This is a genomic window from Enterovibrio gelatinilyticus (assembly GCF_028683095.1).
GTDB lineage: Bacteria > Pseudomonadota > Gammaproteobacteria > Enterobacterales > Vibrionaceae > Enterovibrio > Enterovibrio gelatinilyticus.
Map to the genome: position 1 here is coordinate 115343 of NZ_JAJUBC010000004.1, position 57671 is coordinate 173013.

A 57671-nucleotide genomic window follows, 5' to 3' on the forward strand; every position below is an offset into this window, starting at 1 on the left:
ACAAATCGATGCCTCGTTTAAACGCATCAAAGATGTTGAAAGAGTCTTGACGTTCTAATGCAATCGTATCTCCGTCTAGCATTTCACCCTCAAAGCGCATACTCAAGGTGCCAAACTGAATACCATCTTGAGGGCTATACATACCGGAGCTGACTACCGCTCCATTTTGCATAAGCTCGTATTGTGTTTGCCCATTGTCATCAACATTAAACGTCACGGCATAATCAGAGATATCGGTATCATTGCTGTTCGTCGCGTTAGAGAGCAACAACAGAGATCCACTTTCAAGCTCGTACTCAGGCTGATAGTCCCCAAACGGGTTTTTGATCTCCATAAACACTTCATCGCCTGGGTCGCTCGTTTGAACTTCAACGGCTGGAGCCACTTGCGCTGTACGGTGATAGCTATCCCCGGCGTAACGAACGCTACCTGCTCCATCACGATAAAACGGTTGCTTGCTCGATTGCGTACCCGCAAACAAGAAGTTCCCTGATTCATCTTTCGCGTTGACCAAATTCATGAAGTTATCGTAAAGGCCTTTCAAATCTTGACGGTGCGCTGTTCTGTCATCGTCAGACAACGAACCGTTAATCATTTCCATGGTTTTTCGTTTAGCGCTATCCGTCAATTGCTCTGCGTCATCAATAGCAATTTCAGCACGCGTTTGGCGGTTTCGGGCTAACGTGATGGAGTCAATGTACTGATCAAGTTGCTTGTCTTGTTGGCTAAAATTCTGAATATAGATAGATGCAACAGGGTCGTCTCCAGAGGTCAATACGCGCTTACCCGTCGCTAACTGATCTTGGTTATCCTGCAATTTTACCTGCTGACGCATCAGGTCATTCGACACTGATTGATAGTTATGAAAACTGGCAATGCGGCTAATCATCACTCACATCCTTATCGGGTTGCATTTAGCAGGGTTTCGAACGTTTCATTTGCCGCCGTCATGATTCGAGACGACGCCATATACGCGTGCTGGAACTTCATCATATTGGCTGCTTCTTCATCAAGGTTGACCCCTGAGATTTCGGCAACACGCCCTGATGCCGCATCGTGCTCAACACGGCTAACATCCTCAAGACGAACAAAAGAGGCTTTTTGCACCCCTAAATCGGTGTTCAGACCTTCGTACACATCGATCAGGCTCGAGCGTCCGCCATCCATCATTTTTTGAGTCTGCAATTTCTGCATACGGATCAAGTTACCGTTTTCGCCGTCAGCAGGAACAAGGCTGACCGAGAAAATGTCTTCTGGTGCAGCCCCTCCAGTCAATTCAAACACTGTCCCATTCACATTCACGGGTGTGTTTGGCGGGTAAGACTGTGGAGAGAGCAAAATGTTACCTTTCATATCAAGAACGGCAAACTGAGAAGCATCCGGTGAAATAGCGACCTGAAATTCTTGCTGTGCGCCGGGCTGGAGGATTTTCAAATCCCCTTGTCCGGTTAATTGTGACTTCGAACTGACGTAGCTTTGTGCGGCAATTTTTGCCGAGTCTTCCATCGTCACGCCAATTTGGCCTGCCGCTTGACGCACAGGTCGAATGATCACTCGTTCACCCGCCGCTAAGCCGGTGTCGAGTTGGATGTTGAGGCCATCAACACTGATGGTCGGTGGTGTGCCGGATGGCGCTACCGACATGGTGTTTTTGTCGGGATCGACCAAGGTGTATTGACTGCCGTCGTACTTTAATTGGTAATCTCCAATCTTAAGTTTCGACAAATCACCGATATACACTTTCATGTCTGCGGTAGAGTCCGGACTTTTTATCACACGATCTCGAGCGATATCTTCACTGTTGAAATCCACAAAAATATCGCTACCTACATTACCGCTAAGATCGTAACCTTGGCGCTGGAGATCGTTGATCGACATAGCAAAACCTGCTGCCAATCGCCCAAGCTCATCACGCGCTTGGCCCAATGTCTTATCGCGAAACTCAAACATGGCGCCAAGCTTGCCGCGTATATCGTCGTTATCAATCGGTTTTAGTGCTTTACCTTCAACCAAGGCTAATCGTCGTTTCTGATGATCCGGCACACCAGGAACGGTGCGAAGTTCACTGGAGTGAAGGCCAGAAACCAAGGTGTGACCGCTGCCAATAATGACATTGTAAAGGCCATCATCTCTTTGGTTGATGCTCACTTGGGTAAATTCGGACAACTCATTGATCAAGCGCTGATGGCGATCTAGTAAATCGTTGTCGACCGATTGGCTTTTCAACAACGCCTTATGAATATCAACAATCTCGTGACCAATGTCATTCATACGGGTCAAGGTCGCATCAATTTCAACTGTGGTATCCATTTCCTGCGCTTGCAGTGCCGTGTTGATGTCATTCAAACCTGCAGACACAAGACGAGATTTCTCTAACACCACTTTACGTGCACCCATGTCACTCGGGCTATCGGTAAGTCCTTTAACCGCACCGTAAAACTCATTCATGTTCTCTGGTATTTTTTTTGCCGAATGCGACATCATGTCATCAAGCATAGTGAGCTGGCTGTTGCGAGTCGCGGCATGAGAAAGCGAAGAAGTGGCAATATTGAGTTCGTTGACAGCAAATTTGTCGTAGTTACGCCTAACGGCAGCAGCATGAACGCCCTGCCCCCATTGGTTAGCAGACCAATAGGCAGAATCATTGGAGCGCTGCTCAACGGACTGTCGGCTATAGCCTTCAGTATTCACATTCGAGATGTTGTGACCCGTTGTATTGAGTTGACGCTGTGCTGTTAATACGCCCTGGGAACCGAGCGATAGCAGATCAAACCCCATTCTGCCTCCGTATGCAAAAATGCATAACCTACAAAAAGTGTGTATTGACCTTTTAATTCAAGAATCATGCCATGATATTTATTTCTTATTTATCTGATAGATAGAATAAAATACTGGCAATAATGATGTGATATATTCAAAGACTGGCAAGAGCTTGCCGTTAGGAGGAGAGCCAAGTCCACAAGCCAAAAGAAAATTGCGGCAGTAAATCGATACCCGCCAAGGATTTGAGTATATATAACGCGACGATCCCCATGGAAAATAGGGCAAAACTACCCACAAGCAGTAAGATGACGCGCCATGCATTCGCTGCTGTTTGTTCGGCTCTCGATAATTCACGTCGGTTGCGACCAAACAGCAATACCAAATAGTAATTCCAACCGAAGCCACCCAGCACAGTGCGTATGTCAACAACATGGCTAGCCTTTCCTCGCGTGCCATACATCAACTTCACTTGCAGTAGCTGCGATTCAGTAAACGTTGATGCCACATCTGCCGGAATTTTCTCTAGAAAGGAGCGAATAAAGGGATCACGACGAAGAGAGCCAATTTCATTGAGCGATTGCTTGGCTTCAATTCGCTGTTTATCAGGCTCAGATATACGTCGTTGGGGTTCCGTCATCAAGGGATTCCTATTGTCGGCGGAGGTAACAATCAATAAGAGTGTAGTTGCTTATTGTTGCATAATCCCTTTCACACGATCAAAAACACTCATCACTTTGTCTGAATACTGTGGATCGGTTGCATAGCCTGCTTGGTGCAAACCGCGAATAAACGATTCCGGCTTTTCAGTACTTTGCAGTGCCGTTGAATACCTAGGGTTCTTGTTCAGGAAGCGAACATAATCATTAAAGCTATCCTCATATGACGAATATGCACGGAATGATGCAATTTCCTGAACCGGAATATCATTGTGGAACTCTAACGTTTGAGTGGCCACTTTGCTGCCCTCCCAACGCGGATCAGCTTTGATGTTAAACAGGTTGTGGCTGCTGCCTCGTGCATTCGCAATCACTTTCTTGCCCCAACCTGTTTCAAGCGCTGCTTGCGCTATCAAAATCGCAGGGTCAGTCCCCAACGCTCGAGCTGCTTTTTGCGCATAAGGCGTTAGGCGTTCAACGAATTCATCTGGCGTTTCAAAAGGTTTATTTTCTACCACTTTAGGAGCTGCATTTCTTTGTGCTAACAAATGAGGGCTTGGAATCAATGCCTCTTCTGTTGGTCTATCAAGCAGATTGAAAGTATCTTCCGGTTGCGCAGTGGGATTTTTTTCTGCCAATGGCAGCGCTATCGGTGGTACCTGCCCCAGTTGAATACGATCACTGGCGGTATTCTCCCCCGCATCCATCGGCTCACTGCCTTGTGATCCTTTAAATTGCTGAACTATCAAGTCAGCAAGCCCCAATGAACCTTCACGAGACAAGGCACTGGAAAGCTGCTCATCAGCCATTTGTTCGTAGAACTTGGAGGTACGGTTATCAACGAGATCAGACTCGAACGCTTCGTTAGCTTGGCGCATAGACTTAAACAGCATCTGCGTAAACAAAGCTTCAAACTGCTCTGCCGCTGCACGCATTGCATCATCCGATTGCTCTCCACTTGCGGCTTTTTGACGCAGGATATCTAAACGGCTGATGTCATGGATAAATCCAGTATCTAATGGTGTTTTCATGATCAAATCACTATCAGTTGGCCATCAATAGCGCCTGCTTGCTTCAATGCTTGCAAGATCGCCATCAGATCAGAGGGAGCAGCACCCACACCGTTCACGGCACGAACGAGATCGTCCAAAGACACCCCTGGCTTGAAGTGGAACATTCGTCCATCTTCTTCTGTCACTTCCACACCTGAATCTGGAACGACAACCGTTTCTCCCCCCGAGAAAGCACCCGGTTGGCTCACTTGTAAGTTTTCATTGATCGTGACCGTCATACCACCATGGGTGATCGCAGCAGGGCGAAGGCGCACATTTTGCCCAACAACAATGGTGCCAGTTCGGCTGTTAACGATAATTTTTGCAGCGCCATCTGCGGGTTCAAACTCGAGATTTTCAATCGTCGACAGAAACGCAACACGCTGAGATAGATCACGAGGTGCTCTGACGCGAACGGACATAGAATCCATGGCTGAAGCCGTATTTGGCCCTAAGAAACTGTTGATCGAGTCAGACATGCGCTGCGCTGTCGTGAAGTCAGATTCAAATAAATTGAATGTAATGTGGTCGCCACGACCAAACGGGCTAGGCACTTCTTGCTCAACCGTTGCGCCATTGGTAATGCGCCCTACTGTCGGTGTATTTCCTACAATGGACGAACCATCAGCACCTTCTGCACTGAAGCCACCCACAATCAAGTTACCTTGAGCGATGGCATAGGTTTTTCCATCAAGACCTTTCATAAAGGTTTGAACTAAGGTACCGCCGCGTAAGCTTTTCGCTGAGCCGATAGAAGACACGGTAATGTCAATCTTTTGACCCTGTTTCGAAAATGCGGGCAGTTCGGCACTCACAGCTACCGCCGCGACATTTTTGGTTTTTGGTTTAGTGCCCGCGGGTAACTGGATGCCAAAGTTTTTCAGCATCGCGTTAAAGCTTTGATCGGTAAAAGGCGTGCTTTCTCCTGTACCTGCAAGGCCAACCACCAAGCCGTATCCGACCAACTGGTTGCTACGCACACCAGCGACTTCCGACACATCTTTAATGCGGGCAGCTTGGGCAATAGGGCTTGCCAGTACAGTAATCAATAAAAGCGTTAGCCAATTTTTCACGTCAAATCTCCGACAACGTCACTACGTTTACAGAACAACATTGAAGAATCGTGCCAACCAACCCTGATCTTGCGTATCTTGTCGATCGCCGGTACCAGAATATTGAATGCGAGCGTTAGAGATTCTCGTCGAGGCAACCGTGTTTTCTTGGCTAATGTCATCCGGACGAATGGTGCCGCTCAAGCGGATATATTCATCGCCCGTGTTTAACGTCAGCCACTTTTCGCCACGAATGATCAGATTGCCATTGGACAGCACATCCACCACTTCCACAGAAATTGAACCACTAATGCTGTTGCTTTGGTCTGCACTGGTAGAACCGCTGGTTGAATTGTCATGGCTTGACGCATAAGAAAGGTTAGATTCACCAATGGTGACCTCTTTCCCACCCATTTCTAACGGGTCCATACTCAAGTCACTGGATTTAGCGGCATCGCTACTGGCGCTCTTTTTCGCCTGCGTTTTTTCTTCCAACAGCACGGTGACAATATCGCCAATACCACGCGGTTTGGTGTCATCATAAAGATCTTGTGCCTGAGCTACGCTAAACAATGAGCCAGTTGCAGTGGTGTAATGTTCAGGTTGACGAGTAGGATGAAGCGGCGCCCAGCTTGGATCGCCAGCGATCGCATCTTCGCGATTACGCAGCAAGCCAATTAAACCATCACCGCCTTGTTCAGTATTCCCTTCAACCGCATCGGTCTCTGTGGTGCCTTGAACAATGTCACTCTGCGCAAGCAGGGCTTCTTCGTTTATCAAGCCGCAACCCGATATGGTCGCTAACATCAAGCCTGTGATCAGTAATTTCTTCATCCTAGCTCTACTCCCTTATAGCTGCTGGTTAACGTAGCTAAGCATTTGGTCGACCGATGAAATCACTTTGGAGTTCATTTCATACACGCGTTGTGCTTCGATCATGTTAACCAACTCTTCAGTTACGTTGACGTTGGATGTTTCCAGCATGGATTGTCGAATGCTGCCCAAGCCATCGATACCAGGGACACCCTCTTGCGGGTCGCCACTCGCGCCAGTTGGCAAGTAAAGGTTTTGACCGATTGGCTCAAGGCCACCTGGGTTGATGAAATCGACAGTAGTGATCTGCCCAAGTACCGCATTAGCGGTTTGACCACGAAGCCTTGCTGAGACTTCGCCATCTGTTCCTATGGTCACTTGAATCGCATCTGGTGGAACAACGATTTCTGGCTCAAGGGCATAACCCGCACCCGTGGTCACAAGCACGCCTTCGTCATTCAAGGTGAACTGACCGTTTCGCTGGTAACCAATGTTGCCATCAGGCAGTAAGACTTGGAAAAAACCGTCACCCTCGATCATCATGTCCAAGGCATTGTTGGTCGTTTGCGCATTACCGTTCGTGTGAACACGCTGCGTAGCGACCACTTTCGCACCCGCCCCCAGCATTAAACCACTCGGCAATTCCGTATTCTGAGAAGACTGACCACCCGGCTGATTGATGTTTTGATAAAACAAATCTTCAAATACCGCGCGAGATTTTTTAAACCCCACGGTTGAGGCATTCGCCAAGTTGTTCGAAATGGTCGAGATATTGGTCTGTTGTGCGTCTAGGCCGGTTTTACTTACCCATAAAGCTGGATGCATGCTAATTCCCTCTTAATTAACCCATGCGCAGCAAAGAATTAGATGCTTGATCCATTTCCTCTGCAGTCTTCATTAGTTTTACTTGCATTTCAAAGTGACGCTGAAGGTCGATAAGACCTGTCATTTCACTGACGGCATTGACGTTACTGCCTTCTAATGCACCAGTAAGAAGGGTGACACCTGCATCCGCGGCATAGTTAGTACCGGGGTTCACAGGTTTGAATACACCATTCTTGTCTTTAAATAATTCAGCGTTATCAGGACGAACCAGCTTAATGCGGTCAACTTCTTCCATCGCGTCTGGTGGTGCGCCTTGCGGCAATACAGACACGGTGCCATCCGAACCAATCTCGATTTTTGACACAGGGAGCGGAAGAAAGATCGGCGCGCCACTTTCGCCAAGGATCAAATGCCCATGACCATTTTGCAGCATGCCTGTTTGATCAACTTTTAAGTTGCCGACCCGGGTGTAACCTTCTTGCCCGGTTCCATCGAGAACTGCCAGCCAACCGTCACCTTTTACCGCAACGTCAAGTTCACGACCTGTGGTAATGGTGGAACCTTGTGCAAAGCTGTGCCCTGGGCGCTCTGTCATGTTAAACACACGCGTCGGCAGGCCTTCACCATATGCTTGCATCGCACGGGCTTGTTCTAAATCTGCTCGAAAACCCGTGGTACTTACGTTTGCCAAGTTGTTGGCTCGTAATTGAAGGGCTTGCATGTCTTGTTTTGCGCCACTCATGGCAAGAAATAGTGCGCGATCCATAAAGACGTTCTCCTGTCGCTTATGAATCATTCAAAGCAAGAAAGGTGCCAATATATAGATCTTTTCATTTACAAGAGGTTAGTGTGATTTTTGAACGTTCCATTCAGGAAGAATGGCAAAAGTGAAGGGCGATTTAGGAACAGATTTGCCGCCCAAGTATCGGGCGGCAAAAGAATGAAGACGAACCAATGAACAAATACGTGAAATTAACGAATCTGAAGAATGGTTTGTTGCATTTGGTTACCCACTTCCAATGAACGCGAGTTCGCTTGGAAGTTGCGCTGTGCCGTAATTAAGTCCACCAGCTCTTGAGTCATGTCGATGTTCGATTGCTCAATCGTACCGCTCTTCACTTGACCAAACGCACCCTGCATCGCTTCGCCCCATACTGCTGCACCAGACTGTTGCGTCACTTTCCACTGGGTATTGCCCGCTTGTGATAGGCCTTGCTGGTTTGATACACGAACCATTGCCACTCGGCCCAACGCGACATTTTCACCGTTGCTGTAGGTTGCCATAATGGTACCTTTCGGATCGATATCCACTTTTGCAAGGTAGCCTGTGGTCGCGCCATCTTCAGTGAACTTACGCATTTCAAATGGAGATGCGTACTGTGTTGGGTCATCAAAGTTGAGTGTCAGTGATTGCGTGCCATCTGCGCCATTCATTTCGAGACCAGCACCGTTCGCACCAAGTTCTACCGTTTGAATAGGCTGACCACCATTCACATTGTTCACAGAGCCATCACTGTTAAATTCTAACGAGTGACCAACATGACCCGTGGCATTGGTAAACTCGCCCGCAGCTAGGTTTACTGGTTTTTCGCCAGTAGGATCAGTTGCTGTGTAGTAAACCGCCCACTTGTTCGGTGTCACATTGTCTTTGACGTAGTAAGTGGTGAGCTTATACGGCTGACCCAGTGAGTCAAAGATGGTTGCCGATGTTGCTTTGTTATACGTATCAGGGTCTTCGGAGTTGAACAGCGTCGGATCTTTCTCTTCACCGCCTGCTGGTAAGTTCAAGCCAATATCAACATTTTCCGACGCGCGTGGCTGACCAAATTGATCCGGCACATTCAGGGACTTTGGCTCAAATGAACCCACTTGCAAGGTTTCATTGTCGACATTGTAGCCAAGAAGAAACTGCCCTTCGGAGTTCACGATGTTATTGTTTTTGTCCAAATGGAATGCGCCGTTACGCGTCAGCTGGTTTGTTTGTGTCGCAAGGTTGTCGTTTGCCACCGCAAAGTAACCATTACCACTGATTCGTAGGTCAAGCGGATTATTGGTATAAATGCTTGAACCTTCGTGGAATTGCTGTGCAACGATAGACGTTTGTACGCCACTACCTGTTGTGGTTTTCGCGTTCGAGAAAATCGACGCGGAGTAGACATCACCGAATTCAGCACGCGACTCTTTAAAACCAAAAGTGTTGGCGTTCGCAATGTTGTTACTGGTGGTGTTCATGTCTTTTTGAGCTGCCGCTAGGCCACTCAGTGCGATATTCAATGCCATTGCTGGAACTCCTCTGTCCTTTTAGCTTTTAGCTTTTACCCGCGCCGCTGACGCCAGCTTTACCTACTTCAAGCACTTCGGTGAGTTTGACCGGAGATGCATAACCCGCGATGTTTAACATCACATTGCCGTCACCATTGCCCAATAGGACGCTGTTAACGTTGGCATACGTTGAAAGCTCGAAATCTTGTGATTTACCGTCAATGTTGCCACTAACATTCATGCTGTAGTTGCCTTCCGGCAGAGCCTGACCCGCATCGTCTTTACCATCCCATTCAACACGATGGTCACCAGGCGATTTAGCACCAAGGCTAAAGCTTCGTAGCAATTCACCTCGGTCATTTTGAATTCGGACAATGACATCGTTCAATGCTTGCGGCAGTTTCACCATGCCTGCGATGCCACCTTCAGCTGATTTAAAACCACCGTTGCCCGGAACTAACACGTCTTGACCCACTAACGAGGATGCCTGAAGCGCCTGACTTGATGTCATCGCAGCGTTCAATGAACCAAACTGCTCGTTCATTTTGCCAATGCCATCAACGGTGGCGAATGATGCCATTTGCGCGATCATTTGTTCGTTATCAACCGGTTTGAACGGGTCTTGGTTCGCAAGCTGCTTGGTCAATAGCGAGAGAAAGTCTTCTTGATTCAGGTCGGTTTGACCTGTGACCTTTTCGCCCGTATCACCGCGCTCTGTGCGTTGCTTTTCTTGTAGGGCTTTCAGTTGGTCAATGTAGCTACCGCCACCTGCACCACCTGCGCCATCAATCGGATTCATAATGCCGTCCTCCTACCTTACTTGCCCATCTGTAGGGTACGCATCAGCATTTGTTTACTGGCTTCTGCGACTTCTACATTGGTTTGATAGGAACGGGATGCGGAAATCATATTCGCCATCTCTTCCATCACGTTGACGTTCGGTTTGAAAATGTAACCTTCAGCATTCGCCATCGGATGCTCAGGGTTATATTCAGCGCGAAGCGGCTTTTGGCTTTCGACAATGCCCTCTACACGCACAGGAACACTGGAGCCTTGTTGGCCGGTGAATTTGTTTAATTCCGCAGCAAAAATTGGGTGGCGCGCTTTATATGTTTCTTCTGCAGAACTGCTAACAGAGTTCGCGTTCGCCAGATTGCTGGACGTGGTATTCAGTCGAACAGACTCTGCACTCATCGCAGAACCAGTGACGTTGAACACATTAAATAGACTCATCCATTAATCCCCTTTCAATGCCTTGGACATGTTTTTAAATTTTGCGCCAAGGAAATCCAACGATGCCTGATACTCAAGGGCGTTTTGCATAAACAGGTTGCGCTCAACTTGCGCATCCACTGTATTGCCATCGCCGGTATCAGGTTGATTTGGAATACGATACATTTTTTGACCACTAACGTTTGTAGAGGCAGTAATATGCCGCCCATCCGTTCTGCTTAGGCCAATGCTTGCCCCAGAGGTTGCCGCTTTCAGAGCGCGTTCGAAGTCAACATCTTGCGCTTTATATCCCGGCGTATTTGCATTCGCCAAGTTACTTGCAAGGGTTTCAGCCCTTTGACCACGCACCCCTACGGTGTGTTGATGTATACCCAGCGCTTTGTCGAACGATATCGCCATGAGGCAACCTCCTAAACTTTACTACCCAAACAAAAGCAATAGTGATGCCAACTTTATACTTTTTCCTTTGAGTCACTGACATGCGCATAGATTTCAGTCAATTATCGACTATTCGCTTTCTATGACGGCGTTCGCGAAGGAATGTCAGGCATAAAAAAAGCGGCAACTTCTGTGCCGCTTTTTACCATGCTGCTCTGCACTACTTCAATTTGTAGATAATGCCTGGGTTGCAGCGAATCATTTCGAAGCGGTCTGTCAGACCTGTCAACGATTCTGAAGCGCCCAACAACAAATACCCGCCAGGGTTTAAGCTGCCCGCCATTTGATTCAGCACTTGTGATTTCATATCTGGTGAAAAATAAATCAATACGTTACGACAGAAGATGATGTCAAACTTGCCGAGCATGCTGTAACTGTCCATCAAGTTTTGTGGCTTGAAGGTCACCATACGCTTCAGCGTGTCTTTCACTGCCATCCTGCTGTCACCCGCATCTTCAAAAAACTGACGCTTGCGTTCAGGCGATAAACCACGACTTAACGCGAGGTTGTCATACACACCAGCACGACAGTTTTCCAACATAGTTGACGAAATATCTGTCGCCGTTATTGAAACGTTACTCAGAAGCCCCGGCTTTCTCGCTTGAACTTCCTGAATCGTCATAGCAATAGAGTAAGGTTCTTGACCGGACGAACTTGCCGCCGACCAGATCTTAATTGGACGCCTACCTTCAGCCACTTCTGGAAGTAACTTGTTTGCAAGCACTTCAAATGGATAAGTATCGCGAAACCACAACGTTTCATTGGTCGTCATGGCATCAATGGCTGCAACAGCAAGATCGCGGTTCCGATTGGTTAGCACAAGTTGAAACAACTCCGTCATTGACGCGAGTTTATATCGACTAATTAGCGGACTAAGCCTGCTTCTTACTAGATATTGCTTGCTGTCACCAAGAACGATGCCACATTTGCCTTCAAGGTATTTACAAAAATCACGGTACTCTTGCTCGGTGATCGCTATATTCGTCATGGATTATTATTCTTGGCCTTTAACCGCATTTATCACTGCCGCACTCAATTCATCAGGGTCAAACTTGGGAATAAATGCATCCGCACCTACTCGTTTGACCATGGCTTCATTGAATACACCACTGAGAGATGAGTGCAATACTACATGAAGATCCTTAAGATTCGGATCCTTTTTGATTTCAGTGGTTAACGTATAACCATCCATTTCTGGCATTTCAATATCAGAGATAACAAGCGCAATTTTATCGTAGATACGACCTTCTTTTGCTAGCTCTTGAAGCTTGATCAATGCATCACGTCCATCATGCGCTAACAGAACTTCGTAACCGATCGTCTCTACCGCTCGCTTCACCTGGCGACGAGCAACACTTGAATCATCTGCCACGAGGACAATGTTTGCCGCCTCACCACCTTCTTCAAACACAGGCTTCTGAGCAAGCACTTCATCACTAATCGCTTCATTGACAGGCGAAATCTCATTCAGGATTTTTTCCACATCAAGAATTTCTACCAACTCACCTTCAATTTCGGTGACTGCAGTCAGGTAGTTCGATTTTCCGGTACCTTCTGGTGGTGGCAAAATCGCTTCCCAGTGCATATTAACAATGCGCTCAACCGATCCCACTAAGAAGCCCTGAGTCGAACGGTTGAATTCCGAAATAATAATAAAACGGTTCTCTGGATCAGAAATCGGCAAGCCGCCAGTAGCGAGACTCATATCAATGACAGAAATCGTTTGACCGCGAATATGAGCAACACCTTTAACCAATGGGTGAAGATTTGGCATGGACGTTAGCTTAGGGCACTGGAGAACTTCCTTTACTTTAAATACGTTAATGCCATAACGCTGCTTACGCATCAAACGGAAGGTCAATAGTTCTAATCGGTTCTGGCCCACAAGTTGTGTGCGCTGATTGACCGTATCAAGAATCCCCGACATAAGATAAACTCCATATTGCCTTGTAATTGTTATCGTATTGCAGCAAGCGCATTCTCTGGCGTCACATGTTGGCACGCAAGTTGAAAGCACACTGCAGCTATTTATTTATCATACTAACCAATTTGAGACATATGTGTTATCAACGATTAGTCTGGCTCTTTATCGGCACATTTCTCAGTGGCTTTAGCTCAATTATAGCCGCTGCTCCAGTAAATCAACTTGAAGCTGTAAAAGAAGCTGCGGAGGCACATGTAGAAACGCTTATAACGACACCAGAATTCGGAAAACTAGAAGTCGAAGCGGGTCATTTGGACTCGAGATTAACGCTATCTAACTGCCCGTCGCCTCTTCAAACCATCGTGCCTGGTCGCCAGTCTCTCAATAAAAGCGTCACCGTGCTGGTCAGCTGCAAAGAAGACAACTGGCAAGTCTACGTACCCGTTCAAATTCGACTCATGACGCCCATCGTTGTGGCTAGACGCCCGATGGACCGCGGCGTAACCATTAGCCAAAGTGACTTAATCGTTCAGTTGGTTGACGCGCGATTTCAGCGAGGGCAGACCTATACAAATCCTTCCACGATTATTGGGTCTAGAATTAAACGAGTGGTAGGCATTGGCGAACCGATACAAGGCAACGACATTTGCATGGTATGTAGGAATGACGAAGTCGTTATTACGGCGTCCGGTAACGGACTGAATATTATTGCAAAAGGTACGGCATTAAGTGATGGTGCTCTCGGTGAGCAAATTAAAATCCGTAACAGCAAATCGAATCGGATTGTGGATGGTACAATTACCTCAGTCGGCCAAGTCGCAGTAAAATTCTAACTTGATGCAATTAAGTGCTAAAGTTCATATGAGTACAGCCGATACTGTGAGCAACAGAAGGTTCGGACATTTATAAGGCTTTATTATGGCAAGTATCGATCATTTGCGTTCTGGTCAACCCATAAATACGAACAGAACCAATCAAAACAAAACTCAGAGCAGTTCAGTGGAATCCGGTGCAGCGCAGGTTAACAACCAACGCACTGACGCATTCTCTATGAGTGACGAGAGCAAAGCTATTGGTGCCCTCAATCAACAAATGGCCAGTGAAAGTCATTTTGATAGCGCGAAAGTTGCGGCAATCAAAGCGGCCATTGCTAACGGCTCGTATAAAGTTGATGCAGACAAGTTGGCAAGTAATATGTTGAAGCATGAAGATGACTTCCGCGGAATCTAGCATTGCCCATGTCTGACCAAGCAACAAGCTTTGAGCAATTCCTACAAGCACAGACAGATAATGTCAGTGAGCTTCTTGACGTCATGCAAAAAGAGACGTTAGCAATAGCATCCAGAAAGTCCTCAGATATCGAATCATGTGCAAAACAAAAGCTTGCGCTTATACAGACGATCCAGCTTTGCGACGCTCAAATTGGTAAGTGCCAAGAGTCAGCAGCCCCTTCTGATGATGCCAAGCAAACCATTGATGAAATAAAAGCGACACTCGAACAATGTCATCAGCTCAATGAAGCCAACGGCATTGCATTGCAGCGCGCCCACCTCAGTATCCACAAACTCAGAAACCTATTCCAAGAAGCCGCAGGAAAACACGAAATGACTTACGACAGCGATGGTAAAGCCTCTGGCAGTCGTACTCTTGGAACCAATGTAAAAGCCTAACCCTTCCTGATTCATCCGATGCCACACAGCTTTCCTACACTCGGCCCCCTTCCAGCACGCACTTTTTAATCCTACAAAACCATTGAATCGTTTGGCACTTCATAAAAGACGATGTGAACGTTTACCTGCTACTGATCCCCAAAGTTAAGCTAACAGATAAAGAAAAAGCTGCCATAAGCAGCTTTGTTAAATCACACAGATCGGTCTCGGGTATCAGCAGTAACCTTAGTGCTAGAAGATAATCGCATCATTACGTGGAACATGATGAGATTCGCCATACTCTTTCATCTTGTTCATTTTGCGCAGATTTAGTTCTAGCTCTGTCACGTAGCTATCGCCGACTTGATAGCTCGCTATCACTTCTGCAGCTCGGATAATTCCGTCAGAAGCACCATGCGTTCGATCTTGCCCAAGCTGTTGATCATCAACTTGCGTTAGGCCGCTTACTCGAATGCCATATACTTGTTCAGACAATTCTTTATAGGCCTCGAGTTTTGAGGCGCGCATGGCACGAAATTGTTTTTCTTCAAAAGTGTCACCACGTTGCGAACTGATCGACGCCGTACCCACCGCTGACAACAGTTCTTCTGAGCGCATTTGAGTAATTGGCTGACATGCAGAAATCATCAGTAGCATGGCCAAAGATAACCAAATCTTCATTGTGTCTCCATGAACCATTAAGGTTTCAAAATTATGGTATCAGGTAAGTGCTTTCTTTGATCGCCGCGAATAATCACGCCATCTTCGATACGCACTTTTCTCAAGGTATCTATATCTCTACCAATACGTTCTGCAGGCAAAAAGCCTTGTGCCGATGCAACCACAACACGTGAGCGCATACCAACAATTCGCGCATTGACAAGCACACCGCCACCTTGGCGAAGCATAGTGCCCGTTAGTACATAGTCAATTTGCTGTTCTGGGTGTAGTTCTTTCCAATCTCGGCTTAACGAGAAATCACCGTCTTCCGTCACACGTATTGTGCCCGTATTCTTGAAGTCAATGAGTGTGAAACCACGTCGCTGCATTTGATAAATCATTCCTTCAGTGACGGAGTTCCCCAGCCAGTTGGTTTGATTCATTTCTTCAACATCAACAAACGACACCACCGCCAGTGGTGTTCTCGCTGTGAGATAATTGTTGGTTTCTAGCAGTTCGTTAGCAAGACCGTCGAGGAAGTAATCCAGTGTATGCCTTGGCGTTTGTTGCAACAAAAACTCACTTCCCGCATACGGTTCTTTACCGTTATAAATAGGGTTGTAAGCGCAAGAAGCGGTTGCAAGACTCAGTAATATCACTATCCAGTTTTTCATCGTTGTCTGGCTCCGGACACGTTTTAGGGTTGGCATAAGGCTCAACCGAGAAGAAACGATAACAAATTTAAAGTTTCAACTTTTAGGAACATAATTTGCATCAATGAGGTTATATTTTGACTGTCATTGTTAACCGCATTGCCGCTTTTTCCGCGATGTTATCTGGTCTAGCAATTTTTGTACCTACTATTGGAAGTCAGGGTCATGCGCAAAAAAATCATTACGCCTTTAGTCACCTGTATGGCGTTGGCCAGTGCCGCCGCAAACGCTGCGTGGTATGAAGTGACGGGCACCAGTACCATTTTGGAAAGCACAGAACAAGCGAGAGAACGCGCACTTGAAGATGCGATTTTTCAGGCTTTAAAGTATTCAGGTGCCGACATTGCCGGGCTGGCAGAAATCCGCCCCTACCTGGCTGAATCTAAAAGTGATTACCAATTCAGCGGCAATGAAATTCGACACATTCAAGTACTTGATACCAAAGACCGCCGCGGTGTCATGAAATTGACGGCACGCATTGATATCTATCCAACGGCAAAAGCTTGCCACAAGAACCAATACAAGAAAGGGCTGCTCATGAGCAGATTCAATATTGTATCTCCACAGCAAGCGGCATTGGGCGGCATTTTTCAGTTTGGTGATGATTTTACTGTGTTACTTCAACGCCAATTTGAAACCCAAGCACAAAGCTTTGTCGCTCAAGGGATCACACCACACAATGTCTCCCCGACTCAGCCAGATGTTGCCGCTATGATCGCCGAAGACACTGGCGCTCAATACGTTCTGATTGGATCAATTACGGACATGTCGGCAACGCTTGATGAAAAAGTGCTGGTAAAAGACAAGACTAATCGTCAATTAGCCATGTCTATCGATGTACTGGATGGAAAATCCGGTGAAGTGATATATCAAAATATTTATCGAGACATTGCAGCCTGGCCATTTGAACGTCACAGCAAAGTGGATACCAAAACGGCAAGGTTTTGGACGTCGCCCTATGGAGAAATGGCACAACGTGTGAGTCGCAATATTTTGCTCGATCTAGAAAGTAACCTTTCTTGTCGCGCAAGCACCCCAGAAGTGGTTTCCATTAATGGTCAGACTGGGCAGATAAGTGCCGGTCGCGTTCATGGCGTGAAATACGGTGATGAATTAGCACTTTGGCACAATGCATCTTTCACGGATCAATATGGCGTCAACCGAACTCAACTTCGTAAAAGTGAAATGAAACTCACTGTCACTCGGGTTTATGAAAGCTCCGCAGAAATCTCTGTTTCGCCGCCAGAGTTAAGTCCAAGCATACAAATTGGTGATATGGTGACCAAACACGCGCTATAGCGTCATGAAAGCCTTAACCTCAAGATTCTTTTAGGTATACTGATCGTCCGGCGTTTGCTTACAACACTGCAGCGCCTTTCGCTCCTATAGCTCAACAGGATAGAGCAGTCGCCTCCTAAGCGATCGATCGGGGTTCGAGTCCCTGTGGGAGCGCCACTTCTTGGCCTCATCTTTCTCCAAACAATAAACCTAATCAAAACCCTTTCTTTCAACATATCCAGCTCATTCTTTTGGTTTATCACAAACAGAAAAACGGGCCATAAAGGCCCGTTTGTATCTAAGGACAACGTTCTAGGAGATTAGAAGTAGTACTCAGCACCGATTAGGATGTTAGTGCCGTCAGCAGCTTCATCAGAACCGTTCATGTCGTATGAACGTACGTCCATGTACAAGTAAGTGCTTGGTAGCAAGTAACCTAGGCGACCAGTGATTGCTTGAGAATCATCGTCGTTACCTAGTTTAGATTCGCTTGTTGCAGCGTAACCCGCTTTCAGTACCCAAGTACCGTCGATAACGTACTGTGCAGTTGCAGAGTATGCATCTTGGTCATCATTTGTTAGGTTGTTTTCCATCATTTTGTATGCAGCGGTAAGGGTAACGTCACCCAGGTATACGCTACCACCAACGATGGTGTATGAAACATCGCCAGCTTCTTTAGTTGATGCAGCAGTGCCTGCTTTCTCAACCCACTTACCATCTTTCAGTTCATACGTTGGTGCTGTTGCTGCAACATCTGCAGTGTAGCGACCTTGGTTATAGTAACCAGCGTGAACACTGAACATATCTTGTGAGTAAGATGTCGCGATACTTGCAACTAGCGCATCAGTAGTTGTACCCATGCCGCTCAAGGTTGCTTGAACGTTGAAACCATTCCAAGTTGCAGAGTCAAAACGGAAGTTGTTGTTTGCGCGGTCTTCAAATGAAGCATCGATAGCATTGTGCCAATCGAATACGTTACCTAGACCAGGGTTTGAGTGCGGCCAGTCAACATAGTTGTAAGCAGCGACTAGCTGACGACCAAATTTGAAGCTACCAACACCTTCAAAATCCAAACCTAGGAAAGTATCACGCATACCGAATGCACCGTATTCAGTTTGGTTTGCGTCACCACTTTCGATTTGCCATACGAAGTCTGGACCGAATTCATCAAAAGCTACACGGCCTTTAAAGCCAACGCGTGATTCAATAACAGCTTGTGCTGCGCCATCACCAACTTCTGGGTTAGTAATGTGCATAAAGCCAGCAGCCTGACCGTAAACTTGAACAGCTTCACCATTTAGATCGATTGCTGCATTTGCAGAACCAGACATTGCAGCAACTGCAACAGCCATACCTAGTAGAGAACGCTTAAACATTTTATCCATGGAAGACTCCTTAAAAAGTAAATTACCGGTGAAGAGTTCGCTGCTCTTAGTTGGCCGCCGAAAGCAACGACACCGATGTTTATCTATTGATTCGATATATCAACGAAGTGGAGCTTAATTCGTATCGATAAAAAAAAAACACATTGCTGAATGAAATTTGAATTGGTTCAAACTTCACACATAAAACGTTATTAACACTTTAAAATCAATGGCTTGCTCTAATATAAAAAACCCTAAAGCCAGAGGATCATTTACATAAATGACACGCAAAAGGATCACGATCACAGCGTGACCTAAATAGCCGAAAGATATAAACATCCCCGACCAAAACCTAAATGATTTAAAGTGAGCTGATACGCATATTTTTTTCGACTTGAAGATTGAGAATTGAGCCGTTAGCAATATGTTCTGTGTTTCGATGTTTAAACAAAAAAAGCCCCCCGTAATCTACGGGGGGCTTTCTGTTAGCTTAAGCTCTTTAAAAGAAGATTCTTGGCTTATTGCGCTTCACGTTGAGCAATGAAAGCTAACGCTTGTTCAATACGAGATATAACGCGAGGCTTACCAATCAGGTTCATAACAGCATCAACCGATGGTGACTGACCTTGGCCTGTCACTGCAACACGAAGTGGCATGCCGACTTTACCCATACCAAGGTCAAGTTCCGTGCAGGTATCAGCAATAACAGAATGAAGGTTATCCACCGTCCAATCATCAACTGCATTCACTTTAGTCAACGCTAACTCAAGCGCTTCCTTGGCAACAGGGCGAAGGTGTTTCTTCGCAGCACCCGCTTCGAATTCTTCAAAGTCTTGATAGAAGTAACGGCTTTGCTCTGCCAACTCAATCAAAGTGTTGCAACGCTCGCCCACCAACTTAATCACATCTGTAATTGCTGGGCCATTGGCTGTATCGATAGATTGTTGATCAAGGTGCCATTGCAAATATTTTGCAACGTACTCAGGTTCTGCCGTCTTGATATAGTGGTTGTTCAACCAAAGCAGCTTGTCAGTGTTAAATGCAGATGCTGATTTACTCACTGATTCAAGGCTAAATAGGTTAATCATTTCTTCCAAAGAGAAGATTTCTTGATCGCCATGTGACCAACCCAAACGCACTAAATAGTTCAATAACGCTTGTGGCAAGTAACCTTCATCACGATATTGCATAACGCTCACTGCACCATGGCGTTTTGAAAGTTTCGCGCCATCATCTCCCAAAATCATTGAACAATGGGCAAACTCAGGAACAGCTGCGCCAATTGCTTTATAGATATTGATTTGACGAGGCGTGTTGTTGATATGATCTTCACCACGAACTACCTGAGTGATGCCCATATCCCAATCATCGATAACAACACAGAAGTTATACGTTGGACTACCATCGGTACGACGAATAATCAGATCATCCAATTCGCTGTTTGCAATTTCGATGCGGCCACGAATTTTATCGTCAAAAACCACAGTCCCTTCTTTAGGGTTACTGAAACGAATACAGAAAGGAGAACTTTCTGTTGCTTCTGCATTTGCAGCTATCACACGTGGGTGATTTGCATCGTATCGTGGCTTAGTACCTGCGGCCATCTGCTCTTCGCGGATCTCGTCGAGAAGTTCTTTTGGCGCATAACATTTGTACGCTTTACCTTCTGCAAGTAATTGATCAACAACTTCGTTATAGCGGTCAAAGCGCTTGGTTTGGTAGTACGGCCCTTCATCCCAATCCAGACCTAGCCACTGCATTCCCTCAATGATCGCATCAATTGCTTCTTGAGTAGAACGTTCAATATCAGTGTCTTCAATACGAAGGACAAACTCTCCGCCAGTGTGTTTAGCGTAAAGCCATGAATAAAGTGCAGTGCGAGCACCGCCTACATGCAAGAAGCCTGTTGGGCTTGGTGCAAAACGTGTTTTAACCTTCATGTTAATCCTATTACGTTTGGCAAAATTTGAGTGATGCGGAGAGAGCTCCGTGTGGGCGCTATTGTAAGCGGAGTCTCACGCTTGGACAACGTTAGACTTTATAGAGAGGTACGACGCTGCAAACTTAGAAGTGTTAAACAACAAGTTAATATCAAAAAAAGATTCATATCTTATTTATTTACGAGAATTTCAAATCACTCCTAAGATTATCTTGACTCAAATCACAAAAAGTCAGGGAGATTCTGATGAAAAAACTACTACTTGGTATCGCTGTATTTGGCTTTACTTCAGCAACTAGCTTATCTGCATCAGCTAGTGGTGCATCAGCAGCAACGCAGGCTGGCCCGCTCGTTACTTGCGAATATAGCGATGGCTCTAAAAATGAAGTTCCATTACTGCTTTGTCGATACAACGACAGCGATGGGAGAATTGTCCTATAGCGCTCAGCGTCAAACGACAAAACGCAAAAGAACGCCCTAGAGCGTTCTTTTTAATAGCAACAAGCAAATACGCTCAAACAATCAAGAACGTACGTTCTTTACTGCCCACTGTAGGAACTGGCTCTGCTGTTCAGGACTCATACGTAGAAAATCTGCCTGAAGCAAAATGATAGAATTTTCAGAGGACATATTTTGAACAGGCTGAGTCAACACTTGCTTTTGTGGCACAACAGGCATGGATTCAACCGGCTTCTGAGCAATTTCTGATACTTTTCCCTCAGGAGTAAGCAAAACGATAGGCGCTGTCTGCGAAGATATTCCTAGGACAATTCCTTGCTTTTCATTAAATTTTGCAAGCTCTTTTTCGTAATCCCTCAAAAAACCAGGACTATGGGGAAGAATGTTTTGTTGAGAAGAAACGGTATTTCCCGACTGGTCAGTCAAAGAAAAAGAAGGTGATTGTTTAAAATCTTTTACTTGGGATTCTCGATCAATTTGGCGTGCAGACTCAATCAAGATATCTGTGTTTTCGGAGACAAACGTAACAACTAAAGGGTCTGATTTGAATTTCTCGAACTCTGAACCAGTAGCAATCAACTTTGAAAGACGGATAACCAATTGATTGGTTCCATTTTCCATAGAGAATTGACTCTGCCCCATCACGGACATAGGTAACTCTTCACCGTTAACAATTATTGCCTCTACATCTTTATGAAGCTTCACATTAACTGCTGCACTAGCAAAAAATGGCACTAAAGCTCCAACTACGAGTATTGTTTTCAAAACCTGTTTCATACTGCCCTCCATGAAAAACGAAAACACTTTAAAAAATGCTGCAGTCAATACTACTACATATGTATCAAAATTCAGAAGGGGATATTCACATCAGTCCATATGACAAATTATATGGCAAGCCCTGTTAGTTTAAGCATAAACAAACATAATTTTGTCCAATATGTATCAATGACATTTTCTATGTAAAACGCTAATTCAGTCTCTTGATACAAAATAAAAAGCCCTGACAATAGAGTCAGGGCTTCGACACTCAACCAAATTAATTATTCATTCTGGTATTGCTCAGGAACCTCTCCACCGCGACCTTTGCACAAAATAGGTGGCATCACAGTTGGTTCCCCATTAATGATACAAGTCCTTTCCCAAAGTGTTGGTCCAGCTTGGGTTCCACTTGCCTGAGCGACACCCATACCTGAAGCCACAACCACCGTTAACATCACAATTGTTTTTAATATGCGCATATCATTTCTCCTATTGCGTGATATTGCTCGCAATTTGAGAATAGAACAGGTTGTTTTTTTTGTGACAAAAATAAGATGACTTTTTCTTTATCCAAATCAATTGATTAATTGATGTTATCTTCAATGTGTCAAAATTGCTGACAAAAACCCACAAAAAAGCCCTCGCATAGGCGAGGGCTGTTACTATCCGTATTACTTACAGAAAGTTATAAGGAACGATAACTTGCAGACGGAAGTCTTGACGAGCCCAATCAGAATTGTCGCTCATGTCACGCTCAAGGTGAGTTGCGTGGAATCGAATCGTTGAGCCTTTCAGAGCACCATTTGGTACTGAATAGCCGATAGTACCATTAACTGCATACTCAGCATCCCAAGCAACTTTCTCTTCACTGATGTCAGAAAGTGCTACACCAGCGTAAGCAAACCAACCATCACCTAGGTCAAAGTTGAAGCGGTTATACCAAGCGATCTGGCTGTCTTGGTTCCAATCTGAAAGTGCATCCCACCACTGCTGCCAAGTACCGTTGTTCGAACCATAGGCGCGAACTGTACGAGGAGAGAACTCAGCTGAGTTTTTGGTGTGAGTGTAACGTACTTGAGAATCCCACTTCACATCACCCAATGGCATTGCGAACTGAATACCGTGGTGAGCACCTAGGCCATCATAAGTAGATTTGTCATTTACAGCGTAGATGCCGTAACCCAGGCTCCAACCATCTGCTGCGTAGTTAAACTTAGCAGTGTAAGAAGTTGAAGAATCATCAGAGCCACCGTTAGTTAGGTTTGCTTGACCAACACCTAGATCAACAGACACATCACTTACTGCGCCAACTAAACCAACTGAGTGCAAGAAATCAAATGCTTGTTTACCTTGAGGGGTTCTCTCTACAGTTTCCCACCAAGAAGCAGTATGCTGGTCAGCAAAGCCATAACCTAGTGTCCAACCACTTAGATCAACAAATGCTTTACCGCCGCGATAAGTACCAGGGACGAAAGACCAAACGTTACCGATGGTACCTACACCCATTTGTGTTAGACCAACATCACCACGAACAGTGCCGTTATTGAACTTAAGCGCTACTTTGGTTGCTTTGAACGTACCAGCAGTCTCTTGAGAACCCCAGCCGTCACACAATACGATTTCAGAACAGTTACCAGTTTGGTCATAAAGCGTACCACTAAGGTAACCACCTAAATCAAGGCCCACACCTGTATCACCACTAGTTAAACCAGAAGCGAAATTTACACCAACGTTCCAATCGCTGTAATTAAATGCAGCGTTGAAACCATCACCAGTGTCAGTTTGACGGATACGAGTATCAGAAACTACAACTGTAGACAGAGATGCACCTTCAAGAAACTCATTCAGCTTCTCAACATATTGGTCACCTGCAGCACTGCCCGTAGCAGCTTGTGCTGGCATAGCTACAACACCTAGGATCGCAGCAGTCAAAGCAGAAACTTTGAACATGGTTGAACGTTTTTCCATGGAAAATAACTCCTAAAAGGGATATCTAAATGCCATCTCACTGCTTTAAAGGTTGGCCGCCGAAAGCAATGATCAGATTATTTGCATTTCTAAAACGACATAAACCTTGCCACTTTAGATTTTTAGAAACCGATTGAACTCTCCCTCAACCGATGTGTCCCAGACTACTTCCCCCAAAAAAAACATCAACGAGAACTTTATTTGTTATTAAAAAAATATGACTAGGTGCAAAGTTCCCCACCAGTTCGTGATCATGATCTCTTATTTATATAAAAACATGAACGTAGAAATATAAATTTATTATTTTCAATGAGTTGCATTACAGTCAATAGTGAGAAAATTATTGATTATAAAAACACAGCGATCAGGATCACATATAATCTTTACCGAAAAACATTCAATAATTAGTCAAATTTACACCATAATTCTCTTCGTAAATTATTAGATCTGGATCGCAAGTGATTTCTAACACATAAAAAAACGCCAGCATACGCTGGCGTTTTATCTCATCTATGAATGGTTTAATTAGCTTAAAATTAGCGCCATCATTCCATCTTCATCAAGTATATCGATGCCTAATTCTTGTGCCTTGGTGAGTTTTGAACCTGCGGCCTCACCTGCAATCAGAAGGTCAGTCTTAGCAGACACACTTCCTGTTACTTTTGCACCTAGAGCCTGAAGAGCCGCCTTGGCATCAGAGCGAGACATCTGAGAAAGCGTGCCGGTTAACACAACCACTTTGCCCTCTAAAGCGAGCGATACACTTTCATCACGGGCTGCAATTTCAGGCCAGTGAATACCAGCTTCTAGCAATGCATCGATCGCTTCTTTGTTACGCTCTTCGCTGAAGAACGACGACACATGCTTAGCAACGATGACACCAACATCTTGCACCTCGATGAGCTTGTCCTCAGTAGCTTCTCGAATCGCTTCAAGCGTGAAGAAATGGTTCGCTAAGTTAGCCGCCGTCGCTTCACCCACTTCACGAATACCCAAAGAGTAGATAAAGCGTGGCAACGTGGTTTCTTTTGCTTTATTAAGCGAGTCCACCAAGTTCTGTGCGGATTTTGGCCCCATGCGCTCTAGCATGGTGATTTTACCCGCTGACAACTTAAACAAATCCGCAGGGGCTTGGACTAGCTCTTTATCAATCAGTTGCTCAACAATCTTGTCACCCAAACCGTCTACATCTAACGCTTTACGTGATGAAAAGTGTTTGATGGCTTCTTTACGTTGCGCGCGACAAATCAAACCACCCGAACAACGCGCCACCGCTTCGCCTTCAATGCGTTCAACGTGTGAATGACACACAGGACAAGCCGCAGGGAACACAACGTCTTTTGCATCCTCAGGTCTTCTGCTCTCAACAACGTTTACGATTTGAGGAATAACATCACCAGCACGGCGAATAATCACGGTATCGCCAATTTTCACGCCTAAACGGGCAATTTCATCCGCGTTATGCAGCGTGGCATTAGATACCGTGACACCTCCGACGAAGACAGGGTCAAGTTTGGCGACAGGAGTGATTGCGCCCGTTCGCCCCACTTGGAACTCGACATCCAGTAGCGTTGTGATTTCTTCTTGAGCGGGGAATTTATACGCAATGGCCCAACGCGGCGCACGAGCAACAAAGCCCAATTGGTCTTGCGTCGCAATGGCATCGACTTTGATCACGACACCGTCGATTTCGTAAGGCAGCGCGTTGCGACGCTCCATGATATCTTGGTAGTAAGCAATCACATTTTCTAGGCCGTTCACTTTTTTCACTTCTGGACTCAGTGGAATACCCCACTGACGAAGTTGTTCTAATCGGCCAATGTGAGAATCACCAAACGCTTCAGACATAACACCAACAGAGTAGGCATAGAAGCGAAGAGGACGGGTTGCGGTAATTTTAGGGTCGAGTTGGCGAAGGCTGCCAGCCGCGGCATTTCGCGGGTTTGCGAAGGCTTTTTCACCTTTTTTTAGGTTTTTCTCATTCAGCTTATCGAAGCCATCTTTGAGCATAAACACTTCGCCGCGCACTTCTAAACGCGCAGGCCAACCTGAGCCTTGAAGCTGTAATGGTACGTTGCGAATGGTGCGAGCATTGTGAGTAATATTCTCGCCGGTTGCGCCATCACCACGAGTCGCCGCTTGAACAAGAATGCCATTTTCGTACATCAAGCTAACGGCAAGTCCATCCAATTTTGGCTCACAGCTATAGGTAAAATCTGCTGCGTTATTCAATCTGTCTTTCATGCGTTTTTCAAACGCTTTCAGTTCGTCATCGTCGAACGCATTGTCGAGCGACAGCATCGGAATTTCGTGACGAACTTGGACAAACGCACTTAATGGCTTTCCACCCACGCGTTGACTTGGAGAATCTGCAGAAGCCAATTCAGGATGCTCTGACTCTATCGCCAGCAATTGCTGCATCAAACGGTCATACTCTGCATCAGGAAGCTCTGGTTTGTCTTCTACGTAGTAAAGGTGGCCATGATAATTAAGCTGCTCTTTCAGCGCTTGCAATTGTTGTTGGATATCCGAGGTCATCAATTCAGCCCAGTCAGTCTTCTTCACTCAATCGACGAGTAAAGGATAAATAGAATAAGGCGGTAGTATAACCTCAAGCTTACGTTCGTTGCAGTCAAGCCGTGTCGAAATTCATCGTTGATGACCGAGATTCACTCATCACAATATTCTGCTCAAAGCCGCATTCATTGCTTGTTGAAAGCTGTCCTCGCCAGTAATATGAAACCGAATTTATGGGTGAGTCCTTGTATGTGCAGTTCTTGGAATAAACAACGAAGTCTATTGGGCGTTTTGCTCAGTTTGCTGCTCGTCTGTTTTTCCGCTGGTGCATCAACACCTTTTGAACAACAAACAGCCGCTGCAGATTTTTCGATCGTCGTTCTATCTCCTGCGACTTATCACCAGCAAGACAGTTCTGATTCACAAAACGACGTTCACCCCGAACATCGTGCTCCCGCAAAATCCATCGCCCCAGATTTAGCTTCCACGCTTCGAAACGGCTCTTTTCTACCCGAGCGATTGCACAATTCAGAGCCTAACTACGAACTCGTCTTCGATTTTGAACCCTCAAGCATTCCATCACGATTGCAACACGTGCACGTTTCTTCGCGTCACTGGCATGATTGGACATTAAAAGGCCCTCCGTCTTCTTTGCACCGTATATCAGGATGGAAGGAATCCAATCTGCTCTATCGGTTTATCAGCCAAGCTGACACTTCGTCTTAATTCATAACATTGAGCGTCTCGCTCACCGCTTTTGCACGTTTAAACACCATGCCTCGCGCGAACTTATCGCATGTGGAGGGTCTTTACGTGTCATGAATGAATACCAATCTGATTGGTAAAAGACAAAGTTGCTGGCCACTTGCCAGTGAGACGATTGCTATGCAGTTAAAACCAAAACGAAAGACCGTGCTGAATCATTATCCAGCATGGAAATACGTCGTCCTTATTACGACCATCATTATTATGCTTCTCAGCGCCCTCCCTTCTTGGTTTGGTGAAGAGGCGGCTGTTTTCATCAAGCATAAAGACAATGGCACCGCCCCTGTCACGCTGAAACACCAATTGGATGCTCACAGTGTCGATGTAAAACGCATTGACCAGAAAGGCAACAGCACAACTGTTGTTCTGCAAGATGCCGCTGATCAGAACAAAACCAAAAGTATCCTGACGGAGTTTTCGAACAAAGAAGACATTGTCACGCTAGGTATGGTACCAGCAGCCCCAAGTTGGTTGCTTGAAATGGGCTTTAAGCCAATCAAGCTTGGGCTAGATCTACGAGGCGGTGTGCAGTTCTTGCTGGATGTAGATATGCAGCAGGTATTCCGCTCCCACGCCGATCAAGCGGCAGAATCCGTCAAAACCTTTGCCCGCGAAAACCGCATTCGTGGCTTGCGTGTTCATCAATCAAACGCCGATGGTTTCGTGGTTAATGCGCCGTCTAACGAGGCGCAAAGTGCCATTCGACAATACCTTCGTGAGCAATACCCGCAATGGAATGTGCAAGGTGAAGGTAATTTGGGTTTGTCCGTAAGTCTTAAAGAGGCAGAAAAACAAACCCTGACTAACCTGACGGTTCAGCAAAACCTGCAAACCATGCGCAGCCGTATCGAAGAATTGGGAATCACTGAAGCTGCCGTTCAACGTCAAGGTGAACACCGTATTCGCATTGAATTACCGGGCGTTCAAGACCCAGCTGCGGCAAAAAATGTTATCGGCGCAACAGCAAGTTTGGCGTTCTATGAAGTAAAAACGTCACCCACGCCGGGCTCAATGATGATCCCTGATGACAAAGGTGCACCTGTTTATGTGAGCCGCAAACCGATTCTTTCTGGCGAACACATTGTGGATGCACGAGCAGGAATGGGCGAAATGGGCACACCAGAAGTGAACATTTCACTGGATGCCTCTGGCGGCAAAATGATGTCTGACTACTCGGCGAAACACATTGGCGACCCGATGGGCACGGCGTATAGCGAATACAGCCGCGACAGCAAAGGCAATGTCAAGCAAACCAACACCATCATCAGCATTGCAACGATTCAATCTCAGCTGGGTAACCGCTTCCGCATTACGGGTGTAGGCCAACTTGATGAAGCGCAAGATTTAGCGCTGTTGCTTCGCGCAGGCTCACTGACTGCGCCTGTCACCATTGTTGAAGAGCGAACTATCGGCCCTTCTTTGGGTGCTGAAAACATTCAAAATGGTTTCGCGGCACTGGCGCTCGGCATGGGTTTGACCTTGCTGTTCATGGCGGTGTGGTATCGCAAACTGGGTTGGGTGGCAAACCTCGCCCTGCTCATCAACATGGTGATGTTACTGGGTCTCATCGCCTTACTGCCAGGCGCGGTTCTCACACTTCCGGGTATTGCAGGACTCGTGCTCACCATCGGTATGGCGGTTGATACCAACGTACTTATCTTCGAACGAATAAAAGAAAAAATGCGGGAAGGACGAAGCTTCGCGCAATCTATCGATCTTGGCTTTAGCAGTGCGTTTGCGACCATTTTGGACTCAAACATCACCACGCTAATTTCCGCCGCGACCTTGTACGCAATCGGTAATGGTCCGATTCAGGGCTTCGCCCTCACTCTAGGGCTAGGTCTATTGACCAGCATGTTCACAGGTATTTTCGCTTCTCGCGCGGTGATTAACCTATTTTGGGGTAAAGATGCGCGCCGTGATGTGAGGGTATAACCATGATGACAATGAAAAATATGACCAAATGGCGCCATGCGGGCAGCGTGATCTCTTGTGTAGTGATGCTGATTTCTATTTTCACACTCGCCACAAAAGGCCTGAACTACGGCCTCGATTTCACTGGCGGTATGATCAGCGAAGTCAGGCTGGATAAAACACTGTCAGCAAAAGAGATCCAATCCCACTTAGAAACCGCACTGAATCAACCGGTTTCAGTGGTAGAAGCAGGTGACCCGGGTCAGTGGGTACTTCGCTATGCCGCACCTGAGACGCTAAGCGATCAACCAGAGATTAAAACGCTACTCAGTGTTTTTTCTGACAATGTAGAAATGCTTAACGTCAGCTTGGTTGGCCCACAAGTGGGGCAAGAGCTGGCAGAGCAAGGCGGGTTAGCGGTATTGATTACGCTGCTAGTTATTCTTGGCTATTTGAGTATGCGTTTTGAATGGCGACTAGCGTCAGGTGCATTGCTGGCCTTGGTTCACGACGTGGTCTTGCTGCTAGGATTCTTTTCTATCACGGGAATGGAGTTTAACCTCACCGTGTTGGCGGCGTTGCTAGCGGTATTAGGTTACTCACTCAATGACTCCATCATCATTTCAGATCGCATCCGCGAGCTGTTAAAAGCCAACGTGAGTTTGCCGATAGCTGAATTGAACAACCGCGCCATCGTTTCTACCTTGTCGCGCACCTTAATCACGTCGGGCACGACACTGATTTCGGTCGGGTCGCTTTGGTTGCTTGGGGGAGAACCGTTGTACGGATTCTCCATCACCATGTTCATCGGTATTGTTGCGGGTACTTGGTCCACCATGACCATCGCCACCATCATTCCAGAATTGACACATCTTGGCCCTCAACACTACGCTCCCGCGCCAGTGTCTGATGCGCCGTAGAGACTAATCTCGACCAAATAAAACCCCCAGTCAGGCACAATCTCTTGGGCCTGACTGCACTTCCCGCACGCCGCTTTCTGGATTTAGATTTTTTTATAAAAAAACACTGAACAAACATTCCCTATCGGCGTCAAACCGTGTTCAATACATATATCAATAATCGAGAGCTTAAAGTTTTCACATGTTGCGACAAATCAAACCCATTACACGCGCGCAGTGGGCACTTACCTTTGTATGGTGGGTGGTGTTTGTATGTTTGTCGCAAAACGCGGGCGTCTTCAATGCCTGTAGTATTAGCAACACCACGGATTCAAATCAAAGCCTCTCGTTAAACTCCAACGAAGCCCCCTCAACATTGGCCGACAATTGCCAGCTATCTGAAAACTTACTTCAATTGTCATCGCCTTCTTGGGAATCAGCCACATTGACCATGTGGGTGCTGGCTTTCGCCATCATCGCTTGGCTGTTATCGACATCTACCCTTGTTCCAAAGATCACAGAGCCCATCCCTCCAACCCGGCGATTACACCTCACGTTTTGCGTTTTTAGAGAATAAACACATCAAACACTGGCACTCGCCAGACGTTTTTATATTTGTTTTATTTTCTAGGAATATATACATGCACGTTCTAAAGACATTCTCACGCCTGTTAACATTGCTTATCGTGAGTATTACCATCGCGCTATCTGCTGTCATGACAGCTTATGCAGAAAGCCCGTCAACAGGCTGGCTAACTAACCCTAATCACCCTCCACTTAGCACCCGTATAGTGTTAACGGGCACCGCAAACCATAATGCCAATACGTTTGATGGCTTCTTAGAAGTCCAATTGAACGATGACTGGAAAACCTATTGGCGAACACCTGGTGAAGGTGGCATTGCACCAAGCTTTAATTGGCAAGAATCAGAGAACATCAAAGACATCGCATGGTACTGGCCTGCCCCTCAGCGCTTTGATTTATTGGGTATTAATACACTCGGATACAAAAACCACGCAGTTTTCCCTTTGACATTCACGGCGAAAGACATCAGCAAGCCAGTGACAATCAAGGGAACGCTCACGATATCATCATGCACAACGGTGTGTGTTCTAACAGACTACCCCATTGATTTAACCGTCAGTCCTTCGGCACTCATAGCTGACCCAAACGCCCTACATCTTTTTGCGCAAGGCATGAGCCATGTTCCAAAGCCCTCACCACTGATCCAAAGTATTTCCGTCGTGTGGGACGAGAATGCTCAGAAACTCAATGTCTCTGCTCAGAAAACAACCGGATGGAACAAGCCGGATATCCTCATTGATGGTTCATCAGAAGCTGTCACTGATACTATATTCTCTGTGCCTCACGTTCGCGTCACGGGTAACACTGTGAATGCGACGTTTGAGGCAAGCAGTTGGATGGGTACGCCAGAACTCGAAAAAGAAACGTTAAATATCACGTTCCTTGACCAAGATTTTGTCGCCGAGCACACATCCGTCGTTGAAAAAGGGCTAGTGACAAAAGCATCGAGCACATCACTTGCTTCAGCCATCCTCTTCGCACTCTTAGGCGGGTTGATTCTGAACATCATGCCGTGCGTGTTGCCCGTTATCGGCATGAAATTGAGTAGCGTGGTTTCAGCTCAAGGATTACAAAAAACACAAATACGACGCCAGTTCATTGCTTCTGCGTTGGGCATTTTGTTTTCTTTTTGGTTAATTGCGGCGCTGTTAGGCGCACTAAAACTCACAGGCAGTGCATTTGGCTGGGGCATTCAGTTCCAAAGCCCAGTGTTTATTGGCGTGATGATGGCAATCACTGCCTTGTTCGCAGCCAATATGTTAGGGCTGTTTGAAATTCGCCTGCCTGCGAGCGCCACAACGTGGTTAGCGAGCAAGGGAGACAATTCTTACGTTGGGCATTTTACCCAAGGTATGTTCGCGACACTGCTTGCAACACCCTGCTCAGCTCCTTTCCTTGGTACAGCAGTGGCGTTTGCACTCACAACCAACTACCTCATGTTGTTTGTCATTTTTACCGCATTAGCAGTTGGAATGGCATTGCCGTGGCTACTCGTCGCCACTATTCCTGCTATTGCACAACGCTTACCTAAACCCGGCCGCTGGATGAACACAGTGAAAGTGGTGTTTGGCATCATGATGCTAGCAACAAGCACCTGGCTAGCTACCCTTTTGAAAAGTCACTTGTCATTCGGAGTGGTAGCAACGCTCCTACTCATGGGTTTGGTGATCTTGTTATGGCGAACATCGTCGGTTTATGGACGTAAAATTACGGTTATCGCCAGTGCACTGGCCGTTGTTTTGCTGGTTGTTGGTTTAGTGACCGCAAGCATAACCGCGTCAACGTGGGCAACGCCGTTACCGTCAGATCATCAATGGGAAAAGCTATCTTCCACTCACATATCACAGCATGTCGCCAATGGTAAAACTGTGTTTGTCGACGTTACCGCAGACTGGTGCATAACCTGTAAAGCAAACAAGATTGGCGTACTGCTTCAAGAACCGGTTTACAGCGCACTTAACGGTGAAAACATGGTACGAATGCAAGGTGATTGGACGGCTCCAAGCGATTCCGTTACCCAGTACCTGCAAAGTCACGGTAGATATGGCGTGCCCTTTAATATCGTATATGGCCCCAATGCGCCCAGCGGGATCCCTCTACCCGTGGTCCTTTCCAAAGATGCTGTCCTCAACGCCATCGCGCTAGCACAAGGAGTGCCCAATGAGTGATAACAATACGCAGCAAGAAGCTAAGCCAAAAAGCAAGTGGAAGAGCCCTAAGTGGTGGCTGAGAGAGTTGGCGACCTTGATCGTTCTCTTCAGTGTGATGACGTTCGCGATAGATTGGTGGCGAACCCAAGATATGCCAAAAGACGCAGTACCCACCATAGCAATGAGCACACTCTCTGGCGAATCCATCGACTTCGTCACCCTGAGTCATGATGAGCCTGTTGTCCTATATTTTTGGGCGACTTGGTGTCCAGCCTGCAAATTTGTTACGCCAACTATCGACTGGCTCTCTAGTTCTTACCCTGTCGTGTCCATTGCGATGACATCGGGCGGCAACCGACGAATCCAAGCCTATCTAGATAGCCATGATCTTCAGTTTGATACCGTCAACGACGAGCAAGGTGCCATAGGGCAAACGTGGGGGATTCAAGCAACACCCACTATCGTGATTATCAAAGATGGCAAGATTGAATCTATAACAACAGGCATTACAACACCGCCGGGTATGCTAGCTCGCCTGTGGTTTTCCTAATGAGTGATGAGTACAAAATGAAAAACAATCTACTTTCGATTTTTTTGGTGATGATCGCTACCCTGACGTCCTTCAATGCAATGTCTGATACGCCATTGAATAAAGCGCAACAACAGCAATTAGATGCGATCACTGCGTTATTGGAACAAAACCCAGATCTCATTTCTGGTTTGCACCAGAGCCTGACTCAGTACATGGTGCAGCAACAAGGCGTCAAGAGCATACTCGCTGCGAATCATGAGTACCTCTATAACAACCCAAGACATACTCAGTTTGGCGCATCCGAGCCCAAATTGACCATCATTAACTTTACTGACTACAACTGCCCATTTTGCAAAAAGCTCGATCCGGTTTTGCATGACTTAGCCATAGCCTACCCACAGATAAAAGTAGTGAATATCTATGTGCCTCTTAAAGAAATGGGCTCACTACTATCTGACGTTAACTCCGCAACGTATGCATTAAACGTTTGGAACCAAAACAAAGACAAATACCTAGAGACACACAAACTGCTAATCGCTAAACCTAGCACCCACGACAGACGCTCCCTTTCTCGCATTGCTGACAAAACTGGGACCAAGGCACAGCTAAAAACGGATGACATCACTGATGCCATGACCAGTAAGAACTACCAACTTTTCAATGAATTGGGATTAAGAGGTACGCCAGCCATGATCATTGATGATCAGATTGTTCCTGGGTATGTTCCAATCGAGAAGTTGACGCCTATTATTGAATCAGCACTTAGCAAGTCTTGATAAATTAGCTTTATTTAACAATAAGTGAGAAGGGCCTCCTTCTCACTTATCCTACATCCTCGCCAACCGATAGAGCTCTACGTTGCGATGCCACTTACTCTATATGGCTCAATACGTTAAGCCATCGTTCAATAAAACCACAACCACACTCTTTTAGTGACCTGCCTTCTTCTTTAAACAGCATTTTTTCATCGTTTTGTAACAAGTCACTTTCTTTTTCGAGTCACTCTTAATATGTGCTAAACACAAATTGAAGCTCGCCAAAAAAATGACACAACCTCTAGTGCACAAACAAAAAAATACTAAAAACAACCAACACTAGAGGAAATATCATGTCACGAACTCGACACTTACCCTATGTCGCCGTGCTCACCGCAATATCGTCCGCGATGGTGTCACAATTCGCCGCCGCGCACGGTTATATGGATTACCCACCAGCACGTCAGGAAGTCTGTGACCGCGATGGCGGTTACTGGGACTCGACCAGTGGTTCAACCATTCCAAATGCCGCTTGTCGCGCCGCATTTAAAGAATCGGGCTGGTATCCGTTTGTTCAAAAACCTGAATTTGCCAAGCTGGTTTCAAACTTCAACAGCCAGGCTGCAGTAGAGGCTGCTATTCCTGATGGCACATTGTGTGCCGCGGCTGATCCTAAAAAAGCAGGTATCGACATTCCGTCATCTGAATGGCAAACCACTCCTATAGATCCCGCTGCCAATGGCAAGTTAACCCTACTCTATCGTGCATCCACACCGCATAACCCAAGCATGTGGAAAATCTATCTATCAAATGCAGGCTACAACTCAGCAACCGATGCATTGGCGTGGTCAGATTTGGATCTCATTGCCGAGTTCGACAATGTTCCTGCGGTTGTCATCAATGAAAAGAAATACTACCAAATGCAAGTCACATTACCGACAGATCGTACCGGCAACGCCGTACTGTACTCACGATGGCAACGAGATGACCCAGCAGGTGAAGGCTTCTACAACTGTAGCGACCTGAGCTTTGGTGGCGATGTTATCGCGCCAACTTGGTCAAGCATTGGTGGCTTTGTTAAATCCACAACTGATGCAACACAAGGTGATACCGTTTGGTTCCGCGTATTTGATGGTAATGGATCAGAAGCCGTGTTCGAAAAACTCGCTATCGATGCAAAGAACGATGTTGAATCTGTATGGGCTAAACAAATAGCTGACACCGTGAATGCATCGTCAAGCTCTGCGAAAATTGGAAAAATCGATCAAAATGGCGTTGTCGCATGGGACAACACCGACCTTTACGGCAACTTGGTCTTTGTTAAAAACAAAGACGCCAGTTTCCAACTTGAAGTGAAAAAGCTTGTTTCAAACACCCCGCCAGTGATCAGCTCACCTTCTGCGGTCAATGTTGATAGCGGACAAAGCGTCAGCATTTCGATTTCCGCGACAGATGCTGAAAATGATGCCATTACCTTTACGGCAAGTGCTGGCACTCTAACCGCCAACGGAAATACCGCAACAGTGTCTTACATTGCCCCTAGCACGACATCAAACCTAGTCGAAAAAATCATTGTCAGCGCCACCGATGGTAATGCGGCTTCACAAGTCACCATTACGGTAAATGTAAAAGGGTCAGGCCCAATTGGTCAAAGTGACTGGGATTCATCAAAAGTCTATGTCGCTGGTGATACGGTTCTGCACCTTGGCACGAACTACACAGCGCAATGGTGGAACAAAGGCGAAGAGCCTGGCACATCAGCCGTGTGGGCCGCAGAAAGTGGCGCCAATCAAGGTTGGAGTAAAAGCTTGGCATACTCAGGTGGTGATACCGTTGAGTACAAAGGAAAGAGCTACAAAGCGAAATGGTGGACGAAAGGCGACCTACCTACCAACGGCGGCCCATGGGGCGAAGTAAAGTAATATAATCTGAAAATAAAAGCCTTAAACGCAAAACGCCCCTAATGTTAGGGGCGTTTTTTTACGAACGTTTTTTCATTAAGCGTGAGAATGAAACTGCTTAATCTTTTCTCTATAGCTGTCTAAACGCTGTGGAGTCATCATTGAACGATTGTCATCAGTGACTAAACCACCCAATTGATCAGCCACTTGCTGAGCTGTTTGTAACATCAACTTAAAGTTCTGCTCCGCCTCGCCATAACACGGCAACGTCATAAACAGCGTAATGCCAGGTGTCGTGAAGTGGTGAATGGTCGCCAACGGGAAACTGCCGGGGTTAAACATGTTTGCGGCACTGAACAGTACCTGACCTGTTCCAGCAAGATCAGCGTGACGATGATAAATCTCCATCTCACCAAAAATCATCCCGTGTTGTTCGAGACAATTAATCAGTTCCTCACCATTGAATTCTTTATTGGCACCCGCTTGAACATTGATGATCAAAACTTGCGGCTCTGGTGCTTTAGGTGCTTCTTCCACAGGTGCGATATCATCGATATCTATCGGATCAATCGTCGTATCAACAGCGGCGTCTTCACCTGAAAGGTCAGAATCTAATACGGCTTCACGATTTGAGATAACGTCGTCATTCACCACGACATCAATCTCATCATCATGGGTTTGATAAAAATCGACGGGGGGAGACGTTTTCGATGGTTCAGTGGTCTGTGAGGCAGCCGACGTTGACTCTTCAACATCAGACGCTGAAAAGGCGGGAAGTTCCATGTCTCGCTCTTTCTCTATCTGAAGATCAGCCCCAGAATCCGACGCGAACAGAGGGTCGACCTCTGACTTATCACCAAAGCTCAAACCGGGTTCTTTACGATCAGATTTTGGCTTATCGTCATTACCAGAGCGAATCACTCGGACAGATCCAATACCATCTTGATCAAATCCAGTATTATCAGTATCTGACAACTTGCCTATTGGCTTTTCGCCAAATTTAGCAGGCTTTTCTTTTCTACTGGTCCACAGGCCATGAAGCAACAATGCTGCAATAGCCACAGCTCCCAAAATGATTAAAACAAGGCGCAATTCCTGCATCATTTAATCTCAGCATCTATCCAATTAACGACGAACGGCGTACCTATCTAAACACCTTGGTACAACCTTTGGCAATGTCGCACATACAATTTGCTGACTACTGTACCAAAAAGCGTATAAAAGTTAACGTTCATACCGCGAGAACACTGAAAAAGTCACTGTTCTTTCGAGCTTTTGACAATTCTCTGACCCAAAAATTCATCTAAATCGTAAATTGCCAATCTCATTGTGAAACCGTTAACATTATGGGAGAAACCTTGAGGAGAGACTATGACCCCCACCCAATTAGCCAAACAGCCCGCATCTGGAGCCAGTTATTTTTTGCGCGGTTTTTCGTTGGCATTTACACCCGGCGTTCGTCGCTTTGTGATTATTCCACTCTTAGTTAACTTACTGCTAATGGGAACATTGATTGGTGTGGTGCTCTCTCAACTCAGTGACTGGATAAACGAGTGGCTCGCTTATCTACCCGACATGCTGAGTTGGCTTTCTTACTTACTGTGGCCGCTACTCGCCATTGCCGCGCTTGTTATCTGTTCATATTTTTTTAGTACCGTTGCCAACTGGATTGCCGCCCCCTTCAACGGGCTTCTTGCTGAGCACTTAGAAGCCAAGCTGACAGGAAAGCGTCCTCCCGATGACGGACTTTCCGATGTGATTAAGGATCTGCCTCGTGTGTTTAAACGAGAGTGGCAAAAACTTTGGTACTACCTGCCTAAAGCTCTCGGTTTGCTGCTCCTAATGTGGATACCTGTTGTGGGTCAAACACTAGGGCCTGTACTGTGGTTCTTATTTAGTGCGTGGATGATGGGGATTCAATACTGCGACTATCCATTCGACAATCACCGCGTGTCATTTCAAAACATGAAAGCGACCTTGCGTGAACAAAAAGGCGCAACAATGAGCTTTGGCGCATTAGTCATGGTGTTCACCATGACACCTATCCTAAATCTATTCGTGATGCCAGCTGCAGTATGTGGCGCTACCGCTATGTGGGTAGATAAATATCGCGACCAGCTAGCGCGCTATTAAACACTCTTTACCAACGTCAAGGTAAACCCATTAATGTGCATTATGTTGGCGTTCATTGTGATGAACGCCAACATAGCAAGGCATTTTGACCATGAATTCGATCTTTTTTGAGAACTTCATCTGAAACCAAATCGATAACAATAAGATATAACTCACCACCAACCATCAAACCAAATTAATTCAGTAACTTACATCAATCAAAAAATCATAGTGGCGGCAAAGTGGCGGCAGATAGGCACAAAAAAACCCGCATAGGCGGGCTTTGGTGTTCTGTCTTTCCAGCGTCATTTTAATTGTCATCCACCTGACGGCAATCTTTAGGTTATCTAAAAAATTATAAGTAAGTGGATTTTGCAGGGCGATTCTATCACGCACTTTTTGCTGTGTCTTTTTTGCAATTTTGTTTTTGTGCTGCTTTTGCTGTTCGTGCCAGTGCTGGCGCGGGTTCGTCGCCTACCTTGCTGATCGTCCATGTGATCATTAGATCTTTTAAAAACATGACGTAAAACAACCACACTCTTTTATTTTCAACCACTTACACCAATCAACACACCACCACCTTGATCATTAAAACTGAAAAACAGTGAAAAAAAGCGCATTTATTGAAATTCTTGATTCGCGCCTAAGCCCCAGTAGCGGCGCGGGTTGGCGGTTTATTTTTGCGGAAACCAAAACTGAAAAAAAAATGAGATCGCGAACCCCGCGGGAGGGGAGGAGGAGTGCGGTTTACGTGGCGTAGGCGTTCACGTGTGTGGATTACGTGGCGTCTGTTTGGCGCGTGGTGATTCGCTTGGTGTTGTTGTGGTTGCGTGGCGTGGATATAAGAAAGCGCCCCGTGGCGGGGCGCTTAGGTGGCTTGCTTTACGTGGTTGCTTTGCGGTTATTTGATCGGCCAGTTGCCTGCGCTGCTTCCGCTTGATACTGCGGCTTGTGCGTTGGATGTGATTTCATCTACCACGGCGTTTGCTATGGCTTCGGCCATCTTGGCGACGAATGCGTGTTCACCCTCTGTGGTGAAGCCTTGGCCTTTTAGTTCGGTGATTATCTTTCCTTTCAAACTGCTTTTGCTGAGTGCCATTATTTACCCGCCGTTACTGTTGATGAACCGTCGCCGTGTGGCAATCCGGTGAAGTGACAAATGCACTCTTTGGTGATCACGCCTGTGCCGCCGTTCATCATGATGATGTCTGCATCTTCAGTGATTTTCTTGGCGGTGGTTGCTTTGGTCTCGCCCACTGTTTCGGTGTGGTTGCCTGTGATTTCTGCCACTCGGTTTTCTAGCACTTTGATTTTTTGCGTTAGGCATTCGAGTGTGTCGGTTTGGTCTGTCTTGCGCTCGAAGTTCCCTTTGTCGTCTACCAGTTGGTAAACGCCTTCGCGGTGCTGGTATCGGCTTTCGCCTGCGTTGATGGCGGGCAGCTTGAAGCCGAGGCCAAGCACGGTGCGAATGAATGGCTTGTCTGGTTGGCCGCGCACAAAGGCCACTTCGACGATTGCGCCAATGGCGGGCGGTTCGAGCCTTCCCGCGTGTTCGCCAATACCTGGTACTGGCAGTGGCACTGCTTGAAAGACCGGCACGTCTTTTCTTTCGACCATGTTGCCGTCTAGCAAGTGAATGTCTGCGGCGTAATGCGGGTAAAAGCGTTCGCTCAGTTCCCCGCCTTTCGGCAGTTCTGGCAGGGCGACGACTTTGGCGAGGTGTGGCAAATGCCAATCGCCTGTGAGTTCTGGGAACAGGCGAAGCACGATGCGTTTGATTGTTTTTACGTCCATGAGATCACGCTCTCTGTTCCTTTGTGTTCGACGGTTGCCAGCCTGCGGCCATTGACTAAAACACCCGGCTTGAAATGCGGGGAGCATGGCACGGTAACGGTGCGTTGTGATTGGTGCGGGTTGGTGATGTTAGAAGGCACGGAAACGGGTTTGCCTGCCCAGAAGCTGTCGCCCCAACTTCCCACGTATATTTTGCCGTCGCCTTGTTGTTGCCACATGTAATCGCGGATGCCGAACGCGGGGCCAAGTTCGTCTAACACGCGGTAGCCGTTGCCTACGGAATAGAAACAGGGGATCGCGCTTTTGGCGTATGCCTTATCTGGTACGACAAATTGCAGGCCCGTTTGTTGGGTGATGTTGCTGAGTATCTGCATCAATGTTGGGTGGCGCATTACTACGCTGATTGGGTGATACAAGACGGCTGCAGTTTCACGGCAAAACACGGTAACAAATCCAGTGTTGGCAGGTGATACGCGTTCGATGTAGCCCGTAAACACGCGGCGCAATGAATCGCCAAAGCCTAATTCGACGGCCACCATTTGGTTTGGTTCGGCATCGCCTTTGATGGTGAGTTGTGCTCGCCCCGGTGCGTTCTCGGTAAACGTCAGCGAATGAGCGCTGACGTGTTGAAGTTTGTTGCCGATATAGAATTGAATATTGAACTTCATGCGAGTGCGTCATCCAATTGTTTCAGGTATGCCATTACGCCTGTCAGTTCCACTTCGGTTTCTGGCGGTACGTCGTCAGAAGCGGTTGGCGGTGCGGTCGGTGTTTCCACGCCGCTGGCTTTTTGCTGGGCGGCAGGTTTGGCGGGTTCTCGCTTCTCTGCTCGCTCGGCCACGCTCAGGTGTTCGACCAATTCGAAAGTGACTAGCCATTGGCGCAACTGGGCGTCTTCTTGCGCGTTGATGCTGCCTTGGAATTTCACTTGGCTGATTTTGAGCGCGTCAGCCGTGTGGTTGATGATTATGTGTACCTTTCGTGCGCCTTTCTCTTTTTCGCCTGCCATGGTGTAGATGCGGTTAAGCTCTGGCGCTTGGTTAAAGGGTAAGGTGCCTGTAATGGCAAGCACCTTGGCTTTGTCGCCCGTTTCGGCTTGGTCGGTGGCGGCAGAACTGCCGGACATGTCTTGTCCGGCGAGTTGCTGACGTGCTGTGACCTTTAAGCCCTTTAGGGGGATTCTAGTGGCGGATAGGGTTAGCATTTAGTTTACACCGCATCCAGCGTTTGGACTTCTACAACAAACACTCCAGCCCCATTCCAATCCGCTGTTGTTGAAACTACAACAAAATAATTATCATGATCTGGATCACTAAAGTTAATTGTTCCGGTAAAGTCAATCGACGTATCCAAGTCTCGGCTAGCATCGATAATCACATCCATCCCTCTTAACTTATTGCCAATAGTATTTTTCACGACGGAAAATGTCGCGCTCCCTTCGGTCGCCCTAACCCCGCCTCTTTGACTGACAGTTATTTTGTAAAACTTGCTGGATTTCGGCAATCTCACAAGATCGACCAAGTTTAGGTACTTCAAACCAACTAGATTCAAGTTTGGAGTTGGATTTTCGATAATCCATACATGCGTTGACACTTTGCCATTTGGCTCAAAGAAAACGCGCCCCATGTCACCAGACATTATATTTGCCACATTGGTACCGAAGTAACATGCAATGTGGCTGTCTGTGTTGTTTACTTTTGGAAACTTAAACGCGTTCTCGCTAATGACTTCAAAGAATTCATCTCTCGCAATCACACCACCAGAAACCACCTCTACGCCGCTCTTTGTTTCTTGGTGACGGTTTCGCTCAAGAAGCAGCTGTGAACCTGCTGATACATTCAAAAACACATCTGCTTCTCCATTATCTTCAAACCATGTATCAGAAACCACGCAACTAGGATCAACAGCAACATGATAAGAGACACCGTATCGACCATTCAGCGTGATGTCTGAATTTGATGAAATCGACAACTTCTGCACATTCATGTTTACATAACAGCCATCTAGGCGGTTGCGGTGAAAATTAACTTTCTCCAATTTCATATTATTTAATGTGTATGGACGTTGAAGCGCCAAAGCATGGCGGCAACGAGACACCTCAACTCGTCGGAATAGCGCCGATTCACCCGCAGATGCGCCAACAACGTTTATACCTTCTAACCCAGTTTCAAAAAGAGATAAGTTCTCAAGAGTGGCTATTGTTGAACCGTCCCCCATCACCAACAAATTTTTAGACGAATCGTTGATGTCGTCAGGGTTGTAATTTCCATTAATGCGAAAATCGCTCAACGATACACGATTTGCTGCCAACTCTGCTGCGTCTTCTTTACCGTTGTATTGAATACCAACGCCAATAAACTTATCTGAATTTCCATTCCACTGACCGCGGCCACTACCTTTAACCACCGCGCCGTTATAATTAAAAGTCACTTTTCCTGTTGTCGGATAAAGCTTATCAAATACAAATTGAACTGAATTGCTACCGCACCAGTCAAGCGCCGCATTGATAGCAGGCGCATTATTCAATTTAACAATAGATGCACCCCAGCCCGATGGGTTCCCTGCTTTTCGCAATACTAATGTCGCTTCAGTTACAAACTCAAAACTTCCGTCTGTTGTAGTTACGACAATGCTATCAAAATCGGAATTCGACACGTCAGTTATGGTTCTTCTGGATTTAGAAAAATCATTGTGAAAACCTTTATAAAGCTTTACTGAACCGTTTTTAATTCTCAGAACGTTAACACCGCACTCAACGAAATCACGCATTTTCCCGAGTTCCAAATATGAATCCGGCTCATTAGGATAAATCGCCGATTCAGCAATTTGTTCTGCAACTGCGTTTGACATGGTGCGGGGGAGTAACGACATCTCCCCCTCCGGCCTCAAATCAACCACCGCCCCATCGGCCAACACCTCCGCAATCTTACAAACAAAGTGCGGCACGTCGCGGTTGCCTTGGGTTTGGGTGTAGTCGTCCAGTTCGTCGGGGGAAACGACTAATTGAAACTCGGTGTATTGTGCGCCGCTTGGGGTGCCTTCGCGCCAGCCGTCGAGGTAAACGAACGTTGGTTTGGCGGTGATGTTTAGCGAACGCTCGAATTCCATTTCAACGGGGCGGCCTGAAATGTAGCCACTGCCAGCAGCCACTTTGTAGCTGTTTGCGGTTGCGCCTTTCGTTACCAGAAAACCGTCTTCAACAAACCAATCTTTGCCATTCAGATCGCGGTTCATCTTCGCGCTGTCGTCGTCCATCTTCACCATGCGCGGTTCGGCGTTGTACTGCCATGATTCCGCGTTCACCGTGATGTTGGTGATTTCGGCAATGTCCTTGTACTCAAGCACAAGGTTTCGCACCATGGTGTTGCCTGCAACGCCCGGTTGGTCTGCGGTTTTTGGTGTGAGTGCGTGGTGGTCAATCGTTACCAACACATCGAACTCAGAGCAATATGCGCCCGTCCAGTTAAATTGGAATGGGCCAACATGACTTGCCAAGGTGCTGGTATAAATCACCGAGTCTTCCGACAAACGGCCACGGGTATCAATCGCGCTTTCATGCACGATAAATTCGACGGGAACGCCGTCACTTGGTTGTGGCAAATCGGGGCGATTTGGCACGTTGGCGAAAATCAGTTTGTCGATCACCAACGGTTGCTCATTGGCGTTCAAGGTTGCCAGCAGGCCTTTACCCGCAGCGGTTAAAATCTTTGAGTCGGTCATGTTAGTCATTCTTAATTCCTCAAGCCAAAAACGTTCGCTTGGTAGTAATCACATTCAAGATTGAGCGGGCGCGGTATCGCTCCCACGTTTAAACGGGTGGTGACGCGTGAAACGGTTTGCTCACTGTCAAAAGTCTGTGTTCTTGCTGCCACTGGCAGTTCCAAATAACTGGTGTACTGATAGCGCCTACATGTGCGCCCGTATTGCCTGATCACCGTGTCGAGCAGGTCGGGCACTTCGGACAAATCGCCGTCGCGAATCTGCAAGCTGATCACGTCCCAATCGACGCCCGTTAAGCGCTCGTCTTGCGTGATGTGCGGATAACCCAGCGTTGCAAACATTTCTTCCCAGCCTGCCACGCTGCCGCCATCGCGGGCGAAGCCATACGCGTGGGCTACGCGGATTCTAAAAAGCGCCTCTGGCTCTTGGCCTAAGCGTTTCACGTCTCGCTCCCACGCCATTAAATTCACAATGCCGATGGGCGCAGTTAGCGGATCATGTTTTTCAAGTGGCAGCCTTAATGCCGCTTCGATGTGGGCCCAGAAGTTGCGTATTGCGCGGGCGAACGTCGCCAGCTCGCCGCGTCCCATCCAATACTTGAACTTAATGTCAGGCATCTTCATGTGTTAGCCCTGCATTGCGACGGTGAGTGAAGACAAACGCGGAATGGTCAGATTGCTTTCAATGTCTGACTGTTCGAATTCCAGCGAATCAATGCCTGCAAACTGCGCGTGAAGTTCTTGCCCCAAGCGCGAAAAGCTAAAGCGGCCAATCGGAGTGGTGCGCGTAGCGGGGAAATCGCTGTTCTCACGAAACGCCGCACGAATGAAGTTCTCCACACTGATCGCCAGCGCTGCGCGTTCGTCAGGGGTAAGCGCCACTTTCGGCCATACCTTCACGCTGATAGCGTGTTGCGTGCTTGGCATTGCCATCACGAGCAAATCATCGCCGTGACCGTGTTGGCCGTTGTCTTTGATGTGCTGGTTCAACATTGTGATCATGTCTGCCGACGGTTCGCCCGTGTCTAACAAGATCAGCGCGTTCGCCGTGCCGGGGCCACGTGGTGCGTTATGTTCGAAATAAATGTTGTCGTCTTGAATGCCTGCTTTTTCCATCAGCAACGAACGGTAAGCCGCATCAATGTGCCATTTCGCAACAGCAGACCACTGGTTGCGCACACGCAGGCGCAAATCATCGTCGCTTTCTTCGTCTGCGCCGTTTTCTACTAGCCAATCGTCTTCATTGGTGGCCGCCGCAATGCCCGAAATCACCACGGGCAACACATGAAAGTAACCGCCGCCGAGGTTGTAACCTGCGCCCGCGTGTTCCGCTTCCACACACACGGCCACCGTGGTGTCGTTTTCTTCCATCGTGGTGTCGGCCAACACCTTCACGCGGTAGATTTTGCCGTTGATGGCTTCCGTTTGAATCCACGTGTCTTTCGGAATAATCAACGCAGGGCCTTTCACTGCCGCACGTTGAAACAAAACTTTGCCCTTGGCTTTGCTGGCTTCTTTGCGAAGAACACGACACGCCCACGCCAACAAATCTAAATACTTGCCCTTGGCCGTTGCCAAAAACATGTTCGGCATGATGAAGGTGACGAGCAAAGTGTTAATCAGCCACAAGGTGCAGGTGATCACCGCGCCTTCCATCAAACGCCAGAACGGGGAAAAACGGCTGTCGTTATTAATCTCGCAGCCTTCTTTTTGCATCTCCGCTTTCAGCAGCTTGCGCACGCTTTCTGCATCATTTGGAATACCGGCATCTTTTACGATTTGCGCATAGTCAGGCTTTGGAATGTCGGCCATCAGTTCGTCACCTCTTTCACTTCAAATTGCAGATCACCAAATTCACGGGTTTTCGCGAATATCCAAATGTTGCCCAGCGTGGGTTCTTCCAGCGTGACCGTGCCCGGTACCAATCGCGTTTCTTCTTCCACCAAGAGTTCGATTTGTTTTTTCAGGTCGGCGCGGCCATCACGGCTTTTTTCGCCAATCAAGGCCACGGACAAACCGCTTTCGATAATCGCGTGCTTAATGTCTTGGGCGATCACTGCACTGTCTTGAATCAGCACCGGATTGCGGCCTGCGTCTAGCACCACGTCGCCGTTCTCGATCAGAATGTCTTGATAGATGTAATTCACGGCGCGGCCATCTCCAATTCGTGTGCCAAGTCTTGCGGGCTGTTCATGTACGTTGGGTAAATGTTCACGCCGCCGTAACTGGTTGAGCGCCCGCTGTTGTAGGTCGCCATTTGACGCACCACACCGCCTTGCTGAACGCGGGCACGTGGGGTGGCTTGTTTCACCACATCAATGGATTGACCAGGGGTGTCTTCACTGCCCATGCCCGGTATCCAATCCACCATGCCTTTGACGGTTTCCATTGCGGTGTTAAAGCCTTCGCTCAACCAACCAAACAGATTGCCAAACACGGCTTTCACTTCATCAACAACCGCGAACAGACCATCAAACGCGGTGATATCAGTGAACCCACTTGTTACCCATTTCCAACCGCCGTGGATAGCGGCGAACAAAGCGCGGATAGGTGCCGTCATCAGGGTGAAGACTTGGAACCAAGACGTATCACCAAAGCTGGCTTTCAAATCATCCCAATACACCATCAGGCCAATCACTGCCGCACCTGCGGCCACACACGCGCCGACGATTAGAATGATTGGGTTCGCGGCAATCACAAAGTTAAGTGCGACAAATGCCGCCTTAACAAGAACCAGCGTTTTTGTGAGCAAGCCCCAAGCAAAAGACAAGCCTTTGACCAATCCGCCGCCAAGCGTCAGTGTTGCCCACAGCATTTTGCAAGCACCCGTTAGAACAGTAAGCACACCGCCTGCGGCTGCGAGGCTAAAGAAGCCGACCGCCGCAAAACCAATGTATTTGGTGATGTTCGGGAATATCTTCGTCCATTCCACTAACTGCATGGCACCATCAGACAAGGTGCCAACCAGTGGCAGAAGCGACGGCAACAACGCAGTGCCGATGGCAGCACGAATGGCAAATAAACCCTGTTCCATGCGTTCCCATTGGTCGGTCATGTCGCCCGCCATTTGTTCCGCCACTTCCAAGCCTTTCACCTTGCCAAGCTGGTTGATTGAACCTGCTAGGCCGTCAGTGTTTTGCATGAGTAGTTGAATCATCGCCACGGCTTCTTGTGAGCCAAACGCCTTGGAAAGTTCCGCAGATTCTGCCACTGAAATGGTGTCGCCAAAGCGGCCTTGCAGTTGGTCGAGAATATCCACGATTGGGAGCAACTGACCTTGCGAATCCGCAAACGACATGTTCAGCGAGTCTTGCGCTTTCGCCGCACCTGCCAAGAATGCCTTGTACTTCGTACCCGCTTCGCTGCCGCTCATGGTGGCTTGAAGCGTACCGAGGATCGCCATTTGTTCCGTCATGCCCACGCCAACGGATGTTGCCGACGCACCCACAGACGTAAACGCCGAGCTCATTTCTGCACCCGTTGTTTTGAACATCTTCACGGCTTGGGCGGTTTGCCCACCCAACTGGTTCACCCAATCGGCTTTGCCCATCTCATTGGCTGAGTTCTGGAAAATGCCGTACATGGTGCCCACATAGCTGGTAATGGTGGCGGTGTCGGCTTTTGTCGCAGCCGCCAACACACCCGAGGCGCGGGTAAACTCGGAAAGCTCATTGCCTGCCAAGCCTGCAATGGCTGATTGAATGTCGTAAGACGCGGCCACAAAATCGGTGGCTGATTTGCCATACTCCACCGAGAATTGCAGCGCGGTTTCAGCCAAAGATTTCAACTGCGCATCCGCAACGCCAAGCGATTTCACTTCACCCAAACGCCTATCCATTTCAATGGCTGGCATCAAGGCGTTTTGAAGGGCAATACCTGCACCCGCCACGCCAGCGGCACCCGCCACCATGGTGTGCGTGCCGTCGCGGTAGCTTTTTGACATATCACCGAATTGGCGCTGAATGTTGCCAAGTGGGCCACTGATTTGATCAATCAGCCCAACGGTGAAACGGAGTGCTTCAGGTAGTGCCATTTTTCATCATGCTCCAAAGGCTTTTGCGACACCGTTTGTCATGGCAACGCTTAGTGCTTCGTTGTGGTTCTTTTCCAGCCATACTGCTTGCGCTAGGGTTTGCTCTGTGTCCGGTTCGTGTGGCAACCACTTGCGCCGCCACGCGTACATCTGGAGTAAGTCGCTACTTTCTAGCGACTTCACCAGATCATCTATTTTTTTACAGAGCGCGTTACCTTCGGCGCATATTTTTCAATCACCTTGGCTGCAATCTGCATTGCTGCACCGGGGTTCTCGTCATCCAATTCACGAATTACCGTTTTGGTTTCATCATCGGCAGCAGACTGCATGATGAAGTTGTATGCAGAATCGACCACATCACCACGCGCCATAGCGCCGATGTATTCACCGTAGTGTTCGCGCTGGGGTTCGAAATTCAGCTCAGTTCCTGCCATTGGTACAACGATTAGTTTCTTACTCATGATGTTCTCTCTCTGTCTAACTTGGTTTCGAGGCGGTCAAATCGCCCCGTGATAAATTCTTTCAGTTCTTTCAGTTCGGCTTTGGTGGCGTATTTCTCCGCCACTTCGGCACGCATTCTTTCGAGTGCAATTTCGTTGTTGTGGGTGCGTTGAACAACATCACTCAGCGTCTTATTGGATTTCTCTGCGCGTGCGTACACGTAACCGATCAACGTCAACAAGAAACCAGCAACCGCAACAACCACGCGCAAATCATCCATTTAGCCCCCTACAGATTTCATCTGTTTGGTTTTATCCGCGCTGCCCTTGCTAGAACCCAGCCAGTAAGCAATCGCCGTTGAGAATGCCGTCAGCACCGAACCCACGATAATCATGATCACTTGGTCGAAGCGTTCGGGAATGCCATCAACAAACATCAAGCAAGCAAACATACTGATCACCATGGCGCACAGCAGGCCAGCCAGTGCCGATGGCATCCAGTGGTCTTTGTGTTTATCCCGTGTGTTCTGCGTGTCGGCCATTTCGGCTTGATACTGCTTCACGTTCAGCCCCGCTTCTTCGAGTGATAAGCGGCGAAGCTCCACCACGTGTTCAAGCTCTAATTGCTTGAGTTTCAGCAATGCTTCTGGATTGGTGCGCAGTTCGGCTTCAATGGCCGTGGGCGTGTTGTCCACACCCAAGGCATTCGCAACCAAACCACCAACGGCACCGCCAGCAGGGCCACCAATTACCGTGCCGATTAATGGCGCGGCGCTGCCAATGAGTCCTTTCACTGTTTCCCACATGGGCTTAGTCCTTTTTGATGGTGAGCATGGCGGGTTCGCCGTTTAGCTCTGCCATGAGTGAGTCAAACGCGGCGGTTGAATTCAGCACAGCCCATTCGCCGTGCAATTCACCGAAGTTCACACCCGGTGCCAAACAGCCTTGCAGTTGGCTTGGCGTGTTGGCTTTGTGTATCAGAATGTGTGTGCGCAGGCTTGGACCGTAACGGGTCACGCCCAGTTCTGGTGCTTCCAGTGCGTAGCATTTGCCAAACTTTGGCGAGTTATGCGGCAACAGGCTGTAGCGGCCTTCGGGAATACACGAACGCGACGGTGCGTTGTTCAGGTCGGCGCGTTCCGCAACCACACACACTTGTGAACCGTCTTCACGGTGCAAAGTGCTGAATGTGCCCTCTTTGAAGTAGCGGCGTTTCATAACGAAATGTTTCAACGTTTCACCTTCAACTCGATCAATTGCTGACATGCAACGCAGGTGCAGCAGTGGGGTAAATGCTTTCGACGGGCGGCGGGGATTTCCTCGCCGCATTCAACGCAATGCGTTTCGCCGTGTGGGTGCTGGCTTTTTTGTAAGGCCGAGGCTGCCAACTGGTTAGCCAATGCCACTTCGGTCTGTTTGGCTTCGTTATCCGATGCACTGTCAATAAAGTCCGGCATCCGCGATTACCCTAAAATATCCACGGCTTCATCAGGGCGCAGGTATGGCACACCGTTAATATTGATGAAATCAGGGCTAGTAATATCGAACGTGATTTTGTGAATCAGTGCGCTGCCGCCTGCGCTGTCTGCGTCAATCAGGTCTGAAATTTTCAGCTTCACGCCGAACATGTCGATGTTCAGCACATCGCGACCGACTGCGCCAAAGCCTTTGGCGTCGAACGTGCCCAGCCCACGAAACGAACCTTTGACTTTTGCGGCGGCTAAAATCAGGTTGAAGTTTGCGGTGTTCACTTCAAGATCACCCGCCGCTGACACTTCGCCGTCCACGTAACCATCTGGAATGCCATTGGTGTACGTCACCGCATCGCCATCTGTGATGGAAAGCGTCCATTTCTGCGCGTTGATTTTCAGGCCACCAAGCAGGAATTTAAGGTTTTTACCGGAAATACGTTGGCTCATGGTTATGCCCCTGTATCAGCTAGGTTATTGAGATCAAGCGCCACATTCACAACGATGTGTTTTGGGCAGTTGTGCGGGCGAACCATTAAGCCGATGTTCACCTTCTCTTTGGTCATCCATTGAATGTTCACGTCTTCATCACGTGGCGGCATGATTTCACCAGGGAAGATGAGATCACCAATCGCGGTGGTTTTACTCATCACGCGCATATCAGACATGAAATAGCTTTTATTGAACGCCATGGACTCTGGCGTGGAGTTCAGAATCTTGTCACCAATGCGGCGAATCGCTTTGATGCGCACGCGGCGGTTTAGCTTGTGCACTGGGCGAACGTATTCAATGAACTGGTAATCGCCGCCTTTGGCTTCCAGCGTCATGGCGTTTGTCCAGTAAATGCCTTCGTAATCGGCATACCATTGCGGCAGGGATAAACGCGCATCCGCCAATGTGGTGATTGTGGACATTTCAAGCGGCTTGTCGGCGCTGTCTACTGGCATATCGCCCAAGCCCAACACGTTGCCCGTTGCCACGCGCATTGGCGTATCGGCTACCGTTACGCTGCGGTCACACAAACGGCCAGCCAGCACACCCACGTTATTGCCATTCAACTGAGGAACCGGCACAACCATGTTTGCGGCCACGTCTTTCACCAATGTCAGCATGGCGGCGGTGTAGTCTGCCCACGTTTGTTTTTCAGCATCGATGCCCGGCGTTGCAGCAAGGAAAAACACCCAGCGGCCCAGCTTGCTAACAAGCTCCGTGGCTTTGGCTTGCATGTCATCAAAGGCGGCTTTGTCGGTGGTTTCATCCACGATCACAATGCCTTCGAATGATTGGGTTTTGTTCGCCACGTCTACGGCATCCGCCCACGTTTCCGCGCCTTCGCCAGCCGCCAAACCGTAAATGGCCGCTGTCCAGTTCTGCTTACCATTTAGCTGGGCAGCAATCACGGCTTTGCCGAGTGCGTCATCTGCCACCACATCATCGAGATCAGACATAGCAGACACATTGATGAGTTTGCCGATCAGTTCAGGCTTGGCGGTCGTTCCGACGAACAACAAGTGGCGTTCAATTTCAGGAATGCCGCCTTGCCCTAAGTTCAAGTTATTGATTTCAACCTTTCCGGTAGACATCAGTTATTCCTCTGTTATCGCCTAGCGCTGCCGGGCTTTTTCAATGTTTCGTAACAGTCGCTTTCTAACCAGCTCGGGGCGGGTTCCTAGCAACTCACGTCGTGGCGTTTCCACCGTCCAACTCTGCTTGCCTTTGCGGCTTCCCGTTCGCATCATTCGGATAATCAAACCCGCTTGCCCAACGGTGAGGCGCTTCTTAATGTTCTTCTTGCTCAAACGGTTGAAGCCGTAGCCTTTCTGTTTGATTTTGTAGCCCAGCTTTCGCAGTGCTTCGGCTTGCGCGTCTGTCGCACCTGCCTTGTAATCCGGTTCGCCAAACTTCTTGTTCTGGCGCTTAATGTGCTGCTTCGCGTTAACGGTTTCCGTCATGCCTTGTTGGTGTACTGCCGCTTTCTGGGCTTTCACCTTGCTTTTCCATGTCACGTTCAGGTCTTTTGCCCCGTTGGTAACATAAGGCTCCATGCCCGTGCCGAAGCTGGTCAGCACATCGTCTTTGCCGCTTTTGCTCTTTTCAAAGGCCGTGTTTCGTGTGTCTTTCTGGCGCTTCAAACGGCTGCGGGTGTTGCGAATTTCCCAGCGTCCTAAATCTTTCAGTAACCAAAAGCGCTGGCGCGGTGTCAGCATCATTGCGGCCAACGCTTCGCGGGCGTTGATGGCGTCTTTCGCGTTAAGCGTTATCGTCGGTTGCATTGCTGATTTCGCTGTCGTTCGCCACCCATACCTCAGTCACGTCTACGCGGTAGCGTTCGCCCTCAAACACGATCGGGCCTTTCGGGTCGGGGACAATTTCCAGCGGTTCTTCAAACGCGAGTTTGATAAACACATCCGCGCTTTCTTCGCTGGTCACGTCCACTTCAATGTCTGGGTCGTTTAGGTCTTCGTTTTCGGTGCGGTCAGCGTCGAACTCAGACAGCCAACAAGAAACAAGCGCAAGCAAGGTCATTGAACTGCATTTTTTAAGCGGGAAATCTTCAACCAGAATCGCCGCGTCATAGCGCCAATTGGCGATGATGACGCCGCCGTTACCGCGCTGTTCACCGTTGCCGATCAACTCGCCGCCCGCTTGTGAAGCGAAAATCTTTTTCTTGTGCACAAACGGTTTCAGGCTGTCGATTAAATACTTATGAAGGCCAGCCAATTTGCTTTGCATCAGATCAGCTCCACCTTGTTCACGCTTTTGCCCAGCAAGAGGCTAATGTCGCGTTTTGCTAGGGTGCGGAATGCATCAACTTGTTCAAAAGAATCCTCCGCCGTGTTTTCACCCGCTTCTTTGCGGTCTTGCGTCGCGAACTCTGGCAGCAAGTCAGCGTGGGCCATGCCATACACCGCACGTTCGTAAACAGCGGTTTTCAGGTCATCCAGCGCAGGTGGCACACCATCAACCAGCAGATCACCCAATTGGCTTTGCACGCCAAGGCTTGCCGCTTGCAGTGCCACTACCACCGAGCTTTCTTCAAACATCGAAGGGATGCGGCGCATAGTGCGAAACTCACCCGTGCTCAACACAGGCCAGCCACCGCTTTCAATCTCGGTGCTTTCGGTTTCTTCTACATATCCGCCAAAGCTCATGCTTCACTCTCTCAAATAGGGCGCTTCTACCACTTGGTCGTAGACATTGGGTTTAACCTTGCAGTTATCCCGTCTCGCAAGCCGAAGCGCGTGGGGGTCAGGAGTCGGTTATAAATTCGTGCCGTCGGTCAACGCCTTAATGCGTGCCGGAATGCGGTTTTTAATCAGGTCTGAAACCTGCGCTTTGCTGTCGAGGTTGTCGGCTTTTTTCAGCAGTTCCAGTGCGGCTTGCAAGGTTTCCACATTGCCCACGTGGGTGGCTTTCACTGTGCCGTCTTCACCGCGCAACAGGTTTTGCCCTGCCAGCTTGTAAAACTTGGCGCTGACTTTTTCATGCAATCGCCATTCATCAGACTGAATGCGCTCAAACACTTGGCTGAAATAGGGTTCAACGCTCTGTTCGTTCTTCACCTGTTCGGTTGCCCACTGGTGAATACTGTCAGCACAGAAGGTTTGCCAATCACGCTTGATGCGCTCAGGGGTTGGCACGTTGAGTTCGATGGCCTTCAAACACCATTCAATGAAAGTGTCTAACTCGCCAATGTCGAACAACCACAGAACAACTTCAGAGAAAATCGGGTTTTCATACGTGGTGCTACCTGCCAAATAGGCTTCTGCCAATGGTCGGTACTTGGGCATTAAAACCGTGCGTTTGTGCTCGATTTTGTCTGCAATCGCGTTGAAGGATTTAAGCGTTTGGCGATCGGCTTCCAGCTCGATTAAACGCAGTTCGAGGGTGTCAGGGCTTGCCGCGATAACAGGCAGGGTTTCCCCTGCGCTGTTGCGGTTGGCCTTCATCTTTTCGCGCATTGCGCGGATTGGGCTAACCATTCTTACCCCTTACTGCGCTGGCGCTGGAGAAGTTACGGCTTCAATCGCTGCGAACTTCTTGTGGTTGTCCACACCATAAGCCGCCATGCGAAGCCATGAGGTTTCAATGCCTGCTTCGTCATCTTCCCATTGCGCTGTTTTGCGCTTCTGGGTGCCTGATTGCGACATGGCATGTAGGTTCTTGAGCGATGTCACCCAGATTTGACCGCTCTTGAAGTAAGGCGGAATGTAGGCAGGCAGACCGCCGATAGACTTGGACAGCAATTGCGCTGCAATCTGCTCAGATGGTTTGTCTGCTTCACCAGCCAATCGCGCTTGCTCTGTTGACACCAGATCACGCGCCACTAGAACTACCAGATCAGCGTCTTCGTTGTGCGGTTCTTCGATGATGTCGTGAAGCATGGATTTCACGATGGCATCCAAGTTTTTGTATGAACCCTCGGCCACGCCCGTAGGGTCAAGCACGATTGACGGCAGCACTTGATCTGGGTACTGCTCTTTCATTACCTTCAGCCAACCTTTGTTGATGTCTTCGCCGTTCGGATTTGCTTCTGGGTCAGTGTTCGCAGCAACACTGGTTCCGTGAAAACCAATGCGCAGCACATCGAGTGCAAACTGCTTTGAGATCGACTCATTCATCAGTTTGATGAACTCTTTATCGCCGCCAGCATTTGCCCAGTCAGTGAGCATTTCGTAGTCAACAAACGCGTTTGAATCTTGTTTTGCCATTTCATACTTGGTGCCATGCACACCCATCTTGCGACGGAAACGCCCCGTTGCCGTTCGGCCTGTCAGTAAATCACCACCACCGACATAAACGGTTTGCCCTGAAACCTGTTGTTTCGATGTGAAAGAGATCAGTTTCAAGAAAGCGTCAGACGCTTGCATGGCTCGGCGCAATGCGGTTTCTTGTGGCGCAGTGACTTGCGAATACTTATCACGGCCAATACCGCTTTTTTTCAGTTGCGAGAAGTAATTTTCGATTGACTTCTCTGCTTCAGGATTGTTCGTTACCAGCATTTAGATAACCTCCATGTGGGTGTCTGCACCTTCACCCGCTGGGCGTTGATTTGGCGCTTCTTGCAACAGTGAATTGAATTGGGTTTCTAAGCCGTTCAGCTTTTCAACCAATGGGCTCAATGCTTCAGTCAGTGATGCGCTGAATTGTTCGGCATTGAACGTTTCGCTTTTATCGGCTGGCGGTGTTTCGTCGCCGCCTTCTGGTGTTGCTGGCGCTGGGGCAGCCGTGAACTTTTGTTCAATGGCATCCAAACGCGCCGTGAACGGTTGCAGACCTTCTGCAAACATTGCGGCCATTTCTTCTTTGGTCACTTCAGTGTCCTCGGGTTGGGGTTTTGGGTCGGTCGGTTGCTCGCTGCTTCCTGAGAAGAAGGCTTTTGCCAACTTAAAAAAGCTGATGGCTTGGTTTTCTTCCTGTTCGGTGTCGGCCTTTAGGAAAAGAAGCGGCTCCAACTCGCTGTATTCGCGATCACAGTCTTTGCCGCCCATGGAAAACTTGAGGCGTGATGTGCCTGAACTCGCTGGGGAATCCGTCACGGCTAGGCCCATCAGGTAACAACGGCCAGTGCCACGGTAATCAATGTTTGGCTCAATGGAGGTAAACAGCTTTTGGCCGTCTTTGTTGGCATCGAGTAGGAATTGGTTTGCGGTAATCTTGGCGAAAAGGCGAAGTTTGCCGCCTTTCTTTTCGGCCTTCACTTCATCAACGGTTCCCCAGTTCTTGCCTTCAAAGGTTGTCCACTGAGAACGGTAATGTTCAGGCCAAATCAGGGCGGTGTATTCTTCAAGTGAATACTGCTCTGCCATGTCTTTAATCCATGACGCAGTAATGGTGCGACCGTCTACGGTTGCGCCTTCAGTTGCTACGATTACCCAGCCACTTTGCTTGCTCATTCGTTTACATGTCCCTGTCCGTTAATGCGTTTGGAATATCGAAAGTACGGCAAGGTTATGGCGAAAAAGGCGCGGTTTCATCTGCTTCCATTCCTGAAAATTCGGATATTGGCGATATCCGAATTTATCCGAATTTCTGTTGAATTTTTAACGACTTGAACTGCGTAAACTGCCGTTCATGGCATATCCAATTGAACTGCGGGAAGCGGCCAAACGGCTGTACTTGCGACGGTATACACCGGACGAAATACGCGAAGAACTGAACGGGGCGCTACCGAATAACCGCATCATTTATCACTGGGCGGAAAAATACGATTGGCGTGATTTGTTGCGCGAAGAAGAAGTGGACGAGGCGATCGCCCGCCGTGTTGTGGTGCTCACGAATCAGGCCGAGAAATCACCGGCACAGCTAAAAGAACTCGACATGCTGATTGAAAAGCATGTGAAGCTGAAAAAGCAACGCCAGCAAGCCGCCAAACAGCCACAGCCAGACGACAGCGACAACGGCAAGCCAACGCGACAGCAAAGCCGTAGCAATCGCTCAGAATCGCGCAGCGGCGACGACAAGCCCAAGAAAGGAAAGAAACAGAAAAATGATGTTAGTGACATAACAGAAGAAGATTTTGCAGACCTTCACGCCAGCTTCTTTAAATACCAGCTTACGATGCGCGACAACCTGCATCAGCGCACGCGTAACATTCTTAAATCACGCCAGATTGGTGCCACCTTCTATTTTGCGTGTGAAGCATTAGAAGACGCGATACTCACGGGCGATAACCAAGTATTTCTTTCAGCCTCCCGCGCACAGGCTGAGATTTTCCGCACCTACATTGTGAACATTGCCCGCGAATTTTTGGGCTTAGAACTCACAGGCAAAAACCCTATTTTGAGCAATGGCGCAGAACTGCGGTTTTGTTCAACCAACAGCAACACGGCACAGGGCTTTCACGGCCATGTGTATGTTGATGAATATTTTTGGATACCCAAGTTTGATGTGCTCAACAAACTGGCATCCGCCATGGCGACGCACAAGAAGTGGCGCAAAACCTACTTTTCGACGCCATCAACCAAAACCCACCAAGCCTATACATTCTGGACGGGCGACAAATGGCGCGGCGAATCTCAAACCCGCAAAAACATTGCCTTTCCTACCTTTGCCGAATACCGCGAAGGCGGCGCACTCTGCCCAGATAAACAGTGGCGTTATGTTGTCACCATTGAAGATGCAGCGGCAGGCGGTTGTGATCTGTTTGATATTGATGAACTGCGCGAGGAATACAGCAAAAGCGATTTTGCCAACCTGTTCATGTGCGTGTTTGTTGATGGTAACGCCAGCGTGTTTGCGTTCAGCAAGCTGGAAAAATGCATGGTGGACGCCGCCAATTGGAAAGATTTCAAACCCGGCACGGGGCGGCCTTATGGCAACCAAGAAGTGTGGATGGGTTATGACCCAAGCCGATCACGTGATAACGCCTGTTTGGTGGTGATTGCCCCGCCGATCACCAACGCCGAATTATTCCGCGTACTCGAAAAGCACTATTGGAAAGGGCTGAACTTTCAATACCAATCAAACCAGATTGATGAAGCGTTCAAGCGTTACAACGTGACCTACATCGGCATTGATACCACAGGCATTGGCGCGGGTGTGTGGGATTTAGTGAGCGCGAACCACCCACGTGAAGCGGTTGCCATTCACTACAGCAATGAAAACAAGAATCGCCTGGTGCTAAAAATGATTGATGTGATAGACGCAGGCCGCTTGGCATTTGACGCAGAACACAAAGACATTGCCATGGCGTTTATGGCAATCAAACGCGTTTCCAGCAACAGCGGCAACATGATGACGTTCAAAGCCGAGCGCAGCGAAACCACAGGCCATGCCGACGCGTTCTGGGCCATCGCGCACGCGCTGATAAACGAACCGCTGAACACTGCCGAAACCAACCGTAAATCCACCTACGCATTTGGACACTAATTCATGACAGAACAACTGATCAAACAGGCCGCCAACGACGCTGAATCACCGCAGGAACCATCAAGCTGTTATCACATTGAATCAGGGTTCGAAACCGTGGATTCCAACAGTTGGATGACCGACTACAACGATTTGTATTACAACGATGACGGTGATTTTTGGGAACCGCCGATCACCCCCAAAGGGCTGGCGAAGTTGGCACACGCGAACGCGTACCACGGCAGCTTGTTGATCGCCCGCTCCAATTACGTGGCGGGGCGTTTTAACGGTGGCGGCAACCTGAGTTTTTCAGAGTGCCAACGCTTCTCGCGTGATTACTTCCAATTTGGGCATGGTGCCTTGCTGAAAGTTCGCGATCGCCTTGGACGTGTGATTGGCCTTGCGCCATTACCCGCCATGTACATGCG

General features: G+C 48.0%; 61 protein-coding genes and 1 tRNA gene (2 of these 62 running past the window's edge). 16 read left to right on the forward strand and 46 right to left on the reverse strand.

From position 1 onward, the window contains the following. The 14 genes from flgL to LRP50_RS04990 form a co-directional block, all read right to left on the reverse strand. Positions 1-889 carry the 5' portion of a flagellar hook-associated protein FlgL gene (gene flgL, locus LRP50_RS04925; protein ID WP_274163374.1) on the reverse strand. The gene continues 305 nt to the left of window position 1, outside the view, so the window shows 889 of its 1194 coding nt (coding positions 1-889); the start codon lies at positions 887-889; its stop codon lies beyond the left edge, outside the window. An 11-nt stretch (positions 890-900) separates the two neighbouring features. Then, the gene (gene flgK, locus LRP50_RS04930) at positions 901-2778 is read right to left on the reverse strand and encodes a flagellar hook-associated protein FlgK (RefSeq protein WP_274163375.1); all 1878 of its coding nucleotides are present in this window, start codon (positions 2776-2778) and stop codon (positions 901-903) included. Between the two features lie 160 nt (positions 2779-2938). Next, positions 2939-3400 (reverse strand): hypothetical protein, encoded by a 462-nt coding sequence (locus LRP50_RS04935; protein WP_274163376.1) that lies wholly within the window; start codon positions 3398-3400, stop codon positions 2939-2941. A gap of 51 nt (positions 3401-3451) precedes the next feature. Then, the gene (flgJ, locus tag LRP50_RS04940; protein WP_274163377.1) at positions 3452-4450 is read right to left on the reverse strand and encodes a flagellar assembly peptidoglycan hydrolase FlgJ; all 999 of its coding nucleotides are present in this window, start codon (positions 4448-4450) and stop codon (positions 3452-3454) included. Positions 4451-4452: 2 nt separating this feature from the next. After that, entirely contained in the window at positions 4453-5544 is a 1092-nt protein-coding gene (locus LRP50_RS04945) for a flagellar basal body P-ring protein FlgI (protein WP_274163378.1), read from the reverse strand. Between the two features lie 27 nt (positions 5545-5571). After that, on the reverse strand, positions 5572-6357 hold the full coding sequence (gene flgH, locus LRP50_RS04950) for a flagellar basal body L-ring protein FlgH (RefSeq protein ID WP_274163379.1): 786 nt from the start codon (positions 6355-6357) through the stop codon (positions 5572-5574). Between the two features lie 15 nt (positions 6358-6372). Next, positions 6373-7161, reverse strand: coding sequence for a flagellar basal-body rod protein FlgG (flgG, locus tag LRP50_RS04955; protein WP_028024756.1), 789 nt, complete (start codon positions 7159-7161; stop codon positions 6373-6375). A 16-nt stretch (positions 7162-7177) separates the two neighbouring features. Beyond that, entirely contained in the window at positions 7178-7927 is a 750-nt protein-coding gene (locus tag LRP50_RS04960; protein WP_274163380.1) for a flagellar basal body rod protein FlgF, read from the reverse strand. A 206-nt stretch (positions 7928-8133) separates the two neighbouring features. Next, positions 8134-9441 carry a flagellar hook protein FlgE gene (gene flgE, locus LRP50_RS04965; RefSeq protein ID WP_274163381.1) on the reverse strand — a complete coding sequence of 436 codons (1308 nt, stop codon included), beginning with the start codon at positions 9439-9441 and terminating at the stop codon, positions 8134-8136. Between the two features lie 28 nt (positions 9442-9469). Then, a complete protein-coding gene (locus LRP50_RS04970) occupies positions 9470-10222 on the reverse strand; it encodes a flagellar hook assembly protein FlgD (RefSeq protein WP_274163382.1) in 753 nt (250 codons plus the stop codon). Between the two features lie 17 nt (positions 10223-10239). Continuing rightward, positions 10240-10656 (reverse strand): flagellar basal body rod protein FlgC, encoded by a 417-nt coding sequence (gene flgC / locus LRP50_RS04975; RefSeq protein ID WP_028024752.1) that lies wholly within the window; start codon positions 10654-10656, stop codon positions 10240-10242. A gap of 3 nt (positions 10657-10659) precedes the next feature. Further along, positions 10660-11055 carry a flagellar basal body rod protein FlgB gene (flgB, locus tag LRP50_RS04980; protein ID WP_274163383.1) on the reverse strand — a complete coding sequence of 132 codons (396 nt, stop codon included), beginning with the start codon at positions 11053-11055 and terminating at the stop codon, positions 10660-10662. 199 nt (positions 11056-11254) lie between these two features. Further along, positions 11255-12082: a CheR family methyltransferase gene (locus LRP50_RS04985; protein ID WP_274163384.1), complete on the reverse strand. Its 828-nt coding sequence runs from the start codon at positions 12080-12082 to the stop codon at positions 11255-11257. 6 nt (positions 12083-12088) lie between these two features. Continuing rightward, positions 12089-13021: a chemotaxis protein CheV gene (locus LRP50_RS04990; RefSeq protein WP_274163385.1), complete on the reverse strand. Its 933-nt coding sequence runs from the start codon at positions 13019-13021 to the stop codon at positions 12089-12091. 131 nt (positions 13022-13152) lie between these two features. Here LRP50_RS04990 and flgA point away from each other — a divergent pair, with 131 nt between their 5' ends. From flgA to LRP50_RS05005, 3 genes are all read left to right on the forward strand, one after another. Beyond that, complete coding sequence (gene flgA, locus LRP50_RS04995) at positions 13153-13851, forward strand: flagellar basal body P-ring formation chaperone FlgA (RefSeq protein ID WP_274163386.1); 699 nt, start codon at positions 13153-13155, stop codon at positions 13849-13851. Positions 13852-13936: 85 nt separating this feature from the next. Beyond that, positions 13937-14248, forward strand: a complete 312-nt coding sequence (gene flgM / locus LRP50_RS05000) for a flagellar biosynthesis anti-sigma factor FlgM (protein ID WP_274163387.1) — start codon at positions 13937-13939, stop codon at positions 14246-14248. 8 nt (positions 14249-14256) lie between these two features. Then, on the forward strand, positions 14257-14688 hold the full coding sequence (locus LRP50_RS05005) for a flagella synthesis protein FlgN (RefSeq protein ID WP_274163388.1): 432 nt from the start codon (positions 14257-14259) through the stop codon (positions 14686-14688). Positions 14689-14919: 231 nt separating this feature from the next. Here LRP50_RS05005 and LRP50_RS05010 read toward each other — a convergent pair whose 3' ends face one another. Further along, positions 14920-15348, reverse strand: coding sequence for an LPP20 family lipoprotein (locus tag LRP50_RS05010; RefSeq protein WP_274163389.1), 429 nt, complete (start codon positions 15346-15348; stop codon positions 14920-14922). Positions 15349-15365: 17 nt separating this feature from the next. Further along, entirely contained in the window at positions 15366-16001 is a 636-nt protein-coding gene (locus LRP50_RS05015; RefSeq protein WP_274163390.1) for a FlgO family outer membrane protein, read from the reverse strand. 204 nt (positions 16002-16205) lie between these two features. Between LRP50_RS05015 and LRP50_RS05020 the strand changes: the two genes are divergently transcribed. Next, complete coding sequence (locus LRP50_RS05020; RefSeq protein ID WP_274163391.1) at positions 16206-17339, forward strand: flagella assembly protein FlgT; 1134 nt, start codon at positions 16206-16208, stop codon at positions 17337-17339. Between the two features lie 80 nt (positions 17340-17419). Next, positions 17420-17495, forward strand: a tRNA-Arg gene (locus LRP50_RS05025). Positions 17496-17638: 143 nt separating this feature from the next. On the opposite strand, the gene LRP50_RS05030 is transcribed toward LRP50_RS05025, so the two are convergent. Together LRP50_RS05030 and gltX are read right to left on the reverse strand one after the other, a co-directional pair. After that, positions 17639-18703 carry a porin gene (locus LRP50_RS05030; protein WP_274163392.1) on the reverse strand — a complete coding sequence of 355 codons (1065 nt, stop codon included), beginning with the start codon at positions 18701-18703 and terminating at the stop codon, positions 17639-17641. 497 nt (positions 18704-19200) lie between these two features. Beyond that, complete coding sequence (gltX, locus tag LRP50_RS05035; protein ID WP_274163393.1) at positions 19201-20622, reverse strand: glutamate--tRNA ligase; 1422 nt, start codon at positions 20620-20622, stop codon at positions 19201-19203. 245 nt (positions 20623-20867) lie between these two features. On the opposite strand from gltX, the gene LRP50_RS05040 reads away from it, so the two are divergent. Continuing rightward, on the forward strand, positions 20868-21062 hold the full coding sequence (locus LRP50_RS05040; RefSeq protein ID WP_274163394.1) for a hypothetical protein: 195 nt from the start codon (positions 20868-20870) through the stop codon (positions 21060-21062). Positions 21063-21143: 81 nt separating this feature from the next. Here the strand turns inward: LRP50_RS05040 and LRP50_RS05045 are convergent, their stop codons facing one another. The 4 genes from LRP50_RS05045 to ligA all read right to left on the reverse strand — a co-directional run bounded on the left by LRP50_RS05045 (position 21144) and on the right by ligA (position 26345). Beyond that, positions 21144-21857, reverse strand: coding sequence for a YccT family protein (locus LRP50_RS05045; RefSeq protein WP_274163395.1), 714 nt, complete (start codon positions 21855-21857; stop codon positions 21144-21146). Positions 21858-22120: 263 nt separating this feature from the next. Then, entirely contained in the window at positions 22121-22318 is a 198-nt protein-coding gene (locus tag LRP50_RS05050; RefSeq protein WP_274163396.1) for a hypothetical protein, read from the reverse strand. Between the two features lie 196 nt (positions 22319-22514). Continuing rightward, positions 22515-23807, reverse strand: a complete 1293-nt coding sequence (locus LRP50_RS05055) for a porin (RefSeq protein WP_274163397.1) — start codon at positions 23805-23807, stop codon at positions 22515-22517. Positions 23808-24332: 525 nt separating this feature from the next. Further along, positions 24333-26345, reverse strand: coding sequence for an NAD-dependent DNA ligase LigA (ligA, locus tag LRP50_RS05060; protein WP_274163510.1), 2013 nt, complete (start codon positions 26343-26345; stop codon positions 24333-24335). Between the two features lie 228 nt (positions 26346-26573). Here ligA and LRP50_RS05065 point away from each other — a divergent pair, with 228 nt between their 5' ends. The 7 genes from LRP50_RS05065 (at position 26574) to LRP50_RS05095 (ending at position 35846) form a co-directional block, all read left to right on the forward strand. After that, positions 26574-27050: a hypothetical protein gene (locus LRP50_RS05065; RefSeq protein WP_274163398.1), complete on the forward strand. Its 477-nt coding sequence runs from the start codon at positions 26574-26576 to the stop codon at positions 27048-27050. Between the two features lie 159 nt (positions 27051-27209). Then, complete coding sequence (gene secD, locus LRP50_RS05070; RefSeq protein ID WP_274163511.1) at positions 27210-29024, forward strand: protein translocase subunit SecD; 1815 nt, start codon at positions 27210-27212, stop codon at positions 29022-29024. A gap of 2 nt (positions 29025-29026) precedes the next feature. Further along, positions 29027-29923 (forward strand): protein translocase subunit SecF, encoded by an 897-nt coding sequence (gene secF, locus LRP50_RS05075; RefSeq protein WP_274163399.1) that lies wholly within the window; start codon positions 29027-29029, stop codon positions 29921-29923. Positions 29924-30543: 620 nt separating this feature from the next. Beyond that, positions 30544-32655: a protein-disulfide reductase DsbD family protein gene (locus tag LRP50_RS05080; RefSeq protein ID WP_274163400.1), complete on the forward strand. Its 2112-nt coding sequence runs from the start codon at positions 30544-30546 to the stop codon at positions 32653-32655. Continuing rightward, the gene (locus LRP50_RS05085) at positions 32648-33187 is read left to right on the forward strand and encodes a protein disulfide oxidoreductase (protein ID WP_274163401.1); all 540 of its coding nucleotides are present in this window, start codon (positions 32648-32650) and stop codon (positions 33185-33187) included. The genes LRP50_RS05080 and LRP50_RS05085 overlap by 8 nt, the downstream gene beginning before the upstream one ends. A gap of 17 nt (positions 33188-33204) precedes the next feature. Then, positions 33205-33945 (forward strand): DsbA family protein, encoded by a 741-nt coding sequence (locus tag LRP50_RS05090; protein ID WP_274163402.1) that lies wholly within the window; start codon positions 33205-33207, stop codon positions 33943-33945. A gap of 332 nt (positions 33946-34277) precedes the next feature. Further along, positions 34278-35846 (forward strand): lytic polysaccharide monooxygenase, encoded by a 1569-nt coding sequence (locus LRP50_RS05095; RefSeq protein ID WP_274163403.1) that lies wholly within the window; start codon positions 34278-34280, stop codon positions 35844-35846. 75 nt (positions 35847-35921) lie between these two features. Here LRP50_RS05095 and zipA read toward each other — a convergent pair whose 3' ends face one another. Then, a complete protein-coding gene (gene zipA / locus LRP50_RS05100) occupies positions 35922-36929 on the reverse strand; it encodes a cell division protein ZipA (RefSeq protein WP_274163404.1) in 1008 nt (335 codons plus the stop codon). A 267-nt stretch (positions 36930-37196) separates the two neighbouring features. Here zipA and cysZ point away from each other — a divergent pair, with 267 nt between their 5' ends. Then, entirely contained in the window at positions 37197-37958 is a 762-nt protein-coding gene (cysZ, locus tag LRP50_RS05105; protein WP_274163405.1) for a sulfate transporter CysZ, read from the forward strand. Between the two features lie 880 nt (positions 37959-38838). On the opposite strand, the gene LRP50_RS05110 is transcribed toward cysZ, so the two are convergent. The 23 genes from LRP50_RS05110 to LRP50_RS05220 form a co-directional block, all read right to left on the reverse strand. Next, complete coding sequence (locus LRP50_RS05110; protein WP_274163406.1) at positions 38839-39036, reverse strand: hypothetical protein; 198 nt, start codon at positions 39034-39036, stop codon at positions 38839-38841. Further along, positions 39036-39731 carry a hypothetical protein gene (locus tag LRP50_RS05115; protein ID WP_274163407.1) on the reverse strand — a complete coding sequence of 232 codons (696 nt, stop codon included), beginning with the start codon at positions 39729-39731 and terminating at the stop codon, positions 39036-39038. The genes LRP50_RS05110 and LRP50_RS05115 overlap by 1 nt, the downstream gene beginning before the upstream one ends. Next, on the reverse strand, positions 39722-40399 hold the full coding sequence (locus LRP50_RS05120; RefSeq protein ID WP_274163408.1) for a hypothetical protein: 678 nt from the start codon (positions 40397-40399) through the stop codon (positions 39722-39724). The genes LRP50_RS05115 and LRP50_RS05120 overlap by 10 nt, the downstream gene beginning before the upstream one ends. Then, complete coding sequence (locus tag LRP50_RS05125) at positions 40396-40935, reverse strand: baseplate complex protein (RefSeq protein WP_274163409.1); 540 nt, start codon at positions 40933-40935, stop codon at positions 40396-40398. The genes LRP50_RS05120 and LRP50_RS05125 overlap by 4 nt, the downstream gene beginning before the upstream one ends. Positions 40936-40940: 5 nt before the next feature. Further along, entirely contained in the window at positions 40941-43460 is a 2520-nt protein-coding gene (locus tag LRP50_RS05130) for a phage tail-collar fiber domain-containing protein (RefSeq protein ID WP_274163410.1), read from the reverse strand. Positions 43461-43462: 2 nt separating this feature from the next. Beyond that, positions 43463-44074 carry a hemolysin gene (locus tag LRP50_RS05135; RefSeq protein ID WP_274163411.1) on the reverse strand — a complete coding sequence of 204 codons (612 nt, stop codon included), beginning with the start codon at positions 44072-44074 and terminating at the stop codon, positions 43463-43465. A 3-nt stretch (positions 44075-44077) separates the two neighbouring features. Then, complete coding sequence (locus LRP50_RS05140; protein WP_274163412.1) at positions 44078-45262, reverse strand: baseplate J/gp47 family protein; 1185 nt, start codon at positions 45260-45262, stop codon at positions 44078-44080. After that, entirely contained in the window at positions 45262-45597 is a 336-nt protein-coding gene (locus tag LRP50_RS05145; RefSeq protein ID WP_274163413.1) for a DUF2590 family protein, read from the reverse strand. Before LRP50_RS05145 ends, LRP50_RS05140 begins: the two co-directional genes overlap by 1 nt. After that, positions 45594-47483 (reverse strand): phage tail tape measure protein, encoded by a 1890-nt coding sequence (locus LRP50_RS05150; RefSeq protein ID WP_274163414.1) that lies wholly within the window; start codon positions 47481-47483, stop codon positions 45594-45596. The genes LRP50_RS05145 and LRP50_RS05150 overlap by 4 nt, the downstream gene beginning before the upstream one ends. Positions 47484-47489: 6 nt before the next feature. Then, positions 47490-47633: a DUF6890 family protein gene (locus LRP50_RS05155; RefSeq protein WP_420791194.1), complete on the reverse strand. Its 144-nt coding sequence runs from the start codon at positions 47631-47633 to the stop codon at positions 47490-47492. Positions 47634-47674: 41 nt separating this feature from the next. Then, complete coding sequence (locus LRP50_RS05160; protein ID WP_274163416.1) at positions 47675-47944, reverse strand: putative phage tail assembly chaperone; 270 nt, start codon at positions 47942-47944, stop codon at positions 47675-47677. Next, positions 47941-48204: a hypothetical protein gene (locus tag LRP50_RS05165; RefSeq protein WP_274163417.1), complete on the reverse strand. Its 264-nt coding sequence runs from the start codon at positions 48202-48204 to the stop codon at positions 47941-47943. Before LRP50_RS05165 ends, LRP50_RS05160 begins: the two co-directional genes overlap by 4 nt. Further along, positions 48205-48729 (reverse strand): hypothetical protein, encoded by a 525-nt coding sequence (locus tag LRP50_RS05170; protein WP_274163418.1) that lies wholly within the window; start codon positions 48727-48729, stop codon positions 48205-48207. A 4-nt stretch (positions 48730-48733) separates the two neighbouring features. Continuing rightward, positions 48734-49156: a DUF5675 family protein gene (locus LRP50_RS05175; protein WP_274163419.1), complete on the reverse strand. Its 423-nt coding sequence runs from the start codon at positions 49154-49156 to the stop codon at positions 48734-48736. Beyond that, positions 49153-49380 carry a TraR/DksA C4-type zinc finger protein gene (locus LRP50_RS05180; protein WP_274163420.1) on the reverse strand — a complete coding sequence of 76 codons (228 nt, stop codon included), beginning with the start codon at positions 49378-49380 and terminating at the stop codon, positions 49153-49155. The genes LRP50_RS05175 and LRP50_RS05180 overlap by 4 nt, the downstream gene beginning before the upstream one ends. A gap of 6 nt (positions 49381-49386) precedes the next feature. Continuing rightward, the gene (locus tag LRP50_RS05185) at positions 49387-49842 is read right to left on the reverse strand and encodes a phage protein (protein ID WP_274163421.1); all 456 of its coding nucleotides are present in this window, start codon (positions 49840-49842) and stop codon (positions 49387-49389) included. A gap of 2 nt (positions 49843-49844) precedes the next feature. Next, a complete protein-coding gene (locus LRP50_RS05190) occupies positions 49845-50975 on the reverse strand; it encodes a DUF2586 domain-containing protein (protein ID WP_274163422.1) in 1131 nt (376 codons plus the stop codon). A gap of 21 nt (positions 50976-50996) precedes the next feature. Next, positions 50997-51665, reverse strand: a complete 669-nt coding sequence (locus LRP50_RS05195) for a hypothetical protein (RefSeq protein ID WP_274163423.1) — start codon at positions 51663-51665, stop codon at positions 50997-50999. Continuing rightward, positions 51643-52125, reverse strand: coding sequence for a phage tail protein (locus tag LRP50_RS05200; protein ID WP_274163424.1), 483 nt, complete (start codon positions 52123-52125; stop codon positions 51643-51645). The genes LRP50_RS05195 and LRP50_RS05200 overlap by 23 nt, the downstream gene beginning before the upstream one ends. Next, positions 52125-52544 (reverse strand): head completion/stabilization protein, encoded by a 420-nt coding sequence (locus LRP50_RS05205; protein ID WP_274163425.1) that lies wholly within the window; start codon positions 52542-52544, stop codon positions 52125-52127. Before LRP50_RS05205 ends, LRP50_RS05200 begins: the two co-directional genes overlap by 1 nt. A gap of 108 nt (positions 52545-52652) precedes the next feature. Continuing rightward, positions 52653-53375: a phage terminase small subunit gene (gpM, locus tag LRP50_RS05210; RefSeq protein ID WP_274163426.1), complete on the reverse strand. Its 723-nt coding sequence runs from the start codon at positions 53373-53375 to the stop codon at positions 52653-52655. Between the two features lie 9 nt (positions 53376-53384). Continuing rightward, the gene (locus tag LRP50_RS05215; protein WP_274163427.1) at positions 53385-54395 is read right to left on the reverse strand and encodes a phage major capsid protein, P2 family; all 1011 of its coding nucleotides are present in this window, start codon (positions 54393-54395) and stop codon (positions 53385-53387) included. Beyond that, positions 54396-55289: a GPO family capsid scaffolding protein gene (locus LRP50_RS05220; RefSeq protein ID WP_274163428.1), complete on the reverse strand. Its 894-nt coding sequence runs from the start codon at positions 55287-55289 to the stop codon at positions 54396-54398. It abuts the gene before it with no gap. Positions 55290-55467: 178 nt separating this feature from the next. On the opposite strand from LRP50_RS05220, the gene LRP50_RS05225 reads away from it, so the two are divergent. Together LRP50_RS05225 and LRP50_RS05230 are read left to right on the forward strand one after the other, a co-directional pair. After that, a complete protein-coding gene (locus tag LRP50_RS05225) occupies positions 55468-57264 on the forward strand; it encodes a terminase large subunit domain-containing protein (RefSeq protein ID WP_274163429.1) in 1797 nt (598 codons plus the stop codon). 3 nt (positions 57265-57267) lie between these two features. Continuing rightward, positions 57268-57671 carry the 5' end (the start) of a phage portal protein gene (locus LRP50_RS05230; protein WP_274163430.1) on the forward strand. The gene runs 640 nt beyond the window's last position, so only the first 404 of its 1044 coding nucleotides appear in the window; the start codon lies at positions 57268-57270; its stop codon lies off the right edge, out of view.

Coding starts and splice junctions, on each gene's coding strand:
- LRP50_RS05225 (WP_274163429.1), top strand. CDS start 55,468: ATGGCATATCCAATTGAACTGCGGGAAGCGGCCAAACGGCTGTACTTG.
- LRP50_RS05090 (WP_274163402.1), top strand. CDS start 33,205: ATGAAAAACAATCTACTTTCGATTTTTTTGGTGATGATCGCTACCCTG.
- LRP50_RS05205 (WP_274163425.1), bottom strand. CDS start 52,544: ATGAGCTTTGGCGGATATGTAGAAGAAACCGAAAGCACCGAGATTGAA.
- gltX (WP_274163393.1), bottom strand. CDS start 20,622: ATGAAGGTTAAAACACGTTTTGCACCAAGCCCAACAGGCTTCTTGCAT.
- LRP50_RS05065 (WP_274163398.1), top strand. CDS start 26,574: ATGTGCAGTTCTTGGAATAAACAACGAAGTCTATTGGGCGTTTTGCTC.
- LRP50_RS05125 (WP_274163409.1), bottom strand. CDS start 40,935: ATGCTAACCCTATCCGCCACTAGAATCCCCCTAAAGGGCTTAAAGGTC.
- flgJ (WP_274163377.1), bottom strand. CDS start 4,450: ATGAAAACACCATTAGATACTGGATTTATCCATGACATCAGCCGTTTA.
- LRP50_RS05115 (WP_274163407.1), bottom strand. CDS start 39,731: ATGGACGTAAAAACAATCAAACGCATCGTGCTTCGCCTGTTCCCAGAA.
- flgK (WP_274163375.1), bottom strand. CDS start 2,778: ATGGGGTTTGATCTGCTATCGCTCGGTTCCCAGGGCGTATTAACAGCA.
- flgA (WP_274163386.1), top strand. CDS start 13,153: ATGTGTTATCAACGATTAGTCTGGCTCTTTATCGGCACATTTCTCAGT.
- LRP50_RS05215 (WP_274163427.1), bottom strand. CDS start 54,395: ATGCTGGTAACGAACAATCCTGAAGCAGAGAAGTCAATCGAAAATTAC.
- LRP50_RS05180 (WP_274163420.1), bottom strand. CDS start 49,380: ATGCCGGACTTTATTGACAGTGCATCGGATAACGAAGCCAAACAGACC.
- LRP50_RS05160 (WP_274163416.1), bottom strand. CDS start 47,944: ATGAGTAAGAAACTAATCGTTGTACCAATGGCAGGAACTGAGCTGAAT.
- LRP50_RS05165 (WP_274163417.1), bottom strand. CDS start 48,204: ATGGATGATTTGCGCGTGGTTGTTGCGGTTGCTGGTTTCTTGTTGACG.
- LRP50_RS05015 (WP_274163390.1), bottom strand. CDS start 16,001: ATGAAAAACTGGATAGTGATATTACTGAGTCTTGCAACCGCTTCTTGC.
- LRP50_RS05130 (WP_274163410.1), bottom strand. CDS start 43,460: ATGACTAACATGACCGACTCAAAGATTTTAACCGCTGCGGGTAAAGGC.
- LRP50_RS04935 (WP_274163376.1), bottom strand. CDS start 3,400: ATGACGGAACCCCAACGACGTATATCTGAGCCTGATAAACAGCGAATT.
- LRP50_RS05085 (WP_274163401.1), top strand. CDS start 32,648: ATGAGTGATAACAATACGCAGCAAGAAGCTAAGCCAAAAAGCAAGTGG.
- LRP50_RS05020 (WP_274163391.1), top strand. CDS start 16,206: ATGCGCAAAAAAATCATTACGCCTTTAGTCACCTGTATGGCGTTGGCC.
- cysZ (WP_274163405.1), top strand. CDS start 37,197: ATGACCCCCACCCAATTAGCCAAACAGCCCGCATCTGGAGCCAGTTAT.
- LRP50_RS05195 (WP_274163423.1), bottom strand. CDS start 51,665: ATGCAACCGACGATAACGCTTAACGCGAAAGACGCCATCAACGCCCGC.
- LRP50_RS05095 (WP_274163403.1), top strand. CDS start 34,278: ATGTCACGAACTCGACACTTACCCTATGTCGCCGTGCTCACCGCAATA.
- LRP50_RS05055 (WP_274163397.1), bottom strand. CDS start 23,807: ATGGAAAAACGTTCAACCATGTTCAAAGTTTCTGCTTTGACTGCTGCG.
- LRP50_RS05155 (WP_420791194.1), bottom strand. CDS start 47,633: ATGTACGCGTGGCGGCGCAAGTGGTTGCCACACGAACCGGACACAGAG.
- LRP50_RS05200 (WP_274163424.1), bottom strand. CDS start 52,125: ATGCAAAGCAAATTGGCTGGCCTTCATAAGTATTTAATCGACAGCCTG.
- LRP50_RS05185 (WP_274163421.1), bottom strand. CDS start 49,842: ATGAGCCAACGTATTTCCGGTAAAAACCTTAAATTCCTGCTTGGTGGC.
- LRP50_RS05170 (WP_274163418.1), bottom strand. CDS start 48,729: ATGTGGGAAACAGTGAAAGGACTCATTGGCAGCGCCGCGCCATTAATC.
- LRP50_RS05110 (WP_274163406.1), bottom strand. CDS start 39,036: ATGGCACTCAGCAAAAGCAGTTTGAAAGGAAAGATAATCACCGAACTA.
- LRP50_RS05010 (WP_274163389.1), bottom strand. CDS start 15,348: ATGAAGATTTGGTTATCTTTGGCCATGCTACTGATGATTTCTGCATGT.
- flgC (WP_028024752.1), bottom strand. CDS start 10,656: ATGAGTCTATTTAATGTGTTCAACGTCACTGGTTCTGCGATGAGTGCA.
- LRP50_RS05140 (WP_274163412.1), bottom strand. CDS start 45,262: ATGGCCGACATTCCAAAGCCTGACTATGCGCAAATCGTAAAAGATGCC.
- flgE (WP_274163381.1), bottom strand. CDS start 9,441: ATGGCATTGAATATCGCACTGAGTGGCCTAGCGGCAGCTCAAAAAGAC.
- LRP50_RS05040 (WP_274163394.1), top strand. CDS start 20,868: ATGAAAAAACTACTACTTGGTATCGCTGTATTTGGCTTTACTTCAGCA.
- LRP50_RS05220 (WP_274163428.1), bottom strand. CDS start 55,289: ATGAGCAAGCAAAGTGGCTGGGTAATCGTAGCAACTGAAGGCGCAACC.
- LRP50_RS05135 (WP_274163411.1), bottom strand. CDS start 44,074: ATGAAGATGCCTGACATTAAGTTCAAGTATTGGATGGGACGCGGCGAG.
- zipA (WP_274163404.1), bottom strand. CDS start 36,929: ATGATGCAGGAATTGCGCCTTGTTTTAATCATTTTGGGAGCTGTGGCT.
- LRP50_RS04990 (WP_274163385.1), bottom strand. CDS start 13,021: ATGTCGGGGATTCTTGATACGGTCAATCAGCGCACACAACTTGTGGGC.
- gpM (WP_274163426.1), bottom strand. CDS start 53,375: ATGGTTAGCCCAATCCGCGCAATGCGCGAAAAGATGAAGGCCAACCGC.
- LRP50_RS05005 (WP_274163388.1), top strand. CDS start 14,257: ATGTCTGACCAAGCAACAAGCTTTGAGCAATTCCTACAAGCACAGACA.
- secD (WP_274163511.1), top strand. CDS start 27,210: ATGCAGTTAAAACCAAAACGAAAGACCGTGCTGAATCATTATCCAGCA.
- LRP50_RS05150 (WP_274163414.1), bottom strand. CDS start 47,483: ATGGCACTACCTGAAGCACTCCGTTTCACCGTTGGGCTGATTGATCAA.
- secF (WP_274163399.1), top strand. CDS start 29,027: ATGATGACAATGAAAAATATGACCAAATGGCGCCATGCGGGCAGCGTG.
- LRP50_RS05190 (WP_274163422.1), bottom strand. CDS start 50,975: ATGTCTACCGGAAAGGTTGAAATCAATAACTTGAACTTAGGGCAAGGC.
- flgH (WP_274163379.1), bottom strand. CDS start 6,357: ATGAAGAAATTACTGATCACAGGCTTGATGTTAGCGACCATATCGGGT.
- LRP50_RS05030 (WP_274163392.1), bottom strand. CDS start 18,703: ATGGATAAAATGTTTAAGCGTTCTCTACTAGGTATGGCTGTTGCAGTT.
- flgG (WP_028024756.1), bottom strand. CDS start 7,161: ATGCATCCAGCTTTATGGGTAAGTAAAACCGGCCTAGACGCACAACAG.
- LRP50_RS04985 (WP_274163384.1), bottom strand. CDS start 12,082: ATGACGAATATAGCGATCACCGAGCAAGAGTACCGTGATTTTTGTAAA.
- LRP50_RS05045 (WP_274163395.1), bottom strand. CDS start 21,857: ATGAAACAGGTTTTGAAAACAATACTCGTAGTTGGAGCTTTAGTGCCA.
- ligA (WP_274163510.1), bottom strand. CDS start 26,345: ATGACCTCGGATATCCAACAACAATTGCAAGCGCTGAAAGAGCAGCTT.
- LRP50_RS05050 (WP_274163396.1), bottom strand. CDS start 22,318: ATGCGCATATTAAAAACAATTGTGATGTTAACGGTGGTTGTGGCTTCA.
- LRP50_RS04960 (WP_274163380.1), bottom strand. CDS start 7,927: ATGGATCGCGCACTATTTCTTGCCATGAGTGGCGCAAAACAAGACATG.
- LRP50_RS05120 (WP_274163408.1), bottom strand. CDS start 40,399: ATGAAGTTCAATATTCAATTCTATATCGGCAACAAACTTCAACACGTC.
- flgM (WP_274163387.1), top strand. CDS start 13,937: ATGGCAAGTATCGATCATTTGCGTTCTGGTCAACCCATAAATACGAAC.
- LRP50_RS05080 (WP_274163400.1), top strand. CDS start 30,544: ATGCACGTTCTAAAGACATTCTCACGCCTGTTAACATTGCTTATCGTG.
- flgB (WP_274163383.1), bottom strand. CDS start 11,055: ATGGCGATATCGTTCGACAAAGCGCTGGGTATACATCAACACACCGTA.
- LRP50_RS04970 (WP_274163382.1), bottom strand. CDS start 10,222: ATGAATCCGATTGATGGCGCAGGTGGTGCAGGTGGCGGTAGCTACATT.